Annotated in this window: 51 protein-coding genes and 1 pseudogene (2 of these 52 cut by a window edge); 40 read left to right on the forward strand and 12 right to left on the reverse strand. The window is 64.1% G+C overall.

The window, feature by feature from the left end; all coding sequences use genetic code 11:
• The 11 genes from KW062_RS13175 to KW062_RS13225 all read left to right on the forward strand — a co-directional run.
• Positions 1–552, forward strand: partial view of an alkene reductase gene (locus tag KW062_RS13175; protein WP_105755954.1) — the 3' portion only. Its footprint begins 522 nt before the window's first position; the window shows 552 of its 1,074 coding nt (coding positions 523–1,074); its start codon lies beyond the left edge, outside the window; the stop codon is at positions 550–552.
• A complete protein-coding gene (locus KW062_RS13180; protein ID WP_105755955.1) occupies positions 549–2,402 on the forward strand; it encodes a long-chain-acyl-CoA synthetase in 1,854 nt (617 codons plus the stop codon). The genes KW062_RS13175 and KW062_RS13180 overlap by 4 nt, the downstream gene beginning before the upstream one ends.
• The gene (locus KW062_RS13185) at positions 2,395–3,480 is read left to right on the forward strand and encodes an MBL fold metallo-hydrolase (protein ID WP_105755956.1); all 1,086 of its coding nucleotides are present in this window, start codon (positions 2,395–2,397) and stop codon (positions 3,478–3,480) included. Before KW062_RS13180 ends, KW062_RS13185 begins: the two co-directional genes overlap by 8 nt.
• Positions 3,481–3,547: 67 nt before the next feature.
• Positions 3,548–5,215, forward strand: a complete 1,668-nt coding sequence (locus KW062_RS13190; protein WP_371321436.1) for a DUF1302 domain-containing protein — start codon at positions 3,548–3,550, stop codon at positions 5,213–5,215.
• A gap of 83 nt (positions 5,216–5,298) precedes the next feature.
• Positions 5,299–6,510 (forward strand): thiolase family protein, encoded by a 1,212-nt coding sequence (locus tag KW062_RS13195; RefSeq protein WP_105755957.1) that lies wholly within the window; start codon positions 5,299–5,301, stop codon positions 6,508–6,510.
• Positions 6,511–6,514: 4 nt separating this feature from the next.
• The gene (locus KW062_RS13200) at positions 6,515–7,465 is read left to right on the forward strand and encodes a bifunctional OB-fold nucleic acid binding domain-containing protein/MaoC family dehydratase (protein WP_105755958.1); all 951 of its coding nucleotides are present in this window, start codon (positions 6,515–6,517) and stop codon (positions 7,463–7,465) included.
• Between the two features lie 362 nt (positions 7,466–7,827).
• On the forward strand, positions 7,828–8,814 hold the full coding sequence (locus KW062_RS13205) for a WD40/YVTN/BNR-like repeat-containing protein (RefSeq protein ID WP_105755959.1): 987 nt from the start codon (positions 7,828–7,830) through the stop codon (positions 8,812–8,814).
• Between the two features lie 14 nt (positions 8,815–8,828).
• Positions 8,829–11,246 (forward strand): efflux RND transporter permease subunit, encoded by a 2,418-nt coding sequence (locus tag KW062_RS13210; protein ID WP_105755960.1) that lies wholly within the window; start codon positions 8,829–8,831, stop codon positions 11,244–11,246.
• 187 nt (positions 11,247–11,433) lie between these two features.
• Positions 11,434–12,669, forward strand: coding sequence for a helix-turn-helix transcriptional regulator (locus KW062_RS13215; protein WP_105755961.1), 1,236 nt, complete (start codon positions 11,434–11,436; stop codon positions 12,667–12,669).
• A 120-nt stretch (positions 12,670–12,789) separates the two neighbouring features.
• Positions 12,790–13,557, forward strand: a complete 768-nt coding sequence (locus KW062_RS13220; protein WP_105755962.1) for an SDR family oxidoreductase — start codon at positions 12,790–12,792, stop codon at positions 13,555–13,557.
• A 12-nt stretch (positions 13,558–13,569) separates the two neighbouring features.
• Positions 13,570–14,403, forward strand: a complete 834-nt coding sequence (locus KW062_RS13225; protein ID WP_105755963.1) for an SDR family NAD(P)-dependent oxidoreductase — start codon at positions 13,570–13,572, stop codon at positions 14,401–14,403.
• Positions 14,404–14,472: 69 nt separating this feature from the next.
• On the opposite strand, the gene dmpG is transcribed toward KW062_RS13225, so the two are convergent.
• From dmpG to KW062_RS13245, 4 genes are all read right to left on the reverse strand, one after another.
• Entirely contained in the window at positions 14,473–15,501 is a 1,029-nt protein-coding gene (gene dmpG / locus KW062_RS13230; RefSeq protein ID WP_105755964.1) for a 4-hydroxy-2-oxovalerate aldolase, read from the reverse strand.
• Between the two features lie 10 nt (positions 15,502–15,511).
• A complete protein-coding gene (locus tag KW062_RS13235) occupies positions 15,512–16,438 on the reverse strand; it encodes an acetaldehyde dehydrogenase (acetylating) (protein ID WP_105755965.1) in 927 nt (308 codons plus the stop codon).
• Positions 16,439–16,462: 24 nt separating this feature from the next.
• Positions 16,463–17,254, reverse strand: coding sequence for a fumarylacetoacetate hydrolase family protein (locus tag KW062_RS13240; RefSeq protein WP_105755966.1), 792 nt, complete (start codon positions 17,252–17,254; stop codon positions 16,463–16,465).
• Between the two features lie 69 nt (positions 17,255–17,323).
• Positions 17,324–18,097 (reverse strand): glucose 1-dehydrogenase, encoded by a 774-nt coding sequence (locus tag KW062_RS13245; protein WP_105755967.1) that lies wholly within the window; start codon positions 18,095–18,097, stop codon positions 17,324–17,326.
• Between the two features lie 749 nt (positions 18,098–18,846).
• Here KW062_RS13245 and KW062_RS13250 point away from each other — a divergent pair.
• The 5 genes from KW062_RS13250 to KW062_RS13270 all read left to right on the forward strand — a co-directional run bounded on the left by KW062_RS13250 (position 18,847) and on the right by KW062_RS13270 (position 25,792).
• Positions 18,847–20,034 (forward strand): acyl-CoA dehydrogenase family protein, encoded by a 1,188-nt coding sequence (locus KW062_RS13250; protein WP_105755968.1) that lies wholly within the window; start codon positions 18,847–18,849, stop codon positions 20,032–20,034.
• Between the two features lie 78 nt (positions 20,035–20,112).
• The gene (locus KW062_RS13255; RefSeq protein WP_105755969.1) at positions 20,113–21,135 is read left to right on the forward strand and encodes a ferredoxin--NADP reductase; all 1,023 of its coding nucleotides are present in this window, start codon (positions 20,113–20,115) and stop codon (positions 21,133–21,135) included.
• A 13-nt stretch (positions 21,136–21,148) separates the two neighbouring features.
• The gene (locus KW062_RS13260; protein WP_105755970.1) at positions 21,149–22,750 is read left to right on the forward strand and encodes a FadD3 family acyl-CoA ligase; all 1,602 of its coding nucleotides are present in this window, start codon (positions 21,149–21,151) and stop codon (positions 22,748–22,750) included.
• 97 nt (positions 22,751–22,847) lie between these two features.
• The gene (locus KW062_RS13265) at positions 22,848–24,494 is read left to right on the forward strand and encodes a DUF1302 domain-containing protein (RefSeq protein ID WP_105755971.1); all 1,647 of its coding nucleotides are present in this window, start codon (positions 22,848–22,850) and stop codon (positions 24,492–24,494) included.
• Between the two features lie 68 nt (positions 24,495–24,562).
• The gene (locus KW062_RS13270) at positions 24,563–25,792 is read left to right on the forward strand and encodes an NADH:flavin oxidoreductase (RefSeq protein ID WP_105755972.1); all 1,230 of its coding nucleotides are present in this window, start codon (positions 24,563–24,565) and stop codon (positions 25,790–25,792) included.
• A gap of 77 nt (positions 25,793–25,869) precedes the next feature.
• On the opposite strand, the gene KW062_RS13275 is transcribed toward KW062_RS13270, so the two are convergent.
• Positions 25,870–26,706, reverse strand: a complete 837-nt coding sequence (locus KW062_RS13275; protein WP_105755973.1) for an alpha/beta fold hydrolase — start codon at positions 26,704–26,706, stop codon at positions 25,870–25,872.
• A 255-nt stretch (positions 26,707–26,961) separates the two neighbouring features.
• Between KW062_RS13275 and KW062_RS13280 the strand changes: the two genes are divergently transcribed.
• From KW062_RS13280 to KW062_RS13290, 3 genes are read left to right on the forward strand one after another with little or no spacing between them, the layout of a single operon-like run.
• Positions 26,962–27,696 carry an SDR family NAD(P)-dependent oxidoreductase gene (locus KW062_RS13280; protein WP_105755974.1) on the forward strand — a complete coding sequence of 245 codons (735 nt, stop codon included), beginning with the start codon at positions 26,962–26,964 and terminating at the stop codon, positions 27,694–27,696.
• Between the two features lie 16 nt (positions 27,697–27,712).
• Positions 27,713–28,486 carry an SDR family NAD(P)-dependent oxidoreductase gene (locus tag KW062_RS13285; protein WP_105755975.1) on the forward strand — a complete coding sequence of 258 codons (774 nt, stop codon included), beginning with the start codon at positions 27,713–27,715 and terminating at the stop codon, positions 28,484–28,486.
• Entirely contained in the window at positions 28,486–29,121 is a 636-nt protein-coding gene (locus KW062_RS13290) for a nuclear transport factor 2 family protein (RefSeq protein ID WP_105755976.1), read from the forward strand. Before KW062_RS13285 ends, KW062_RS13290 begins: the two co-directional genes overlap by 1 nt.
• Positions 29,122–29,641: 520 nt before the next feature.
• Here KW062_RS13290 and KW062_RS13295 read toward each other — a convergent pair.
• Both KW062_RS13295 and KW062_RS13300 read right to left on the reverse strand, forming a co-directional pair.
• Entirely contained in the window at positions 29,642–30,835 is a 1,194-nt protein-coding gene (locus KW062_RS13295) for an acyl-CoA dehydrogenase family protein (protein ID WP_105756035.1), read from the reverse strand.
• Positions 30,832–32,004, reverse strand: coding sequence for an acyl-CoA dehydrogenase family protein (locus tag KW062_RS13300; RefSeq protein ID WP_105756034.1), 1,173 nt, complete (start codon positions 32,002–32,004; stop codon positions 30,832–30,834). Before KW062_RS13300 ends, KW062_RS13295 begins: the two co-directional genes overlap by 4 nt.
• Before the next feature lie 234 nt (positions 32,005–32,238).
• Between KW062_RS13300 and KW062_RS13305 the strand changes: the two genes are divergently transcribed.
• The 18 genes from KW062_RS13305 to KW062_RS13390 all read left to right on the forward strand — a co-directional run bounded on the left by KW062_RS13305 (position 32,239) and on the right by KW062_RS13390 (position 49,711).
• Positions 32,239–33,129, forward strand: a complete 891-nt coding sequence (locus KW062_RS13305; RefSeq protein WP_105756033.1) for a VOC family protein — start codon at positions 32,239–32,241, stop codon at positions 33,127–33,129.
• A gap of 12 nt (positions 33,130–33,141) precedes the next feature.
• Entirely contained in the window at positions 33,142–34,017 is an 876-nt protein-coding gene (locus KW062_RS13310) for a CoA transferase subunit A (RefSeq protein WP_105756032.1), read from the forward strand.
• Positions 34,018–34,029: 12 nt separating this feature from the next.
• Positions 34,030–34,827 (forward strand): CoA-transferase subunit beta, encoded by a 798-nt coding sequence (locus KW062_RS13315; protein ID WP_105756031.1) that lies wholly within the window; start codon positions 34,030–34,032, stop codon positions 34,825–34,827.
• A 15-nt stretch (positions 34,828–34,842) separates the two neighbouring features.
• The gene (locus KW062_RS13320; protein WP_105756030.1) at positions 34,843–35,751 is read left to right on the forward strand and encodes an enoyl-CoA hydratase; all 909 of its coding nucleotides are present in this window, start codon (positions 34,843–34,845) and stop codon (positions 35,749–35,751) included.
• Positions 35,748–36,860, forward strand: a complete 1,113-nt coding sequence (locus KW062_RS13325) for an NAD(P)H-dependent flavin oxidoreductase (protein ID WP_105756029.1) — start codon at positions 35,748–35,750, stop codon at positions 36,858–36,860. The genes KW062_RS13320 and KW062_RS13325 overlap by 4 nt, the downstream gene beginning before the upstream one ends.
• The gene (locus tag KW062_RS13330; RefSeq protein WP_105756028.1) at positions 36,857–37,609 is read left to right on the forward strand and encodes an enoyl-CoA hydratase family protein; all 753 of its coding nucleotides are present in this window, start codon (positions 36,857–36,859) and stop codon (positions 37,607–37,609) included. The genes KW062_RS13325 and KW062_RS13330 overlap by 4 nt, the downstream gene beginning before the upstream one ends.
• 9 nt (positions 37,610–37,618) lie before the next feature.
• Complete coding sequence (locus tag KW062_RS13335; RefSeq protein WP_105756027.1) at positions 37,619–38,782, forward strand: acyl-CoA dehydrogenase family protein; 1,164 nt, start codon at positions 37,619–37,621, stop codon at positions 38,780–38,782.
• Between the two features lie 9 nt (positions 38,783–38,791).
• Entirely contained in the window at positions 38,792–39,850 is a 1,059-nt protein-coding gene (locus KW062_RS13340; protein WP_105756026.1) for an acyl-CoA dehydrogenase family protein, read from the forward strand.
• Positions 39,851–39,853: 3 nt separating this feature from the next.
• Positions 39,854–41,008 (forward strand): acetyl-CoA C-acetyltransferase, encoded by a 1,155-nt coding sequence (locus KW062_RS13345; RefSeq protein ID WP_105756025.1) that lies wholly within the window; start codon positions 39,854–39,856, stop codon positions 41,006–41,008.
• 61 nt (positions 41,009–41,069) lie between these two features.
• Positions 41,070–41,948, forward strand: coding sequence for an SDR family oxidoreductase (locus KW062_RS13350; protein ID WP_105756024.1), 879 nt, complete (start codon positions 41,070–41,072; stop codon positions 41,946–41,948).
• Positions 41,949–42,286: 338 nt separating this feature from the next.
• On the forward strand, positions 42,287–43,072 hold the full coding sequence (locus tag KW062_RS13355) for an SDR family oxidoreductase (RefSeq protein ID WP_105756023.1): 786 nt from the start codon (positions 42,287–42,289) through the stop codon (positions 43,070–43,072).
• Positions 43,073–43,082: 10 nt separating this feature from the next.
• A complete protein-coding gene (locus tag KW062_RS13360; RefSeq protein ID WP_105756022.1) occupies positions 43,083–43,553 on the forward strand; it encodes a MaoC family dehydratase in 471 nt (156 codons plus the stop codon).
• A 7-nt stretch (positions 43,554–43,560) separates the two neighbouring features.
• On the forward strand, positions 43,561–44,769 hold the full coding sequence (locus tag KW062_RS13365) for an acetyl-CoA C-acyltransferase (protein WP_105756021.1): 1,209 nt from the start codon (positions 43,561–43,563) through the stop codon (positions 44,767–44,769).
• A 64-nt stretch (positions 44,770–44,833) separates the two neighbouring features.
• Positions 44,834–46,036 carry a helix-turn-helix transcriptional regulator gene (locus tag KW062_RS13370; protein WP_105756020.1) on the forward strand — a complete coding sequence of 401 codons (1,203 nt, stop codon included), beginning with the start codon at positions 44,834–44,836 and terminating at the stop codon, positions 46,034–46,036.
• Positions 46,037–46,131: 95 nt separating this feature from the next.
• Positions 46,132–47,508: a DUF1329 domain-containing protein gene (locus KW062_RS13375; RefSeq protein WP_105756019.1), complete on the forward strand. Its 1,377-nt coding sequence runs from the start codon at positions 46,132–46,134 to the stop codon at positions 47,506–47,508.
• A 180-nt stretch (positions 47,509–47,688) separates the two neighbouring features.
• Complete coding sequence (locus KW062_RS13380; protein WP_105756018.1) at positions 47,689–48,729, forward strand: Rieske 2Fe-2S domain-containing protein; 1,041 nt, start codon at positions 47,689–47,691, stop codon at positions 48,727–48,729.
• Between the two features lie 94 nt (positions 48,730–48,823).
• Positions 48,824–48,994: a hypothetical protein gene (locus tag KW062_RS13385; protein WP_218424845.1), complete on the forward strand. Its 171-nt coding sequence runs from the start codon at positions 48,824–48,826 to the stop codon at positions 48,992–48,994.
• A 273-nt stretch (positions 48,995–49,267) separates the two neighbouring features.
• A complete protein-coding gene (locus KW062_RS13390; protein WP_105755773.1) occupies positions 49,268–49,711 on the forward strand; it encodes a hypothetical protein in 444 nt (147 codons plus the stop codon).
• Positions 49,712–49,769: 58 nt separating this feature from the next.
• Here the strand turns inward: KW062_RS13390 and KW062_RS13395 are convergent, their stop codons facing one another.
• Complete coding sequence (locus tag KW062_RS13395; protein ID WP_105755772.1) at positions 49,770–50,957, reverse strand: MFS transporter; 1,188 nt, start codon at positions 50,955–50,957, stop codon at positions 49,770–49,772.
• Positions 50,958–51,063: 106 nt separating this feature from the next.
• Between KW062_RS13395 and KW062_RS13400 the strand changes: the two genes are divergently transcribed.
• From KW062_RS13400 to KW062_RS13410, 3 genes are all read left to right on the forward strand, one after another.
• A complete protein-coding gene (locus KW062_RS13400) occupies positions 51,064–51,975 on the forward strand; it encodes a LysR family transcriptional regulator (RefSeq protein WP_105755775.1) in 912 nt (303 codons plus the stop codon).
• 31 nt (positions 51,976–52,006) lie between these two features.
• Positions 52,007–52,471: a GFA family protein gene (locus tag KW062_RS13405; protein WP_105755771.1), complete on the forward strand. Its 465-nt coding sequence runs from the start codon at positions 52,007–52,009 to the stop codon at positions 52,469–52,471.
• Positions 52,472–52,552: 81 nt separating this feature from the next.
• Positions 52,553–52,804, forward strand: coding sequence for a hypothetical protein (locus tag KW062_RS13410; protein WP_105755770.1), 252 nt, complete (start codon positions 52,553–52,555; stop codon positions 52,802–52,804).
• A 177-nt stretch (positions 52,805–52,981) separates the two neighbouring features.
• On the opposite strand, the gene KW062_RS13415 is transcribed toward KW062_RS13410, so the two are convergent.
• The 4 genes and pseudogenes from KW062_RS13415 to KW062_RS13430 all read right to left on the reverse strand — a co-directional run.
• Positions 52,982–55,228, reverse strand: coding sequence for a TonB-dependent siderophore receptor (locus KW062_RS13415; protein WP_105755769.1), 2,247 nt, complete (start codon positions 55,226–55,228; stop codon positions 52,982–52,984).
• Between the two features lie 160 nt (positions 55,229–55,388).
• Positions 55,389–56,219 carry an alpha/beta fold hydrolase gene (locus KW062_RS13420; RefSeq protein ID WP_105755768.1) on the reverse strand — a complete coding sequence of 277 codons (831 nt, stop codon included), beginning with the start codon at positions 56,217–56,219 and terminating at the stop codon, positions 55,389–55,391.
• Between the two features lie 191 nt (positions 56,220–56,410).
• Positions 56,411–56,650, reverse strand: a pseudogene (locus KW062_RS13425) (P1 family peptidase); the annotation flags it as partial.
• On the reverse strand, positions 56,649–57,671 hold the 3' portion of the coding sequence (locus KW062_RS13430) for an MFS transporter (protein ID WP_027618410.1). The gene runs 297 nt beyond the window's last position; 1,023 of the gene's 1,320 nt are visible here — the last part of the coding sequence; the start codon falls outside the window, past its right edge; it ends in the stop codon at positions 56,649–56,651. The gene KW062_RS13430 and the pseudogene KW062_RS13425, both read right to left, overlap by 2 nt.

The following is a 57,671-nucleotide window of genomic DNA, read 5'->3' on the forward strand; positions in this document are numbered from 1 at the left end:
CACTGCACCAGTGGCTACCTGCCGATGCAGTTCATGGCCTCGGGCAGCAATCAGCGCAACGATGAATATGGCGGCGATGCCCACAGCCGGGTGCGTTTTGCCAAGGACGTGATCGAGGCCATGGCCAACGCCATCGGCGCCGGTCGCGTGGGGTTTCGCCAGTGCCCGGGCAACCCCTACAACGACATCGACGACCAGGACCCGACCGCCACCGCCGCCGCCCTCTGTCAGGCGGTGGCGCACTTGCCTCTGGCCTACCTGCACATCATGCGCTCGCCGCTGGAAGGCCTGGATGCCTTTGCTTTGGCACGCCAGCACAGCCCGCATCAACTGATTCTGAATGACGGTTTCGACGGTCCTTCGGCCAGCGCCGCCCTCGCGTCGGGCGAGGGGGCTGCCGTGTCGTTCGGTCGTCATTTTATTGCCAACCCGGACCTGGTGGAACGTCTGCGTCGTGGCCTGGAACTGAGCCGTTTCGATCGCAAGACCCTGTACACCCCGGGCGCCGCCGGCTACTCGGACTACCCCGTCAGCCAGGAGCGTGCGCGATGAACCAGCAGCAATTACCCAGCGGTCTGGTGAGTCACCCGGTGCCACGTGAGCAGACCCAGGCCTTGCTCGACCAACGTTCGGCCGCTGCCGGGCTGATCAAGCCCCGCGACCTCTACACCCTGGCCGATCGCCTCGAGCAACAGGCCCTGGAGCAGGGCGAGCGGCCCTTGCTGATCTACGGCGAACAGATCCTGAGCTACGCCGAGGTCGATGCGCGGGCCAACCAGATGGCCCACACCTTCTACGCCAACGGCCTGCGCGCCGGCGATGTCTGCGCCCTGGCCATGGAGAACCGCCCGGCGTTTTTCTGCAGCTGGTTCGGCCTGGTCAAGCTCGGGGTGGTGGTGGCGTTCATCAACACCCAGGTCAGCGGCAAGCCGTTGCTGCATGCACTGCAGACCACCGAGGCCAAGGCCTTGCTGGTGGGCGAGGAATGCCTGGCCAATATCCAGGCCACCGAAGGCATGCCGGAGCTGCCGTGCTGGTTGATCCGCGATGCCGAGAACCCCTGGAGCGGCGCCTTGCCCAAAGGCGTCGACGGACATTTCGACACGCGTCTCGCGCAAGCCCCGCGCAGCGCATTCCCACGCGATATTCGTGCGCACATCGAAGCGCAGACGCCGACCCTGCTAATTTTTACCTCTGGCACCACCGGCCTGCCCAAGGCTGCGCGCTACAGCCACATGCGCTGGATGTCCTCGGGCGACGTCATGCACGTCACCCTCAACGTCACCCGGGACGACGTGTTCTATTGCTGCCTGCCGCTGTATCACGGCGCCGCCGCCACCTCGGTGACCTCTACCGCCCTGCGCGCCGGCGCGGCGATTGTGGTGCGCCGCAAGTTCAGCGTGCGTGAATTCTGGATCGACGTAGCGCGCTATCGCATCAGCATCTTCCAGTACATCGGCGAGATTTGCCGCTACCTGCTCAACCAGCCGGTTCGCGACGGTGAGCGCGAGCACAGCCTGCGCTGCATGCTCGGCGCCGGGCTCGCGCCGGACACCTGGCAGCGCTGGCTGGAGCGCTTTGGGCCGATCCAGGTATTCGAAGGCTGGGGCGCCACCGAAGCGAATGCTGCGGTGATCAACGTCGACAACTACTTCGGTTCCTGCGGACGGGTGCCGGACTGGAACAAGACCAACCTGCGCCTGGTGCGCTACGACGTCGAGAACGACTGCCACCCACGGGACGAGCACGGCTTCTACCAGGTCTGCAAGGTCGGCGAGGTCGGCGAAGCCATGGGCTTTATCGTTGATCATCCGGAGATCGGTGGCGGGCGTTTCGAGGGTTACACCTCCAGCGAAGCCACTGAAAGCAAGATCCGCCGCAACGTGTTCCGCGACGGTGATGCCTACTGGAGTTCCGGCGATCTGCTGCGCGAGGACGCCGAGGGCTATTGCTATTTCGTCGACCGCATCGGCGACACCTACCGCTGGAAAAGCGAGAACGTCTCGACCCAGGAAGTCGCCGACGGCCTCGGCGATCTGTCGGGTCTGGAGCTGATCAACGTCTATGGCGTGCAGGTGCCGGGCCAGGAAGGGCGTGCCGGCATGGCCGCGGTGCTGATGCAGACCGGCTGTGATTTCGATCCGGCGGCGCTGTTCGAGCTGGCCGATGCACGCCTGCCGCGTTATGCCGCGCCGGTGTTCGTGCGGGTCACCCAGGCCGCCGACCTGACTGCCAGCTTCAAGCTGCGCAAGGTCGATCTGCAACGCCAGGGGTACTGCCCGCGGCGTTGTACCGATCCACTGTTCATCCGCGACGAGGCCGCGCGCAGCTACGTGCCTTATTCGCCAGAAGCCTTGGCCCGCGCCGGCCTCGCGCCCTTCGCGGTGACCGGCAATGACTGAACTCGACGCCAACGGCCATGAACTGCGCGACGGCCTGCGCTATCCCTGGGTGCAGCCGCCGGAGTCCGGCCAGGCACGTGAGGTGGCACCCGGCGTGTGGTGGTTGCGCATGCCGCTGCCGTTTCGCCTCGATCACATCAACCTCTACCTCTTGCGCCATGGCGACGGCTGGGTAGCGGTGGACACCGGGATGAACACCGAGCAGAGCCGCGAGGTCTGGGACCGGGTGCTGAGCGAAGTCTGTGGCGGCCTGCCGCTGCGGGCGGTGGTCTGCACCCACTTTCATTCCGACCATGCCGGCGTCGCCGCCTGGCTCAGTGAGCGTTTCCAGTGCCCGGTGTACATGACCGTCAGCGAGTTCCAGTCGCTGCACGTGCGCTTTCCCGCCGATCAGGCGCCGGGCTGGGACTTCCTCGATTTCTACCGCAAGGCCGGGGTCAGCGACGCGCAGAGCCGCGAGATGTTCGCGGTGATGAGTAACGCGCATTTCCTGCCAGCGCCGCTCAACCATTTCCGTCGCCTGCAAGAGGGCAGCCTGCTGCAGATCGGTGGCCGCACCTGGCAGGTGGTGATCGGTCGTGGTCATTCGCCGGAGCATGCCTGCCTGTATGCCGCCGCCGACGGCTTGCTGATTTCCGGCGACCAGGTGCTGCCGCGTATTACCTCGACCGTCGGCGTGCACGCCACCGAGCCCCTGGCCGACCCGCTGCGCGACTGGCTGCAGTCGATCGAGCACCTGCGCAGTCTGCCCGACAGTGTGCTGGTACTGCCGGCCCACGAACGTCCGTTTTTCAATCTGCATCAGCGCCTGGATCAACTGGAGGCCCATCACCAGGGCCACCTGGCGCAGATGCTGGCCAGCTGTGCCGAGCCGCGCACCGTGCTCGAGCTGATGGCCGTGTTGTTTCCCAGGCTGTCAGGGCGTTTCGACGAACTGATGGCCCTTGGCGAAACGTTGGCCCACGCCAACTACCTGGTGGCCGAAGGGTCGCTGCAGCGGGAAGAGGACCGGGGGCTTTATCGCTACCGGTGCGCGGTAAAGGGAGCGCGCAAGGCTTCTGCGCTCAAGGTGTTTTGAGCCGGTTGCACGGCGCCCGTGTTGAACAGTCCAGGCAGCCACCCGGCTGCCGTTGAGGAGAGTCAGTGTGATCAACAACAACAAAAATAACTCCAGGGTCATGGCTTCGAGCGTGTTTCAGGTCAGCAGTCTGGCGGCGGCCATGGCGCTGGTGTCGAGCCCGGCCTGGGCCGGCGATACGATCGAATTCGACAACGGCCTGACCATGGACTGGGCAGTGACCACCAGCTACGGCATCGGCGTGCGCACGGCCGACCAGAGTCGTCGACTGCTGTCGGTCAACGCCGACGATGGCAACCGCAACTTCGACCAGGGCGGCCTCACCACCAACCGTGTCGGCGCCCTCGGCGAACTGATCCTGCGCAAGGACAACTACGGCGCCGTGGTGCGTGGCAGTACCTTTTACGACGACGTCTACCACCAGGAAAACGACAACGACTCGCCATCGACAGTGAACAAGACCGGGCGCAACGACGAGTTCACCAGCGACACCCGTTACTACAGCGGCGGCCGTACCCGTCTGCTCGATGCCTATGTGTTCAGCGGCTGGCGTTTCGACAACGACACCATGCTCGACGTCAAGGCCGGGCGGCATATCGAATCCTGGGGCGAGAGCCTGTACTACCCGGGCGTCAACGGCGTGCAAAACCCTTCCGACGCGGTCAAGGCTGCGCAGCCCGGGGTCGAGGTCAAGGAAGTGCTGCTGCCGGTGGGCCAGTTCTCCGGCTCGTTCCGCCTCAATCCGCAACTGACCTTCGGCGCCTACGTCCAGTACGAATGGAAGGGCACCGAGCTGCCGCCAGTGGGAAGCTACCTGTCGAGCAGTGACGTGGTCGGTCCGGGCCGCGAGTTCATCTACGCCAACGGCCAGAAAATCGCCTATCGCGGCACCGACGATCCAAGCGACAGCGGCCAGTGGGGCGTGCAGGTGCGCTATCGCCCGGTGCAGGCTCTCGAGCTGTCGCTGTTCCACATCAACTATCACGACAAGAACCCGGCCACTGCGCTGGTCGGCTATAACCCGCTGCCGGTCGGTGGCGGCCTGCTGGCCATGGCGTCCAACGGTTATCGGATCAAGTACTTCGAAGACATCAAGCTGACCGGTATCAGCGCCTCGACCAAGCTCGGTGACGTGCAGATCGGCGGCGAATGGTCGTACCGCGACGGCGTGCCGGTGATGGTCAATACCGGCCTCGGTGCGGTGCCGGCCAAGGGCAAGGGCCAGCAGATGCAGCTGTCGGCGATGCGCATCCTCGGCGATCGGCCGTGGGCCAGCCAGACCACCCTGACCGCCGAAGTCATTCGCACGCAAGTCGACAGTGTCGAGGCGACCTCGGCGGCGCCGAACCTGCAGGGCCTGAACCTGCTGCCTTCGGTGGCCGGCCTGGTGGCGCCTTCCGATGACTACACCTTCAGCACCCCCAGTGGCTGGAAGACCAAATCCTCCAGTGCCTACACCGTCGGCGCCTCGTTCAGCTATCCGGGCGTGGCCCAAGGCTGGGACCTGGAAGTGCCGTTCAGTTTCTCCAACGTGTTCAGCGGTGCCACGCCCATGGGCGGCAGCATCGCCGGGGTCGCCGGCGACCGTCGCCTGAGCGCCGGGACCACCTTCAAGTACCTGGGCAACCTGGAGCTCGGCCTGAAGTACATCGCCTACCTCGGCGAACCGGACCCGATCAAGCGTCCCTTCGCCGACCGCGACTACGCCACCTTTTCGGCGAAATACAGCTTCTGATCGACCCTCGGCCCGTGCTGCGTTGACGGGCCTTCCAATTATCTTGTCATTGCCGCAGCCCGGCGCTGCGGCAGGGAGGCTCTATGGGACTCAAAGGACACGCGGCCATTGTCGGCAGCGCGCAATACAAACCGGAAAAATACGCCACCGCGCCGAAGATGTTCCATCTCGAGCAGGTCGCCGACCTCGCAGCCCAGGCCCTGCGTGATGCCGGGCTCAAGGCCTCGGACCTCGACGGGCTGGTGATCAACGGTCCGCACTTTCACGAAGCCTCGGTGTTCGTGCCGGCAATGGCCGCTGAGTACCTGGGTCTGCGGCTGAATTTTGCCGAAGTGGTGGACCTCGGTGGCTGCACTTCGGTGGGCATGGTCTGGCGCGCTGCTGCTGCGATCGAACTGGGTCTGTGCCAGGCGGTGCTCTGTGTGATCCCGGCGCGCATGGCGCCGTTCGGTCCTGACGAGGACCCGAGCTGGATGGCCCGCTCGATGCGTTTTGGCGGGCACAGCACGGCCTTCGGCGCGCCCGAAGCGGAGTTCGACCTGCCGTACGGACATATGGGCCAGAACACGGGCTACGCGATGATCGCCCAGCGCTATGCCGCGCAGTACGCTTATGACCAGCGGGCGATGGCGAAGATTGCCGTCGACCAGCGCACCAACGCGTTGGCCAACCCCCAGGCGATGTTCTACGGCCAGCCATTGACTATCGAGCAGGTGCTGGCGAGCAAGATGGTTGCCGACCCGCTGCACGTCCTCGAAATCGTCATGCCGGTGGCCGGTGGCGCCGCGCTGATCATCACCAGCAAGGAAGTGGCGGCGCGGGCACGCAAGCGTCCGGCCTTTATTACCGGGTTTGGCGAGCACCTGGCGTTCAAGTCGCCGTCCTATGCCGAGGACATGCTCAACACCCCAATCGGCCCGGCCTCGCGCCAGGCATTCAGCATGGCCGGGCTCAAGCCCAAGGACGTAGATGCCGCGCAGATCTACGACTGCTACACCATCACCACCTTGCTGACCCTGGAAGATGCCGGGTTCTGCGGCAAGGGTGAGGGCATGGCGTTCGTTCGCGAGCACGACCTGACATGGCGCGGCGATTTCCCGATGAACACCCACGGCGGGCAACTGAGTTTCGGTCAGTCGGCCTCGGCCGGTGGCATGAGTCAGGTGATCGAGGCGGTGACGCAGATCGCCGGTGCCGCCGGTGAACGCCAATTGGGTCGCTGCGACAGCGTCTACGTCTCCGGTACCGGCGGCGTGATGAGCGAGCAGGGCGCATTGATTCTTCAGGGAGCATAAGCACATGTCCAACAACAAACCGATGCCGGTCGCCACGCAGATTTCCGCTCCCTTCTGGGAAGGCCTGAAGGCGCGCCGCCTGTTGATCCAGCAATGCAACGCCTGCAGCCACTGGAACTTTTACCCGCGCCGGCATTGCCCCAAGTGCCTGGAACATGACCTGGCCTGGCGCGAAGTCGACGGCACTGCGACGCTGTACAGCTACACCGTGACGCGCATCGCCACCTTGCCTGACTTCATTGATGAGATGCCGCAGAAACTGGCGGTGGTCGAATTGGCCGAAGGGGTGCGGATCAATACCAACCTGGTCGGGCTTGAAGAGGATGAGATCAAGATTGGCATGGCGCTGCAGCCGGTGTTTGCCGAGGTGGATGCCAAGGGCAATCGCCTGCTGCGTTTTACCGGGGTGGACAAGGATGCGGCCAGCCTTGAGGGCTTGTCGGGGCAGGACCGCGAGCCGGCGCCGGTGGCGGCTGAGCAACCGGCGGCGCGGCAGATCGATTTGAATGACGGCCCGGCGTTGCAGGCGTTGGTCAGCGAGCAGTACAGCGACTGGAGCAATGTGGTGGTGGTCGATCAGGCGCTGATCGATGCGTTTGCCCAGTTGTCGGGCGATGACTACTGGATCCACACCGACCCGGAACGTGCACGCCTGCAAAGCCCGTTCGGCGGCACCATCGCCCACGGTGCCCTGGTGCAGGTGCTGCAATCGCGGATGAAGCTGGCGTTGGGTTTCGAAATCAGCGGCTTCACCACCCAGATCAATTATGGTTCCGATCGCCTGCGCTTCCCGGCGCCAGTCCCGGCCGGCTCACGCATCCACTCGCGGGCACGGGTGAAAAAAGTCGAACTGCTGCCGCGGGGTACTCAACTGACTCTGGAGTTGAATATCCATGTGGTGGGGCAGGACAGGCCGTCGGTGATTAATGATCTGGTGATTCTGTATATCGCTTGATCCCGCAGATTTCCCCGATTCTGTGACCACCCCGCCCTCTGTAGGAGCGAGCTTGCTCCTACAGAGGATCCAGGTACACCCAGGATTCCTGATCGCCCCCAAATCCCTGTGCGAGCCAGCCTGCTGGCGATGGCGGAGTGTCTGGCACAGCGGCTGTTGAATGTACCGGCTGCAGTTCCGAACTCCGTGCCCCCCCACACGCCATTTGCATAAGCCATTTGGACGATGTGCCCCCCCGGCCTTGCGCCGACTATCGGTGCACAGGCAACGCCGCAGTGCTTGCCCTGGCGCCTGACAAGAACAAGAGGATTTGGCCCTATGACTTGCCCCCCGCACGTGTGCCCCGAACAGGAGCGTTGCCCATGCGCTCGGTGATCGGTTACATCGTCTGCCTGATGGTCGCCGTGACCATTGGCTACACCTTTTCCCCGAAAACCCCACCCCAGGCCGAAGTGTTGGCCATGCGTCCGGACCGGGTGCAGATCAATGGTCTGCTCAATCTCGGCGCACGGGTGGTGGCGGTGGGTGAGCGCGGCAGCATTCTGCTCAGCGACGACCAGGGTGTCAGTTGGCAGCCGGCTACTGTCGCCACCCAGCGCAACGCCACCTTGACCGCCGTGGTCGCCCTCGACGCCAGGCGTTTGCTGGCGGTCGGGCACGACGGCTGGATCCTGCGCTCCGAAGACGCTGGCAGCAGCTGGCGCGAGATCCGTTACGACAGCGACCTCGGCGAGCCACTGCTGGGCATCTGGAGCGCCGGTGGCGACAACGTCATGGCCTTCGGCAGCTTCGGCAAATTCTACCAGTCGCTGGACGCCGGACAGAGCTGGACCGCGCGGCCCCTGGACATCGACAGCGCGCACCTGAACAGCATGGCCGGCGGCGACGATGGCCGGCGCATGCTGGTGGGCGAACAGGGCCTGGTCCTGCGCACCACCGATGCCGGCCAGCACTGGCAGACCCTGCCGGCGTTCTACAGCGGATCCCTGTTCGGCATCGTGCGCCTGAGCGACGCTGACTGGGTGACCTACGGCATGCGCGGGCATGTCTTCGTCAGTCACGACTTTGGCGACAGCTGGACCCAGATCAATGTCGGCAACCAACTGCCGCTGTACGGCCATGTGCTGCTGCCCGATCACTCAGGGCTGGTGATTGTCGGCGCCGGCAGCTCCGTGGTGCGGCTCAACGCCAAGGGTGCGCTGGTGGGTGTTGAGCGCCTGGCCGGGCTCGGCACCTTGACCTCGGTGACGGTGGTGGGCTCGCGCCTGCTGGTCGGCGGCGAGCGCGGCGTATTGCAGGGGACAGGTGGCAGCGTGGCTGCCCGAGTGGCCACGCAGGCTACCCAGTGAAGGAGAAACGGGTAATGAATCACGGAAAACACTGGGTGACGCGCAGCGTCGATACCTGCGCCGATTACCTGATGGCCTGGCGCAAGGGGCTGCTGTTGCTGTTCGTCCTGGTGACCCTGGGCCTGGGCTACAGCGCCACCCATACGCAACTGGACCCGGGCTTCAACAAGCAGATTCCGGTGCGCCATGACTACATGATCAATTTTCTCAAGTTCAGCCATTACTTCACCGGCGCCAACCGTTTCCTGGTCAGCGTGCGCTGGAAAGGCGAGGGCGATATCTATAACGCCGAATACCTGGAGACCCTGCGCAAAGTCACCGACGATGTGTTTTTCATCTCCGGTGTCAGCCGTCCCAGCGTGACCTCGCTGTTCACCGCCAACGTGCGTTACATCGAGATTACCGAGGAAGGTTTCTTCGGCGACGTGGTGGTGCCGCCGCGTTTCAGCGGCACCGCTGAAGACCTGGCGCAAGTGCGCAGCAACACCGCCGCTTCGGGTCAGGTCGGGCGGCTGGTGGCCAACGACCTGAAATCGGCGATGGTCCGCGCCGACCTGCAGGACACCGACCCCAAGACCGGCCAGTCGGTGTCCTATGTCGACATCGCCAAGCGCCTGGAAGAGATCCGGGGCAAGTACAACAGTGACGATATCGAGATCAACATCGTCGGCTTCGCCAAGCTGGTGGGCGATGTGGTTGAAGGGCTGAACACGGTGATCGGCTTCTTCGTGGTCGCCTTCGTCATCACCGGCCTGCTGCTGTGGCTGTACTCGCGCTCGCTGCGCCTGACCGTGGTCGCGCTGGTAGTCGCGCTGTTGCCGGTGGTCTGGTTGCTCGGGTTGCTGCCGCTGCTGGGACTGGGTATCGATCCGATGTCGATCCTGGTGCCGTTCCTGATTTTCTCCATCGGCGTGTCCCACGCGGTGCAGATGACCAACGCCTGGAAACAGGACGTGCTGGCCGGCAGCACATCGCTGCAGGCGGCACGTTCGGCGTTCTGCAAAATCTTCATTCCCGGTTCCCTGGCGTTGTTGATGAACGCCCTGGGCTTCGCGGTGATCATGCTGATCGACATTCCCATCGTCCACGAACTGGGGGTCACGGCGTGCATCGGCGTGATGCTGATGATCATCACCAACAAACTGATGTTGCCGATCATCATCTCCTATCTGCGCCTGGAGCCCGGCCTGTTGCGCCGTGCGCAGGCCAAGCCCCAGGGCCGGCATCGCCTGTGGTGGCGGCTGTCGGCACTGGCGGAACCGGGGCCGGCGCTGGGCGTGTTCGCCATCAGCGTGCTGCTGCTGGTGGCCGGGGCCTGGAAGGCACGGGATTTGGCAGTGGGCGATATCGGTGCCGGCGCGCCGGAACTGCGCGCCGATTCACGCTACAACCTGGACAACGCGAAGATCATCAGCAGCTACTCGATCGGCCTCGATGTGATGTCGGTGTTCGTCCAGGTCAAGGGCGTCGACGAAGGCTGCCTGTCGCCGGCGGTGATGCGCGCGGTGGAAGCCTTCGATTTCCGCATGCGCACCGTCGCGGGTGTGCAGTCGATCCAGAGTGTGGCGGACATGGGCAAGCGGGTGATTGCCGGCAATAACGAAGGCAACCCGCGCTGGGCGGCGATCCCCGGTTCGCCTCGTGGCCTGAGCCAGGGCGCCCGGGCTTACGTGCCGGATGACGGGCTGGTGACCGACGGTTGCCAGCAGATGCAGATCCTGGTGTTTCTCGCCGATCACGAGGGCAGCACCGTCAGCCATGCCATCGCCGAGGCCAAGCGGATCATTGCGCAAGTCAGCTCGCCCGAGGTCGATTTTCTCCTCGCCGGCGGCAACGTCGGGGTGATGGCTGCCTCCAACGAAGCGGTCAAGCGCGCCGAAGTGATTATGCTCGCTGCGCTATTCGGATCAGTGGCGCTGTTTTGCTGGCTGACCTTCTTGTCGATCCGTGCGGTGCTGTGCATTCTGGTGCCGCTGGCGATCGTCGCGATCCTCTGCAATGCCTTGATGACCCTGCTGGGGATCGGCCTCAAGGTCGCGACCTTGCCGGTGATGGCGCTGGGTGTGGGGGTGGGGGTCGACTACGGGATTTACCTGTATGAGCGCATCCAACACGAAATGCTGCGCGGCGCGAACCTGCGCGAGGCCTTCTACGAGGCCATGTGTCAGCGCGGTACCGCTGCAGTGTTTACCGCTGTGACCATGTCCATCGGCGTCTGCACCTGGGCCTTTGCACCGCTGAAATTCCAGGCTGACATGGGCGTGCTGCTGTCGTTCATGTTTCTGGTCAATGTGTTGGGGGCGATCTTCCTGCTGCCGGCACTGGCTGCCTGGTTCAACCGCGGGCGGCCGCTGGTAACCCAGCGCGAGCGTGCAGCGGCGCCGGTGCAGGGGGCTTTTCCGCTGAAAAACAGTCCGGCGGCGCGGGACTGACCGCCCGCAGAAATAAACCGCGCAGGCCTCTTGTGGACGGCGCGGCGGCTGGAGAAACTGGGGCCGGTCCCATAGAGGGCCACCCCGGCAAGATGCGATTTGAGCGGGGAGCCCCGAGCTCCCCCGGGTCGAAATTATAACAATAATAAGGGGAAGGCCATGTCCTTGCCCGTGCGAGGTAAAGGCTATGCATGATGTTCTGTTGACCCATGAAGCCCTGGCGAGTGTCGGCCTGGACCTCACGCGCTACAACGAGTTGGTGGGGGAGATCTATGACGGCGCGCTGGAACCCAAGCGCATGGCCCACGCCCTCAGGAGTTTTCTCAAACTCTTTGACGCCAATTTTGTCACCCTGATTCTGCGGGTGCCGGACCAGCCTGACACCGGCCTGATGATTATCGTCGGCGAGATCGAGGGGGCCGGTGAAATCAACTACATGACCTACCCGCAGACCAACTCGCCGTTCGGCAACCAGCCGCTGGACCAGGTGTTCACGGTGGACGACATCATGACCGCGACGCAGTGGGAGCAGCACGGCTACTTCAAGACCTTTTGCGGCCCCCATGACGTGTATCACCTGATGGGCGCCGATATTTCCACCCCGGACGGCGGCAAACTGCGCTTTCGCATGACTCGCCCCAAGCGTTCGCCGAACTTCAGCGGCCACGAGCGGGCACTCTGCGCCAGCTTCCTGCCGCACCTGCGCCGCGCCTCGCAACTGCATAACCTGCTGGATCGCAGCGAGTCGATCGGCGAGTTGTACTCCCAGGCCATCAGCCGCCTGTCGGTGGCGACCCTGGTGCTCGACGAGAGCGGCAGCGTACTGCAGAGCAACCCGGTGGCCGAGGAAATTCTTGCCCGCTCTGACGGCCTGAAGCTGGTGGGCGGGCGCCTGGAGGCGACTTATCCGAGCGACAACCGCGAGCTGCAACGGCTGATCCGTGGCGCCTTTGACCCGGATGCGCCAAAAGGGGCCGAAGCCATGTCGGTGACCCGGCCGTCGGGCCTGGTCAACCTGGGGGTGGTGGTCGAATCGATTCCCTGTCTCGATTGGGCGGAAGAGAAGGGCCAGCCGGCGGCGTTGGTGTACATCCGCGACGCGTCGAGCAAATCCCTGGCCAGCGAAGTGGTGACCAAGCAGTTGTTCAACCTGACCCGGGCCGAAACCGCCCTGGCCATGGAGTTGGCCAACGGTTTGTCGCTGGAGGAGGCCGCCGAAGTCCTGAATATCCGCCGCAACACCGCGCGGGCGCATTTGCGTTCGATCTTCTCCAAGACCGGCGTGCGCCGTCAGACCGAGCTGGTGCGGATCATGCTCAACAGCGTGGTCGCCCTGGGCAAACCCAAGCTGGCGCTAAAGGTGGTGGATAAAATCAAGGTGCCGCCGCCCAAGCTGGCCGTACCGGTCTATCGCCAGGCTTGATCCTGCCTCTCCAGCGCCGGGCGTTCCTGCCCGGCGCTGCGCTGTTTTCTAGTCTGCCCGGACGATGCCGCGGTGTGAGCGCCCTGTCGATACTGGGTGGACCCATCACGGAGAACCACCATGCCAACAACAGCTATTACCGGCAGCGCGTCGGGCATCGGCGCGGCCGTCGCTGCTGCCCTGCGTGCCGCCGGGCATCAGGTCATCGGTATCGATCGCGGTAACGCCGAAGTGCTTGCCGATCTGTCGACTGCGCAAGGTCGCGACGCGGCCATCCATCAGGTCCTTGAACTCAGCGGCGGGGTGCTCGACGGCCTGATCTGCTGCGCCGGGGTTGGCGTAACGGCGCCCAACTGCGGGCTGGTGTTGGCGGTCAATTATTTTGGCGTCAGTCAGTTACTCGACGGTCTGCAGGGCGCCCTGGCGCGGGGACAACAGGGGGCGGCATTGGTCATCGGTTCGGTGGCAGCGACCCATTGCGGGCCGGATGGCCAGCCGCTGATCGAAGCCATGCTGGCGGGCGATGAGCAGCAGGCACTGGCGTTGGCCAACAGCCTCGGCCAGCCCCATGTGGCCTATGCCGCGTCGAAAGCCGCGATCACTCAACAGGCCCGGCGCCTGGCAGTGGTGTGGGGTAAGCAGGGCCTGCGGCTTAACGTGGTGGCGCCGGGCGCGGTGGAAACGCCGCTGCACCAGGCGTCGCTGGACGATGCCCGGTTTGGCCAGGCGACCCGGGATTTTGTCGCACCGCTGGGACGTGCCGGTCGACCCGAAGAGATCGCTGCCGTGGTAGCGTTCCTGCAATCGGCGCAAGCGTCGTTTGTCCATGGCAGCTTGGTATTTGTCGATGGCGGCATGGACGCCATGGTCCGCGCCGCGCGCTTCTAATAAGGAATCTGCATGAACAAGGTGGCATTCATTACCGGCGCCAGCCGGGGTATCGGTCGCGAGGCGGCACTGGCATTCGCCCGCGCCGGTTTCGACGTGGCCATCAGCGCACGCACGCTGAATGAGGGCGAGCAACATGAGCATGCCCTGCGTGACGCCGCCGGTGCGCCGCTGGCCGGCAGTCTCAACGGCACCGCCGAGGCCTTGCGCGAGCTGGGCGGCCGGGTGCTGGTGGTGCCGATGGACCTGCTCGACAGCGCCTCGGCCCTGGCGGCCTGTGCAGCGGTGCTGGCCGAGTTTGGGCGCATCGATGTGTTGATCAACAACGCGATCTATCAGGGTAGCGACCTCAACGCCGGCTTCATGGAGTTGCAGCCACAGACCCTGGAGCGGATGTTCCAGGGCTACATCCTGACCCCGTTCCTACTGACCCGGGCCGTGACCGAACACATGGTGACGCGCGGCGGCGGGGTGGTGATCAACGTCACCTCCGGCGCTGGTGAGAGCGATCCACCGGTGGCGGCGGGCAAGGGCGGTTGGGGCTATGCCTATGGCGCGGGCAAGGCGGCGGTGTCGCGGCTGTCCGGAGTGCTGACCACCGAGCTGGGGGCGCAGGGTGTGTGTGCCTATACCCTGAATCCAGGTGTAGTCACCACCGAAGCGCTGAAGGCGACCATTGGTGATAAAGGCTTGATCGCTTTGCGCGCCGGCAGCGCTCCACCCGAAGTACCGGCGGCGGTGATGCTGTGGCTGGCGACCGCCGAACAGGCCCCTGAGTTTCAGCGGCGGACCATTGCGGCACAGCCGTTTGCGCTGGAGCAGGGGATTGTGGCTGACTGGCGATAATGGCCTATACGCCCTGTGGGAGCTAGCAGGCTAGCTCCCACAGTTGTTGTGTTGATCAAGAAGGTCTTTTTATGCCTGCCGACGCTGCCGGGCCAGGGTCATGGCGGTGTCTTCGATCATGTCTTCCTGGCCACCGACCATACCGCGGCGACCCATTTCCACGAGGATCTCCCGGGCCGACACGCCGTACTTTTTCTCGGCACGCTTGGCAAACAGCAGGAACGAGCCATAGACCCCGGCGTAACCCATGGTCAGTGCGTCGCGGTCGCTGCGGATCGGGAAGTCCATGATCGGCACCACCAGGTCCTCGGCCACGTCCTGGATGCCGAACACGCTGACGCCGGTCTCGATACCCATGCGGTCACACACCGCCACCAACACTTCCATCGGCGTATTGCCGGCACCGGCTCCAAGCCCTGCACATGCGGCGTCGATGCGGTTAGCCCCGGCGGCAATCGCGGCGATCGAGTTGGACACACCCATCGACAAATTGTGATGCCCATGAAAGCCAATCTCGGTTCCCGGCTTGAGGGCGGTGCGCATCGCGGCGACGCGGGCGCTGACGTCATGGGGCAGCAAGTAGCCGGCGGAGTCGGTGAGGTAGATGCAGTTGGCGCCATAGCTTTCCATCAGCAGGCCCTGCTTGACCAGGCCTTCGGGGCTGTTCATGTGGGCCATCATCAGGAAGCCGACGGTGTCCATGCCGAGGTTGCGCGCATGGGAGATGTGCTGTTCGCTGACGTCAGCCTCGGTGCAATGGGTGGCCACACGGATGGTGTTGACTCCGATTTCATGGGCCATTTTCAGGTGGTCGACAGTGCCGATGCCGGGCAACAGCAGGGCCGAGACCTTGGCTTTTTTCATCAGCGGGATCACCGCCGACAGATATTCCTCATCGGTGTGCGCCGGGAAACCGTAGTTGACCGAGCTGCCGCCGAGGCCGTCACCGTGGGTCACTTCGATCAGCGGCACGCCGGCGGCATCGAGGCCACAGGCGATGTCCTTCATCTGTTGCAGGCTGATCTGGTGGCGCTTGGGGTGCATGCCGTCGCGCAGGCACATGTCGTGAACGGTGATGCTTTTGCCGCGAAGATCCATTGTCGGCTCCTTATGCGTGGGCGGGTTGGGCAGTGGCTTGCAGGACCAGCTCGCCCTTGAGGATTTCCTCGGCGAACATCTCGGCGGTGCGCGCAGCGGCGGCGGTCATGATGTCGAGGTTGCCAGCGTACTTGGGCAGGTAGTCGCCGAGGCCTTCGACCTCCATGAAGACCGACACCCGGTTGCCGTCGAACACCGGACCGTTGACCAGCTTGTAGCCGGGCACATAGCGCTGCACCTGGGCGATCATCGCTTCGATGGCGGCGGTAATTGCCGACTGGTCAGGCTCGCTTTCGGTCAGGCAATGCACGGTGTCGCGCATGATCAACGGCGGCTCGGCGGGGTTGATGATAATGATCGCCTTGCCTTTCTTTGCACCGCCGACTTTTTCCACGGCGCTGGAGGTGGTGCGGGTGAACTCGTCGATGTTCTTGCGGGTGCCCGGACCCACCGATTTGGAGGCGGCCGTGGCAATGATTTCCGCGTATTCCACCGGCTGCACGCTGGACACGGCGGCCACCAGCGGGATGGTCGCCTGGCCGCCGCAGGTGACCATGTTGACGTTCATTACCCCCAGGCCCAGCTGCGCCTTGAGGTTGACCGGCGGCACGCAATACGGGCCGATGGCCGCCGGCGTCAGGTCGATCATTAACACCCCGAGGGCATTGAGCTTGCGCGAGTTTTGCGCATGCACGTAGGCCGACGTGGCGTCGAAGGCGATCTGGATCTGGTCTTCGAGAACGTGGGGCAGCAGGCCGTCAACACCGTCGGCGGTGGTTTTCAGGCCCAGTTCGCGGGCGCGGGCCAGGCCTTCGGAGGTTGCGTCGATGCCGACCATCCACACCGGCTCCAGCACGTCGCTGCGCATCAGTTTGTACAGCAGGTCGGTGCCGATATTGCCCGGTCCGATCAGCGCGCATTTGATTTTTTTGCTCATGGTTTTTCGCTCAAGGGGGAGGGGTCAAGGAACAAAACGCAGGCTGGTTTCACCGAGGCCGCTCATGCTCAGGCTGATGCGATCACCCGCGACCACCGGCACCAGTGGCGCCAGGGCGCCGGAGAGAATGATTTCGCCACGGCGGAACGGAATGCCCAGTTCGCCCAGGGTATTGGCCAGCCAGGCCACCGCTGCGCAAGGGTGGCCCTGCACCGCCGAGCCAAGGCCTGCGCCTGCCGGCCCGCCGTTTTTCAGCAGTTGCATGTGCACGGCGGCCAGGTCCAGCGAGCGTGGATCGATGCGCTGGCTGCCGAGGGCGAACACCCCGCAGGAGGCGTTGTCGGCCACGGTGTCCTGGATGCGGATCTGCCAGTCGGTGATCCGCGAGTCGACGATTTCAAAGCACGGCGCCACCCATTGACTGGCGGCCAGCACGTCTTCGGCGCTGATCCCCGGGCCTTGCAAATCTTCGCCGAGAATAAACGCGATTTCGCCTTCGGCCCGCGGCTGGATCAGGTTGTAGCGGGACAGGCTGACATCGCTGCGATCCTCGACCTGCATGGCGTTGGTGAGGAAGCCGAAGTCTGGTTGGTGGACATCGAGCATCTCCTGCACGGCGCGGCTGGTGACCCCGATTTTCTTGCCAATCACCCGCTCGCCGAGGGCTTCGCGGCGTTGCAGGAACTGGAGGGAAATCTGGTAGGCCTGCTCCAGGGTGATGTCCGGGTAGCGTTGGGTCAGGGGGGCCAGGGTCTGGCGGTTGCGCAGGGCGTTGAACAGTTCGGCGCCGAGCGCGTTGATCAGGTGGGCGTCCATGGCGAAGGCTCCAGGGGATTAAAAAAAAGCCCGCCCCAACAGCGTCAGGGGCGGGCCCAAAGGAGTGCGTTAGCCAGGCCAGACCGAGGAGTCGGCACCGCCATCGACATCGATGACCTTGCCGGTGACCCAGGCCGATGCCGGGCTGGCCAGGTAGAGTGCGGCGGCGGCGATGTCCTGCGGGCTGCCCAGGCATTTGAGCGGGGTGTTGTTTTCCATGACTTCGCGCATGGCGCTGGGCATTACGCCGTTGAGCGCTTCGGTCAAGGTCGGGCCGGGGGCCACGGCGTTGACCCGGATCTGTGGCGCGAAGTCCTGGGCCAGCAGGCGGGTCAGGTGGCTGAGGGCGGCCTTGGCGGTGCCGTAGGCGCTGAAATGGCGCTGGGCGTAACGCGCGGCCACCGAGCTGATGTTGATGATGTTGCCGCCGCCGGCCTCGCGCATCAGCGGTACGCACAATTGGCAGAAGGCGTAGCTGGTGGCGACGTTGAAGGTCAGCACCTGGGCGAATTGTTCGGGGGTCATACTCAGCGGGTCGTTGGGGCCACCGCCGCCGACGTTGTTGACCAGGTGGGTGATGCGCCCGAGTTGTTCGACGCTCTGGCGCACCAGGGCCTGGCGTTGCCCGGCATCGTTGACGTCACAGGCAATGGCCAGCGCGCGTCGACCGAGTCCGCGAACCTCCTCGGCGACCGCCTCGACCTCGGCCAGCGACCGTGCCGAGCACACCACATCGGCACCGGCTTCGGCATACGCCAGGGCAATCGCCCGACCAATCCCCCGGCCACTGCCGGTGACGATGGCGACGCTGCCGGGCATCTGGAAACGCTGCAAAATACTCATGGGCCCTTGCTCCTTGGGGTCGGTGGTTGATGGGCTCAATATCGCTGCGGCGGGAGGGAAGGGCATCGTCTTAATGGACTAGCGTTGGTGCCTGGGATTGCAATCGCCGATCAACTGTAGGCGCTGGCTTGTCGGGACGCCGCATCGCAGCGAAAAACCTGAGGCCGCCGCGTACATCCAGGACAGCTTCGTCATCGTAAACGACCATCGCCCGCAGACTGGCTCCCACAGGTTTTGAACTGCGCCGGCTTTCCTGAATAGGCCGGCCGGTAGGCCGCCTCGGTTGCTGGTGATCTTGATTCACCGGCCCCGTTACAGAAGGCTGAGTGGAGGCATTCATCCGGGGGGAGCGCGTAGCGCGCTGCGGCGTAGCCGCAGTCATCGAGAGGAGGTGCCAGCGAAGCCAACCGGAGGCGATGACCCACGGATGGATGCCGGAGCGAAGGTACGCCGAGCCTAAGCGAGGGGGCCGGATGTTGGGGCAAGCGTTTTTTGCTTCCTTTTTTCGGCGCTTGTAAAAAAGGGAGTCGCCGTAAGGGCGAAACCATAAGTAGCCGTTACCGCAGGAATGGATATGTACACAAATAGATCGCCATCGCTGGCAAGCCAGCTCCCACGGTAAGCGGGCGTTACCGCAGGAATGGATATGTACACCCCTAGTCCGCTTTGACGATGAACGAATCCCCCCCGCAACCCGATGATCCCCCTCAACTCGCGCAGTGGCGCAGTGAGATCGGGAGAATTGAGTGATGCACAGCATGCGAGAAAAGACCCAGGACGAGTGTGATCTGCTGGACCGTGCGCGGCGTCTGGTGCCGATGCTCAAGGCACGCACGGCGCAGGCCGACAAGGATTTGAAAGTGCCGGTGGAAAGCGTCCTCGAATTGCAGTCCGCCGGATTGTTGAGGGCTCTGCAGCCACGGGCGTTTGGCGGTTATGAAGTGGACCCGCGGACCTTCTTCGAGATCCAGACCATCCTCGCCGAGGGCTGCATGTCCACCGCCTGGATCTACGGTGTGATGGGCGTTCACCCCTGGCAACTGGCGCGTTACCCGATCGAAACCCAGCGCGAAGTCTGGGGCGATGACCACAGCGCGCTGATTTGCTCGACTTATATGCCAGCGGCTCAGGTCACAGTGGTCGAAGGTGGCTACCGGATCAGCGGACGCTGGGGTTTCTCCAGCGGCAGTGAACACTGCCAATGGGTGTTCCTCGGCGGCATCCTGCCACCCGACGGCGAACTGGCGGCCGAGCACGGTACCTTCCTGTTGCCGAGCAGTGACTACCGCATCGAGCGCAATTGGGACGTGATGGGCCTGCGCGGCACCGGCAGCCACGACATCGTGGTTGAGGACGTTTTTGTCCCGGCCCATCGCGTGCAACGCACCAACAACTGGACCCTCGAAGCGACCCCGGGGCGTCTGGTCAATACCAACCCGATCTACGCGATACCGTTCGCCCAGGTGTTCTCCCGCGCGGTATCAACCTCGGCGATTGGCGCCCTGCAAGGCGCGATCAACGAGTTCCGCGACAACGCCGCCAAGCACATCGGCAAGCATGGCGCGCGCACTGCCGATGATCCGGTGGCGCAAACCGCTGTGGCCGAGGCGATGATCACCGTCGACAGCCTGCGCCTGGTGCTCGAGCGTAACTACCAGCACCTGATGGACCTGGCCCGTGCCGGCGACTACCCGGACACTGAGACCCGCCTGCTGTACCGCTACCAGTCGGCCTACGTCACCAACATCTGCGCCGAGCGCGCCAATGACCTGCTGCGCAGCATGGCCGCCTCCGGGCTGTACAACACCAATCCGGTGGCGCGGCTGTTCCGTGACCTGCACCAGGCCCGTGGGCATATCGCCAACAACTACATGGCCTACGGACGCAGCTACGGCGCGGTGATGCTCGGCCTGCCCAACCCCGACCCCTATGTCTGAAGCCTGCACGGCGGTTTGACCCCATTGGGTTTACACCGGCTCGTGTCGTACGGGCCGGTGGTCATGAGTACCTGAGCTATGAACCATTATCTTCCCCTGCGCGTGGCGCAAGTGATCGAGGAAACCGCCGACGCCTGCTCGGTGGTATTCGACGTGCCCGAGCACCTGGGCGAACGTTTTCGTTATCAACCCGGACAGTTCCTGACCTTGCGCGTGCCCTACGAGGGCGGTTGGCTGCCCCGTTGTTATTCGTTGTCGAGCACGCCACTGCTGGATGAGCCATTGCGCATCACCATCAAACGGGTGCAGGACGGACGCGCCTCCAACTGGCTGTGCCGTGAACTGCAGGAAGGCCAGATTCTTGAGGTGCTGCCACCGGCCGGGGTTTTCGTGCCGCGCAATCTGGACGGCGACCTGCTGTTGTTCGGCGGCGGTAGCGGGGTGACGCCGGTGCTGTCGATCCTGCGTTCGGCGTTGCTCGCCGGCAGCGGTCGGGTGCTGTTGATCTACGCCAACCGCGATGAAGCCTCGGTGATTTTCAAGGAGGAATTGAAGTTCCTCGCCAGCGTCCATCCCCAGCGCCTGCAAGTGCTGCACTGGCTCGACTCGGTGCAAGGCATCCCCAGCGTCGGCCAACTGGCGGAACTGGCGCGGCCGTTTATCGATGCCGAGGCCTTTATCTGCGGTCCGGGGCCGTTCATGGACGCCAGCGTCAGCGCCCTGAAAAGCCTCGGCATGCCGGAGTACCGAGTGCATGTCGAACGCTTCGTTTCGCTGCCCGGCGAGGGTGAGCAACTGCCAGTGAGCAGCAGCGAGGCAGCGGTGGCCGCGCAGTTGGCGGTGCGCCTGGATGGCGAGGATTTCGAGTTGCCCTGCGACAGCGGCGAAACCGTGCTCGCCGCCATGGAGCGTGCCGGCCTCAAACCGCCCAGCGCCTGCCGCGTCGGTGGTTGTGCCTCGTGCATGTGCACCCTGGACAGCGGCGAAGTCGAGATGCTGCTCAACGACGCCCTGGACAGCGGCGAGCTGGCCGATGGCTGGATCCTCGCCTGTCAGGCCGTGCCCACCAGCGCGCAATTGCGTATCCGCTTTCCCGAATGAGCCCGAGCCCACGATGAATCAGAGCCTGAACCCCGCCGCACCCCCTGTCACCCTGGCCCAACTGGTGTTCGCCAGCGCCGAACGTTTTGCCGGGCGCACCGCCATCGAGGACAACGGCCAGTGCATCGACTTCGCCCAGTTGCCTGAGCGGGTCATGGCCTTTGCCCGAGGCTTGATGGCCCTGGGTATCCAGGCCGGGGACCGCGTCGGCATCTGGGCGCCGAACAGCGCCGAGTGGATTCTCGCCGCGCTGGGCATTCAATGCGCCGGAGCGGTGCTGGTGCCGATCAACACGCGGATGAAGGGCCTGGAGGCTGCCGATGTGCTGGAGCGCAGCGGCTGCCGGGTGCTGTTTGTCCAGCAGCGTTTCCTCAACGTCGACTACCCGACGCTGCTGGCGGCCCATCGTCCGGCCAGCCTTGAGCATCTGCTGATTTTCGAAGGCGATGCACCGGCGCTGGCCACGGACCTGAGCCTTGAACAGTTCCTGCTGGGCGCCGCAACCGTCGATGTCGAACGGGCTTTGCAGCGCGCCATGGCAATCAGTCCCGAGGCCATGTGCGACCTGCTGTTCACCTCCGGTACCACCGGCAAACCCAAGGGTGTGATGAGCGGCCATGGCCAGAACCTGCGGGCCTTCAGCGAATATGTGAAAGTCATCGGCCTGCTGCCGGGTGACCGCTACCTGATCGTCAATCCGTTTTTTCACGCCTTTGGCTACAAGGCCGGCTGGCTGACTTGCCTGATTGGCGGGGCGACTATCCTGCCCCATGCGGTGTTCGATGCCGAGCAGGTGTTCCAGCGCATCGCCCGTGAGCGCATCAGTGTGCTGCCCGGCGCGCCGACCCTGTACCTGTCGCTGCTGGCCCATCCGCAACTCAAGCAGACCGATCTGTCGAGCCTGCGCATTGCCGTCACCGGTTCGGCGAGCATTCCGCCGAGCCTAATCGAGCGCATGCGCAACGAGCTGGGTTTTGCCGTGGTCACCACCGCCTACGGCCTGACCGAGTGCGGCGGGCTGGCGACCATCTGCGATCCGCAGGACTCGGCGCAGGTCATCGCCGGCACCAGCGGCCGCCCGATCGCCGGTACCGAAGTGAGCATCCGCGACCCCGAAAACCAGGCGCTGGACGCCGGGCAGACCGGGGAAATCTGCCTGCGCGGCTTCCACATCATGCAGGGCTATTTCCAGAACCCCCAGGCCACCGCCGAAGCCATCGACAGCGACGGCTGGTTGCACACCGGCGATGTCGGGCGCCTTGATGCCGCCGGCAACCTGATCATCACCGATCGCCTCAAGGACATGTTTATCGTCGGCGGCTTTAACTGCTACCCGGCGGAGATCGAAGCGGCGCTGATCCGCCATCCGGCCATTGCCCAGGTCGCGGTGGTGGGCATTGCCGATGAGCGCATGGGCGAGGTTGGCTGCGCCTGTGTGGTGTTGCGCGACGGCGCGCTGCTGGACGAAGCGCAATTGATCGCCTGGAGCCGTGAGCAGATGGCCAATTACAAGGTGCCGCGCCAGGTGCGGTTCTTCAGCGCCTTGCCGCTGAACCCGTCGAGCAAGGTCGCGAAGAACGAATTGCGCGCGGCGCTGGCCGACGCGGTGGTCTGAGACGAGGAGGTTTCACCAAACGGACGATGTGCGTGCCGACGGTTTTTTTCAGGCTGTGGCGGCACCAGTAACCACAACAACAAAAAAGGAGAGGAGCATGTTTACGCGAAACACGGTTGCGCGACGTTCGGGGAGGCCGGCTTACGCTCGCACGCTTTTGGCCACCGCCATCACCCTCGGCAGCGCCGCGGCCAGCGCCGGGCCAAGCCTGCAGTTGGGCGAGGACACCACCCTGGATTCGACTCTGACGGTCAACTACACCGCCTCCATGCGCACCGCCAAGCAGGCCAGCCAGTACCTCAACGACCCGAACAACGACGACGGCACGCGCAACTTCAAGCGCGGTTCGTTGATCAACAATCGCCTGAGCCTGTTCGGCGAATTGCAGCTCAAGCACGACAATCTCGGTGCGGTGCTGCGCGGCAGTCATTTCTATGACGACGCCTATCACCAGCGCAACGCCAACGACTCGCCGGACACGGTGAACAAGCTCGGGCATAACGACGGTTTCAGCGACAAGACCCGCGAGCTCAGCGGTGGCCGCGCGCGTCTGCTGGATGCCTATGTCTACGGCAACTTCGATGTCGGTGAGACCCAGTACCTGTCGCTCAAGGCCGGCCGCCACCTGGTGGCCTGGGGCGAGAGCCTGTTCTGGTCGAACATCAGCCAGGGTCAGGCGCCGGTGGATGCGACCAAGTTCAATGTGCCGGGTACCGAGGCCAAGGACTCCTATCTGCCGGTGGGCCAGGTCTCGGGCTCCTGGTCGCTCAACGAAGACCTGGCGCTGGTGGGCTACTACCAGTACGAGTGGGAGAAAACCGATCTCAACCCGGTGGGGGATTATTTTGGCAGCGACACCTTTGGCCCGGGCGCCGAGTTCTTTCGCCTCGGCAGCGGCCAGGTCAGCAGCCTGCCCAACGCTGCGGCGGTGGCCTTTGCCGGTGACAAGGACGCCAGCGACAGCGGCCAATGGGGCCTCGGCGTACGCTATCGGATCACCGAAAACACCGAAGTCGGTGTGTTCCACTACCGCTACAACGAGCGTGTCGGCTCGATGTTTTTCGACTTCACCGGCACCACCCGTTATTCCTCGCTGAAAAACATCGGACACACCGGCGAAGCGATGACCTATCGCCTGGGTTACTTCGAAGACGTCAAGCTGACGGGTATCAGCTTCAGTTCCAAGGTCGGCGACTCGGTGCAGTACGCCGGTGACCTGAGCTACCGCGACGGCGCCGCGGTGTACCTGGCCAGCGGTGCGCCGACCACCGGACAGATCTGGCAGGGCAACCTCAACACCTCCTACATCCTTGGCCCGAGCCTGCTGGCGCAGCAGACCACCTTCATGGCCGAAGTGGTGCACCAACGCATCGCCGGGGTCGACAAACTGACCATCAGCGGCGGCGGGCCTGGCGTCGACGGTACCTTCGACAATTTCGAGTCGGACACCCAGACCCGCGGCTCGACCCTGCTCGGCATCGGTGCCTACATGGACTATCCGTCGGTGGCCACCGGCCTCGACCTGAGCACCAAAGTGGTGTGGACCCAGAACGTCGACGGCAGTGCCTATCAGGGCCTGGGGCGCGACGAGAAACGCCTGACCCTGGGCGGCGATTTCAAGTACCTGGGCAATTTCCAGATCGGCATGACTTATGTCGCCTACCTGAGTTCGCCGGATGTCGCTCAGGGCCGCTTGCTGGCGGACCGCGACTACCTGTCGCTCAACGCCAAGTACAGTTTCTGATGATCCCGGCGGCGTCACCCTGTGGCGCCGCCGTCTGTTTTAGCCATAACAATAATGAGAGGCCTGTCATGAACTCACGTCCGACCCCGTCACCGTTCAGCCCTGTGCAGATCGGCCCGTTGACCCTGAAAAACCGCTTCATCAAGGCCGCCACCAACGAGGGCATGAGCGCCGGCGGCGTGCCTTCCAAACAACTGGTCAAGCTGCATTCGGCGCTGGTCGCCGGTGGCACGGCGCTGACCACCGTTGCCTACTGCGCGGTGAGCGACGACGGGCGCACCTTGCCCAACCAGTTGACCCTCAGCCAGTCCAGCCTGCCGCACTTTCGCGCGCTGACCGAGGGCGTGCACCAGGCCGGTGGCCTGGTCAGCGCGCAGATCACCCACGGCGGCTGCTTTACCTTTATCCGCGAGCGTTCGACCAAGCGTCCGTTGTCCGCCAGCGGTGGTTTCAACAAGATCGGCATGATGAGCGGCATGTTCCTCAAGCAAAAAATGAACGAGGCCGACATGCAGCAGGTGATCCGCGACTTCGCCCAGGGCGCACGCCTGGCGCGCCAGGCGGGTTTCGATGCGGTGGAAATCCACATGGGCCACGGCTACCTGCTCAGTCAGTTCATTTCGCCGATGTACAACAAGCGTCGCGACCAGTACGGCGGAAGCCTGGAAAATCGCCTGCGCTTTCCGCGCCGGGTGCTGCGCGCGGTGCTCGATGCGGTGGGCCACGAGATGGCGGTGATCTGCAAATACAGCGTCACCGAAGGCGCCCGTGCCGGCAACACGGCCGAGGACGGTGCGCAGATCGCCCGCATGCTGGAAGAGGAGGGCGCGCACCTGCTGGTGCTCAGCGCCGGGATGAATGCCGAATCGATTACCACCATGTTCGGCTCCTCGTTCCCCAAGGAAAACCGCGTACAGCAGAAGAACAAGATCATCGCCCTGGCCATGGCGATTCAGCGTCGCACCGAACCGGAAGTGGAGTTCCGCGAGCTGTATTTGCTCGAGCATGCGCGCAAGGTGCGGGCGGCGGTGAAGATGCCGCTGGCGTATTTGGGTGGGGCCAAGAGCCTGGCGAGCATCGAGCGGATCATGGCCGAGGGCTTCGACCTGGTCGCCATGGGCCGGGTGCTGCTGGCGGAAAATGACTATGTCGACAAACTCGCCAGCGGCGCCAGTCGCGACTCGATCTGCACCGCCTGCAACCGCTGCGTGGCGATGATGTACACCCCGGGCGGGACTTCTTGCGTGCTGAACAAACCGGGGGATGCGGAGCTGAATCGGCAGCCGGCGGGGGGGTGATAGAACCAGACCTGAAATACGAAACCCTGTAGGAGCGAGCAGGCTCGCTCCTACAAGGGAGGCATGGTGTTTGCTGATCACCCGTTCTGCAGAAAATCAATGCAGCTGCGGTTGAACAATTCCCGATGCTCTACCTGGACCCAATGCCCGCAGCGGTTGAGGACGATGAAGCGCGCATTCGCGGCGCCGTCGATGATGCGCTGGGCGCCGCTGATGGGGTTGAACTGATCGTTGTTGCCCCAGAAACCGAGGATCGGGCACTGGATCTCGCCCAGGCGGGTTTCCATATTCGGCACCAGCATGGTGCTAAACAGATTCTTCGGCTGGGTCACCGCCACCGCCACCCGTTCCTGCAGCAGGCTGTCCGGCAGGATCGAGTCATCGAACAGTTGCAGGCGCATCATGCTGCGCATCTCGTCCATGCCGATGGGGCCGGCACTGAACAAACTGACCATGCGCACGATGCCGGCCATCTGGAAGTAGGTTTCCCGCTCTTCGACCCCACCTGGTGCCAGCAGAATCAGGCTCTGCGCCAATTGTGGCTGACGCAGCGCCAGGCCCAGGGCGATGGCGCCACCCAGCGAATTGCCCAGCAGGGTGCAGCGGCGCACGCCGATAGCCTCAAGGAACGCCGACACACAGTCGACGAAAAAGTCCAGGTGATACTGCGCGTCCTCGGGCTTGTCCGAGCGACCGAAACCCGGCAGGTCGAGGACGATGTTGCGATAACCGGCCGCGACGAATTGCGGGAAGTTGCCCTTGAAGTTGCTGAAACCACTGGCACCCGGGCCGCTGCCGTGCAGCCACAGGACCACCGGGCCGGTGCCTTCGTCCAGGTAGTGCAGGCGCAAGCCGCTGTTGGGCAGCGTCGCGTAATGGCCGATGGGCAGGGGCAGGTCTACGGGTTGATTCATGGGGGTGCTCCAGGTTCTGCGAATGGGAAGAGCACAGTCGCCTTGGGCGCGCTGTTGAAGGGGAACGCTGCGCCCGAGGCGATGTGCTCTGTGCATGCTGGCCCCGGGTGGTGTTGCCGGCATCGTCCGTTCAGACCACGCGGCGCTAGTCCCATCGGACGATGCCGGTCCCGACCTTCGCCGCTAATCATGCAGGGGACGGCGCCACTGCACGGGCAGCGGGTCGCAGCGTATTTGCACATCTGGAGATTGCTGATGAAGTTACTCAATAAAGTGGCGTTCGTGACCGGCGCCGGGCAGGGCATGGGCCAGGCCATCGTCCGTGGATTTGTCGCCGAGGGCGCCAAGGTGGTGGCGGTCGACCTGAACCAGGCGGCCCTGGCCGAGAGCCTCGCCGACCTTGGCGATCAGGTGTTGGCATTGGCCTGCAACGTCGCTGACAGCGCCTCCGTGGCCGATGCCATGGGCCAGACTGAAGCGCATTTCGGTGGACTCGATCTGCTGGTCAATAACGCCGGTGTCGGCGCTCTCGACAGCTTCCTCGAAACCCCCGACGACAGTTGGGCGCGGGTGATCGGGGTGAACCTCGGCGGGACCTTCCTGTGCTGCCGTGAAGGGGCGAAGCTGATGATCAAGGGCGGTCGCAAGGGGGCGATCATCAACCTGTCGAGCACCGCCGCGCTGACCGGCGACGGCCCCAGCCATTATTGCGCCTCGAAGGCCGCGGTGATGGGTCTGACTCGCTCCATCGCCCGCGAATTGGCCGCCAGCGGCATTCGCGTCAACACCCTGGTGCCGGGCCCGACCAACACGCCGATGATGGCCGGCATTCCTGATGAGTACATGCAGACGCTGCTGAAAAACGTGCCGCTGGGGCGCATGTGCGAGACCGACGAGATCGCCAGAGTCGCAGTATTTCTCGCCAGCGAAGACGCCAGTTTCATGACCGGGCAGAACGTTGCGGTCAACGGCGGCATGGCCTTTATCTGATCTGGGAGTAACGACTATGAGCAACCGTCTGCAAGGAAAAATTGCCTTCGTCACCGGCGCCGGTTCCGGCATCGGCGAAGCCACCGCGCTGCGCTTCGCCGAGGAAGGCGCCACGGTGGTGCTGTGCGGCCGCCGGATCGAGCCGCTGCAAGGCGTGCAGGAGAAAATCCAGGCGCTGGGCGGCCAGGCCGAGATCGCCGTGGCCGACGTCAGTGACGAGCAGGCCTACGTCGCGGCACTGCAAGCCACGGCACAACGGCACGGCCGTCTGGACATTCTGGTCAATAACGCGATGGCCTACACCTGGGGCGGCATCGACAGCATGAGCACCGCCGACTGGCACGCCAACTTCGCCACCACCGTCGACGGCACCTTCTTCGGCACCCGTACCGCGATGCAGTTGATGAAGGCCCAGGGCGGTGGTTCGATCGTCAACATCGCCTCGATCTGCGGCCTGTTCGGCACCGCGTGGATGGCCGGCTACTCGGCGGCCAAGGCGGCAGTGATCAACTTCAGCCGGGCGGCGGCCAGCGAAGGCGCGCCGGACAATATCCGCTGCAACGTGATCATCCCGGGGGTGGTCGATACGCCGGCCACCGCCGGCATGCTCGGTGATGCCAAGGCGCGCGGCAATACCGAGAAAGTCATCCCGATGAAGCGGGTCGGCTTGCCGGTGGAGTTGGCCAACGCGATTCTGTTCCTCGCCAGCGACGAGGCTTCCTACGTCACCGGCGCCAGTCTGGCGGTGGATGGCGGGCGCGGTTCGGACCTGTACACGGTGTTCGACTGATGAGCCAGGACAACGACAGCATGCTGGCGCGTATCGACCGCCTGGAATCGCTGGATGCGATCCGCCAACTGGCCGGCAAGTACGCGCTGGCCCTGGACATGCGCGACATGGACGCCATGGCCAACTGCTTCGCCCCGGACGTGCGGGTCGGTCGCGACAAAAGCGGTCGCGCGCACCTCAAGGCGTGGCTGGATGAAACCATGCGCAAGCAGTTCCACGGCACCTCCCATCATTTGGGCCAGCACATCATCGAATTCAGCGATGCCGACCACGCCACCGGCGTGGTCTATTCGAAGAACGAGCATGAGACCGGGCCTGAGTGGGTGATCATGCAGATGCTCTACTGGGACGACTACGAGCGGATCGACGGGCGCTGGTGCTTCCGCCGCCGCTTGCCGTGCTACTGGTACGCCACCGACCTCAACAAACCGCCAATCGGCGGCCTGAAAATGCGCTGGCCAGGGCGCGAACCCTACGCCGGCAGCTTCCACGAGCTGTTTCCGTCCTGGGACGCGTTTTGGGCCCAACGCCCGGACAAGGACGCCCTGCCACAAATCGCCGAACCGGCACCGCTGGAGGGTTTCCTGACCACCCTGCGGCGCGGGGCAGGTGATCCGAAAATTCGCGTTCGCTGATCCTTGTAACGGTAGGAGCGAGCCTGCTCGCGAAGGCGGTGTGTCAGTCGCTGGTGATGGTGAATGTGCTGGCCTCTTCCCGAGCGGGCTCGGTCCCACAGTGGATCTATGTGGATGCAGATTCTGTGTTCGGCAGCGATCAAAACTGTAGGAGCGAGCCTGCTCGCGATGCGGTGGGTCAGTCACCGATGATGGTGAATGTACTGGCCCCATCGCGAGCAGGCTCGCTCCTACAGGGGATTCGCGGCGGACGTGGAATTTGCGTTCAACCGCAATCCAAACGGTAGGAGCGAGCCTGCTCGCGAAGGCGGTGTGTCAGTCACCGAGGATGGTGAATGTGCTGGCCCCATCGCGAGCAGGCTCGCTCCTACAGGGGATTCGCGGCGGACGTGGAATTTGCGTTCAACCGCAATCCAAACGTTAGGAGCGAGCCTGCTCGCGATGCGGTGTGTCAGTCACCGAGGATGGTGAATGTCTGGCCCATTCGCGAGCAACTTGAGTCGTCGCACCGCTCCTGCAATCAGCCGTTGACCCGCACTTCCCGCGGCATCCCCAGTGCTCGTTCGGCGATCACATTGCGCTGGATTTCGTTGCTGCCGCCGTAGAGGGTGTCGGAGCGGGTGAACAGGAACAGTGACTGCAGGCGGTTGAGCTGGTAGGGCGCGGCGTCGAGGATTTCCGCGGCGTCGCCCAGCACGTCCATGGCCAGTTTGCCGAGGTCGCTGTGCCAGGTGGACCAGGCGAGCTTGTAGATCATTGCTTCACGCCCAAGATTGCCATCCTGCGGACCTGACAACATGCGCAGCGAGTTGTAGCGCAACACCTTGAGCCCGGCCCAGGCCTGAGCGATGCGCTGGCGTAGCAGCGGGTCCTGGGCGGCGCCGTTGGCGCGGGCGATGCGGATGACTTCGTCTAGCTCATTCTGGAACTGCATCTGCTGACCCAGTGTCGACACGCCGCGCTCGAACCCCAGCAACGCCATGGCGATCTTCCAGCCGTCGCCCGGCTGGCCGATCAGATTGTCGGCGTGGGTCACGGCCTGGTCGAAGAACACTTCGTTGAATTCGCTGGTGCCGGTCAGTTGCTGGATCGGCTGCACGCGGATGTTGTCCTGGGCCATCGGCACCAGCAGGAACGACAGGCCATGATGTCCCTGGCTCCCCGGTTCGGTGCGCGCCAGCACGAAGCACCAGTCGGCCTCGTGAGCCAGGGACGTCCAGACCTTCTGCCCGCTGATCAGCCAGTGTTCGCCGCTGTCGTCCAGCCTGGCGCGGGTCTGCACGTTGGCCAGGTCGGAACCGGCGCCCGGCTCCGAATAGCCCTGGCACCAGTACTGGCTGCCGTCGAGGATCCCGGGCAATAGGCGTTGCTGCTGGGTCGGTGTGCCGAAGGCGGCGAGGGTCGGGCCGACCAGGCCTTCGCCGATATGTCCCATGCGCCCCGGGCCGCCCGCGCGGGCGTATTCCTCGTGGAAGATCACCTGCTGACTGATCGACAGACCGCGTCCGCCGTGCTCCCTGGCCCAGCCAACGCCGATCCAGGCGCCGCTGGCCAGTTCGCGCTCCCAGGCTTTGCGTTCTTCGGGATAGCTGTGTTCGTCCCCCGGCCCGCCGCGAAAGCGCAAGGCCGCGAACTCGCCGTCCAGGTGTTCGGCCAGCCATTGCGCGACCTCTTGGCGGAACGCCTCGTCGGCAGCACTGAATCCGATTTTCATGCGTGTTCTCCCAGTAAATGTGCGGCCAGGCGCTCGCGGTGCAGCGCCGGGTTGCCCAGCAATTGCTCGCTGGCGCGGGCGCGTTTGAAGTACAGGTGCGGGTCGTATTCCCAGGTGAAACCGACGCCGCCATGCAGTTGGATCGACTCGCTGGCGCAATGGAAAAACCCTTCGCTGGCGTGGATCTTCGCGGTGGCAGCCGCCAGTTCAAGCTCGCTGATCACCGCCGCGTCACCCTGCGGATCGAGGCGTTCCTGGGCCACACAGGCGGCGTAATAGGCCGCCGAACGCGCGCATTCGACCTGCAGCATCATGTCGGCGCAGCGGTGCTTGATCGCCTGGAAACTGGCGATGGTGCGTTTGAACTGGCGGCGTTCGCCGATGTAGGCGAGGGTCAGGTCGAGCGCCTGCTGCGCGCCGCCGGTCTGTTCGGCGGCGAGGCCGCAGGTGGCAATCAGCAGGGTGTCGCGCAGTACCGCCCAGCCGTGTTCCGGGCCGCACAGGCGTTGCGCTTCGCTGAGTTTGACCTGCTGCAGTTCAACCCGTGCCAGGCGCCTGGTCTGGTCGAGGGTCGGCAGTGCTGTACGGATCAATCCCGGGGTGTCGCCCGGCACCGCGAACAGGCTGATGCCCTGTTCATCGCGGGTGCCAGGGGCGCGGGCGGCGACCACCAGCAGGTCGGCCGAGGCGCCATCGATGACTTGCGCGTATTGGCCGTCGAGGGTCCAGCCGTCGGGCTGCGGTTGTGCCAGGGCTTGCACACTGCTGGCGCTGAGTCCGGGGGTGCTGGCGAAGGCCAGGGTGGCGCGGGCTTCACCGGCGGCGATCGCGCCCAGCCAATGCTCCTGCAGGGCCTCGTTATGGCCCAGCAACAGGGCAGGGGTGGCCAGGCAGGCGGTGGCGAACAGCGGCGAACCGAGCAGGTAGCGTCCACTTTGCTCCAGCAGGATCGCCAGCTCGACAAATCCCAGGCCCATGCCGCCAAACCGCTCCGGCACCATCAGCGCCGGCCAGTACAGCTCCTGGCCAATCCGTTGCCAGACTTCGGAGTCATGGCCCTGGGCGCTGTTCATCGCCGCGCGCACGGCATGCGAGTCGCTGGCCTGAGCGAGAAAGCGCTCGGCACTGTCGCGAATCATCAGGTGTTCTTCGGTAAAAGCGAACTCCATTGGGCTGTCTCTGCAAGGCGGATGGATGAGGCGAAGTCTGGGGCGGCGGGGGGCGGTTGAAATCATTAAAACGGACTAGGGGCGGTGTCCTGTGAAGACCCTCTGTGGTTGGGCACCTTGTAGGAGGGGGTATGCGGCTCATGGAGATGCTTAGTCTCAACGGACGATGAAGCCTGGCCTGGCGCTTTGCACAATGCACGCCACGCAAGCCCTTCAGCCAACGAGGATCCAGGCATGATCGACATTCGCGGTTTGAGCTATTTCGTCTCGCAGATCGAAAACCTCAGCCAATGGCAGCGCTACGCCGAAGACGTGCTCGGCATGCAAGTGCAGCCGGCGCCGGGCGGTGGTTTGTACGTGAAAATGGATGAGCGGCCGTTTCGCATGCTGATCGTCGAAGGCAGCGAGGCGCGTTACCTGGCCTCCGGTTGGGAGCTGGCCAGCGAATCGGCGTTCCGCGCCGCCCTCGATCACCTGAACGCCAACGGCATCGAACACCAGCCAGGCACCGCCGCCGAAGTCGAGCAGCGTGGCGTGCAGGCGCTGGTCAAGCTCACGGATCCCTCGGGTAACGTCCATGAGCTGAGCTGGGGCCATCGCTCCGATTGCCTGCCGTTCGTCTCGCCGCAAGGCGTGCCACGCTTTATCACTGGCGACATGGGCCTCGGTCACGCCGTGCTGCCGGCGCCGAATTTCGATGCGACCCTGACGTTCGCCAAGGACGTGCTCGGCTTCGAACTGTCGGACATCTTCAACTTCCGTCCCGACCCTTCGGCGCCGCCGATCCGCATTCACTTCCTGCATTGCCAGAACGCCCGCCACCACAGCCTGGCGTTGGCCGAATACCCGGTGCCGTCGGGTTGCGTGCACGTGATGGTCGAGGTCGACTCGATGACCGAAGTCGGCCGCGCCCACGACCGCCTGCGTGCCCATGACGTGAGCCTGTCGGCAACCCTCGGCCAGCACCTCAACGACCGCATGACCAGCTTCTACATGAAGACGCCGTCCGGTTTCGACCTGGAGTACGGCTACGGCGGCCTGCAGGTCGACTGGGCCGAACACTCGGCATTCGAATTCACCCGCGTGAGCATTTGGGGGCACGACTTTTCGGTCGGCCAACAGTAAGGGATTGTCATGATGAACAAACAACTGACGGCGGCCGATGCGGTCGCTCAACTGCGCGATGGCATGACCATCGGTTTCGGTGGCTGGGGTCCGCGACGCAAGCCAATGGCGATCGTGCGCGAGATCCTCCGTTCACCGGTCAAGGACCTGACGGTCGTCGCCTACGGCGGCCCGGAAGTCGGCATGCTGTGCGCAGCCGGCAAGGTCAAGAAACTGGTGTTCGGCTTCGCCACTCTGGATGCGATTCCGCTGGAGCCCTACTACCGCAAGGCCCGCGAGGCCGGCGAGCTGGAGTTGCTGGAGCTCGACGAAGGCATGTTCCAGTGGGGCCTGCGCGCCGCAGGCATGCGCCTGCCGTTCCTGCCGACCCGCTGCGGCCTGGCCACTGACGTGACGCGCCTCAACCCGGAACTCAAGACCGTCCAGTCGCCTTACGCCGATGGGGAGGTATTGCTGGCAATGCCGGCGCTTAATCTCGACATGGCCTTCCTACATGTCAACGTCGCCGACCGCCTGGGCAACTGCCTGGTGACCGGACCGGACCCGTATTTCGATCACCTGTTCGCCCGCGCCGCCGATCAGTGCTTTGTCTCCTGCGAACAGATCGAAGAGCGTCTTGAGCTGACGGCCGAGCAGGCCCGTGGCAACACCTTCGAGCGCTACCTGGTCAGCGGCGTGGTGCATGCGCCCCTCGGCGCCCACCCGACCAGTTGCGCCCCGGACTATGGCTGGGACATCAAGCACCTGAAGGGCTATGTCGCCAGCAGCCAGGCCGAGAACGGCTGGCAAGACTACGTGCAGACCTACATCGCCGCCGGCGAGCAGGCCTACCAGGCACAGAACGGCGGTGCCGATTCCATGGGCGCCTTGCCCCTTCCCGTGTTCTGAGGATTCGCGATTATGTCTGCAACCTGTGATTTCACCCTCGCTGAATTGATGATTGTCGCCGCCTCCGAAGCCTGGCGCGGCAACGGTGAAGTGATCGCCTCCGGCCTCGGCGTGATCCCGCGCCTGGGCGCCAGCCTGGCCAAACTCACCCACAGCCCGGAACTGCTGATGACCGACAGCGAGGCGTTCCTGGTCGAAGAGCCGATCCCCCTCGGCCCGCGTGGCGACTTTGTGCCGCGTTACTCCGGCTACCTGTCCTTCGAGCGGGTCTTTGAGTGCGTGTGGGGCGGGCGTCGTCACGCGATGATCGGGCCGACCCAGATCGACCGCTGGGGCCAGACCAACCTGTCCTGCGTCGGCGACTATCAAAAGCCCAAGACTGCGATCCTCGGCGTGCGCGGCTTGCCCGGCAACAGCATCAACCACCGCAACTCGTTCTTCGTCCCCAGCCATAACAGCCGGGTGTTCGTCAGCGGCGAAGTGGACATGGTCTCCGGCGTCGGCTTCCGTGCCGAGCGTTGGCCACAGGGCGTGCGTCGCGACCTGATGGACATCCATTGGGTGGTCAGCGACCTCTGCGTCCTCGATTTCAACGGCCCGGAACGCGCGGTGCAAGTGCTGTCGTTGCACCCAGGTGTCAGCTTCGAACAGGTCCAGGACAACACCGGTTTCCCGTTGCTCAAGTCGGCGCAATTGGCTGAAACCGTGCATCCGACCGTGGAGCAACTGGCGCTGATCCGCCGCCTCGATCCCCACGACTACCGCGCCTCGGCGATCAAGGGCAACCCGCCCGGCATCCGCACGGCCTGAACCAGGGAGACGCCCATGTACAGCAGCGACAGTGAATTTATCGTCCGCGAGGACAAGGCCGTCTACGAGACGGACACCCCGGTGCTGTACAGCGTGGTCGAAGGCATCGCCACGCTGACGCTGAACCGGCCGACCTTCAATAACGCACAAAACTCGCAGATGACCTACGCCCTGGACGCCGCGTTGCGCCAGGCGGTGGACGACGACTGCGTCAAGGTCATCGTCCTGCGTGGCGCCGGCAAGCACTTCTCGGCGGGCCATGACATCGGCACCCCGGGGCGTGACATCGACAAGCCGTTCGAGCGTGCGCACCTGTGGTGGGACCACACCAACAAACCCGGTGGCGAGCAACTCTACGCCCGCGAGCAGGAGGTGTACCTGGGCATGTGCCGGCGCTGGCGGGAACTGCCCAAGCCGACCATCGCCATGGTGCACGGCGCCTGCGTGGCCGGTGGGTTGATGCTGGCCTGGGTCTGCGATTTGATCGTCGCCAGCGAGGACGCATTCTTCCAGGACCCGGTGGTGCGCATGGGCATTCCGGGGGTGGAGTATTTCGCCCATCCCTACGAAATGAACCCGCGCATCGCCAAGGAGTTCCTCTTCACCGGTGACCGCATGAGCGCCGCCCGGGCCCATGCGGTGGGCATGGTCAACCGCCTGGTGCCGCGTGAAGAACTGGAGCAGGCCACCTACGCTCTGGCCGCCGGCATTGCACGCCAGCCGCGCATGGGCCTGGCCCTGACCAAGCAGGCGATTAACCACGTCGAGGACCTGCAGGGCAAACGCACAGCCATGGATGCAGTGTTCGCCTGGCACCACTTTGCCCATGCCCATAACGAGCTGCTGTCCGGCGACAAACTGGGCGGCTTCGACGCCAAGGGCATGGCGCAGGCTAACAAGCAGGCCGAGGGCGAGCGTCAATGAACCGCTGGCTCGATACGCCGCTGACTGCCGCCCTCGGCTGCCGCTACCCGATTGTGCAGACCGCCATGGGTTGGGTCGCCGACGCCAACCTGGTGATCGCCACCACCGAGGCTGGGGGCTTTGGCTTCCTCGCCGGCGCGACCATCGCCAGCGACCAACTGGAAGGCGAGATCCGCAAGGTGATTGCCGCCACTGGCGGGAGTCATTTCGGCCTCAATTTCCATATGTTCCAGGACAACGCCGCACAGTGCGTTGACCTGGCGATCCAGTACCGCCTGCGGGCGGTGAGCTACGGCCGTGGCCCGGACAAACAGACCATCGCCCGTTTCAAGGCCGCCAAGGTGCTGTGCATCCCAACGGTCGGCGCGCTGAAACACGCGCTCAAGGCGGTGGAACTGGGCGCTGATCTGATCACCATCCAGGGCGGCGAGGGCGGGGGGCACACCGGCGGTGTACCGAGTTCGATCCTGCTGCCCCAGGTGCTGGCGGCGGTCAAGGTGCCAGTGATTGCCGCCGGTGGATTCGCCACTGGCCGTGGCCTGGCCTCGGTGCTGGCCGCTGGCGGCGCGGGGATCGCCATGGGCACAAGGTTCCTGATGACTCGCGAATCGCCGACCCCGGCCGCGACCCTTGAACGCTACCTCAAGGTCAACGATCCGCAGCAGGTGCGCGTGACCCTGGCGGTGGACGGTATGCGCCATCGGATGATCGAAAACCGCTTCATCAATCACCTCGAACGGGCCAGCGCCTTTGGCCGTTTGCGCATTGCCCTGGGCAGCGCCTGGTCGTGGAAACAGCAGACCGGCATGAGCCTGGGGCACATGGCGGCGGTGTTTATCCGCGCCTTGCGCGAAGACCCGGCGGCACTCTCCCAGGTGGTCATGGCCGCCAACCAGCCGGTGTTGCTGCAACGCTCGATGGTCGATGGCATACCGGACGAGGGCATTCTGCCCAGTGGTCAGGTAGCCGCCGCCATCGGCGAATTGCTCAGCTGCCGTGAAGTCATCGAAAGCATCGCCAGCGAGGCCCAGCAATGCCTCGACGCATTGCTCGCGCGCAGTCAGCCCGTTTCCTCGAATCCACCCGTCAGCATTGGAGCCTCCCTGTGAACCAGGCCTTTAGCACACAACTCAATCAGGGCATCGCTGAACTGGTGATCGCCAAACCTCCGGTCAATGCCCTCGACAGCCAGGAATGGCAAGCCCTGGCGCGGCAGATCGAAGCCCTCGGTGCCGACCCCGAAGTGCGGGTGATCGTGATTCGCGCCGAAGGTCGCGGCTTCTGCGCCGGCGTCGACATCAAGGAACTGGACAAGCACCCCGAGCGCATCGTCGAGGTCAACGCCGGTAATTACGCGACCTTCAAGGCCGTCCACCGTAACCCGGTGCCGGTGATTGTCGCGGTGCATGGCTTCGTCCTCGGTGGTGGCATCGGCATTACCGGGGCGGCGGACATCGTCGTTGCCTCCGAGTGCGCGACCTTCGCCCTGCCGGAAGTCGACCGTGGCGCCATGGGCGGCGGCGCGCATTTGCAGCGGCTGTTCCCGGTGCAGAAGGTCCGCTACCTGTTCTTCACCGGCGAGCAGATCGGCGCCCGCGAAGCCCTGCAATACGGCTTTATCGAGCGCATCGTCAGCAAGGAACAACTGCGGGAAACCGCCCTCGGCATCGCGGCGAAAATTGCCGCGAAAAGCCCGGGGATGATCCGCATCGCCAAGGAAGCCCTGAACGGCATCGAAGACGGCAACCTCGAGGACAAATACCGCTGGGAGCAGGGCTTCACCATGCAGGCCTATAGCAGCCCGGACTCTGCGGAAACGCGCCGGGCCTTCGTCGAAAAACGCGACGCCAAGTTCTGAGATAACGCCATGGACCTGACTTACACCCCCAAGCAAAACGCTTTTCGCGCCGAAGTCCGCGCCTGGCTGGCGGCCAATCTGCCGCGCGAGCCGCTGGCCAGCTACGACACCCGCGAAGGCTTTGAACAGCACCGCGCCTGGGAGGCCAAGCTGTTCGAGAGCCGCTGGTCGATGGTGATGTGGCCCGCCGATCTCGGCGGGCGCGGTTGCGACCTGATCGAGTGGCTGATTTTCGAGGAAGAGTATTACGGTGCCGGCGCGCCGATGCGCATCAACCAGAACGGCCAACTGTTGCTCGGCCCGACCCTGATGGAGTTCGGAACCGCCGAGCAGAAACGCCGTTTCCTGCCACGCATGGCCGCCAGTCTGGATATGTGGGCGCAAGGCTGGTCGGAGCCGAACGCCGGTTCCGACATGGCGGCGATCACCAGCAAGGCCGTGCTCGACGGCGAGCACTACGTGATTAACGGCCAGAAAACCTGGTCGACCCGGGCGATCTATGCCGACTGGCTGTTCGGCCTGTTCCGCAGCGAGCCGGGCTCCAGTCGGCACCACGGCCTGTCGTTCATCATGGTGCCGCTGGACGCGCCGGGCGTGAGCATCCGGCCGATCAAGGCGCTCAACGGCAAGGACGCCTTCGCCGAAGTGTTTTTCGACGACGTGCGCGTGCCGGTGGGCAATCGCATCGGCGCCGAAGGGCAGGGCTGGCATGTGGCGATGGCCACCGCCGGTTTCGAGCGCGGCCTGCTGCTGCGTTCGCCGGCACGCTTCCAGGCCACCGCACGCAAGTTGGTGGAGTTGTACAAGGCGCACCGTACCAGCGCCGACCGCGATCCGGGCTTGAGCGATGCCGTGCTGGAGACCTGGATGGGCGCCGAAAGCTATGCGCTGTCGGCCTATTACACGGTGGGGCGCTTGAGTCGCGGCGAGCAGATCGGCGCCGAATCGAGCATCAACAAGATCATCTGGTCCGAGCTGGACCTGAAGATGCATGAGACCGCCATGCGCATTCTTGGCGCCCGCGGCGAACTGGTGAACAAAGGCGCGCCGGCCGACGACGCCGCGGGTTGGTTGGAGGGCTTCCTGTTTGCCCAGTCCGGGCCGATCTACGCCGGCACCAACGAGATCCAGCGCAACATCATCGCCGAGCGCATGCTCGGCTTGCCGAAATAAGGAACCGCCATGGACTTCACTTTCAACGATGACCAGTTGGCGTTCCGCGAAGCCATCAGTCGTTTCCTGATGACCGAAGCGGCCCCGGAGATGCTCCGCGAGATCTGGGAAACCGATGTCGGCCGCTCTCGTGATCTACGGAACAAGATCGCCGAACAGGGCCTGACCGCGCTGTCGGTGCCCGAGGCCGAAGGCGGCTTGGGCATGGACGACCTGACCTGGGCGCTGATGACCCAGGAGCTGGGCTACTACGCGATTCCCGATTCACTGGCCGACACCGCTTACGTTGCCGCTGGCCTGCTCGCCGCATTGCCGAGTGAGCATCCGGCCCGTGCCGAACTGTTGCCGCGCATCGCCGACGGCAGCCTGCGCCTGGCCATCAGTCATCCGGTGAATGCGCTGGTCAGCGATGCGCAGTTGGCCGAAGTGCTGATCCTCACCGACGGCGATGACATTCACCTGGTGCCGCGCTCGCAAGTGGACGTGCAAAGCCACGTCAGCATCGATGCGTCACGGCGTCTGGGCCAGGTGTCCTGGACGCCGACGCCGGCCAGCTGCATTGCCAGTGGCGAGCAGGGCCGCGCATTGCAGGCGCGCTTGCTGGATCGAGGGGCGCTGTCGGTGGCCGGGCAGTTGCTCGGGCTGGCGCAACGCATGCTCGACCTGTCAGTGGACTACGTGGCCCAGCGCAAGCAGTTCGGCAAGCCGATCGGCAGCTTCCAGGCGGTCAAGCATCACCTGGCCGATGTTGCCCGCTACATCGAGCAGGCCAAGCCGGTGCTGTACCGCGCCGCCCATGCGCTGGCCCGTGGCGACGTAAATGCCGGCGCCTGGGTTTCGCAGGCACGGCTGGCGGCCAACGAAGCCAGCTGGATCGCTGCGCGCAAGGGCATCCAGGTGCACGGCGCGATGGGATACACCTGGGAAGTCGATCTGCAAATGTTCATGAAGCGCGCCTGGGCCCTCGATGCGTCCTGGGGCGACCGTGGTTTTCACAAGACCCGTGTCAGCGACTACCTGTTCGCCGATACCACCGGCCTGGGGCCGGGACATACTTTCGAGGAATGAGTCATGGCCCAACAAGCCTACATCGTTGATGCCCTGCGCAGCCCCACCGGCAAGCGCAAGGGCGCCCTGAGCGCGATCCACGCCATCGACCTTGGCGCCCATGTGCTCAAGGCGCTGGTGGAACGCAACACGATCCCGGCCGAGGATTACGACGACGTGATCTTCGGCTGCGTCGATACCATTGGTTCACAGGCCGGTGACATCGCTCGCACCAGTTGGCTGGCGGCCGGGTTGCCGCTGACCGTGCCCGGGACCACGGTGGATCGCCAGTGCGGCTCGTCGCAACAGGCCCTGCATTTTGCTGCGCAGGCGGTGATGAGCGGCACCCAGGACGTGGTCGCGGTGGGCGGGGTGCAGACCATGACCCAGATCCCGATTTCCTCGGCGATGCTCGCCGGTCAGCCGCTGGGCTTTGCCGATCCGTTCTCCGGCAGCGTTGGCTGGCGTGCACGCTTCGGTCAGCAACCGGTGAACCAGTTCTACGCCGCGCAACGGATTGCCGACCACTGGAACATCAGCCGCGAGCAGATGGAAGCCTTTGCCCTGCACAGCCACGAGCGCGCCTTGGCGGCCACCGCTAGCGGCCGCTTTGCCCGGGAAATCGTCAGTTGCCACGGCCTGACGATGGATGAGACGCCGCGTCAGAGCAGCCTGGCGAAGATGGCCGAGCTGCAACCGGTGGATCCGCAGTTCCCGTCGATCACGGCGGCGGTGTCGAGCCAGACCTGCGACGCCTCGGCGGCGTTGCTGGTGGTTTCCGAGGCGGCGCTCAAGCGCTACGACCTGACGCCGCGGGCACGGATCCATCAGTTGACGGTGCTGGGTGACGATCCGATCTGGCACCTCACGGCGCCGATTGCCGCAACCCGCAAGGCCCTGGCCAAGAGCGGCCTGAGCATGGCCGACATCGACCGGGTGGAAATCAACGAAGCCTTTGCGTCGGTGGTGATGGCCTGGGCCAAGGAGCTGGATTACGACCCGGCCCGCACCAACGTCAACGGTGGGGCGATTGCCCTCGGGCATCCGCTGGGGGCTACCGGTGCGCGTCTGATGACCACGCTGCTCAACGAGCTGGAATGCAGCGGCGGTCGCTATGGCCTGCAGACCATGTGCGAAGGCGGCGGCCAGGCCAACGTGACGATCATCGAGCGTTTGTAATTTTTTCCTTTCTGGTCGCCGTTTCCAAACGTACGGCCCATTCGTCTTCAAGGAGTCAATCATGTCCATTTGTGCAGACCGCACCGTGATCATCACCGGGGCCGGCGGCGGCCTCGGTCGCGCCTACGCCCTGGCTTTCGCCGCGCAAGGCGCCAATGTGGTGGTCAACGATATCCGCGCCGAAGCCGCCGAAGATGTGGCCGGCGAGATTCGCGCCGAGGGTGGCCAAGCCATCGCCAACAGTGACGACATCACTACCCTGGACACCGCGCAACGCATCGTCGATGCGGCCTTGGCGGCTTTCGGCGAAGTGCATGTGCTGATCAACAACGCCGGGGTGCTGCGCGATCGCATGTTCATCAGCCTCAGCGAAGAGGACTGGGACATGGTCATGCGCGTGCACCTCAAGGGGCATTACTGCCTGGCCAACATTCTTGGCCGCCGCTGGCGCGACCTGGCCAAGGCCGGCACGCCGGTGGATGCGCGGATCATCAACACCAGCTCCGGTGCCGGTTTGCAGGGCTCGGTGGGGCAGTCGAATTATTCGGCAGCCAAGGGTGGCATCGCGGCCTTGACCCTGGTACAGGCGGCAGAGCTGGCGCGTTACGGCGTCACCGCCAACGCCCTGGCCCCGGCAGCACGTACCTCGATGACCGAGAGCGCGATGCCGGATGTGGTGAAAAAGCCTGAAGACGGCAGCTTCGATGCCTGGGCCGCAGAGAACGTCGCGCCGCTGGTGGTGTGGCTGGGTAGTGCGGCGTCAGCCCATGTCAGCGGCCAGGTGTTTGAAAGCCAGGGCGGTCGGATCTCCCTGGGCGACGGCTGGCGCACTGGGGTCACCCGGGATAAGGGGGCGTTGTGGCAGGTTGACGAAATTGGCGAAGCGGTAAACGCCATCCTCGCCGAAGCACCGAAAGCGCAGCGGGTGTGGGGTAGCTGACGCAACACCGCATCATCTTCATCGCCACGGTGCGACGATTCGACAGGCTCGCTCCCTCAGATGTCGGAGGCGGTCACAGAATTTGCGATGTATCCGAAACTGTAGGAGCGAGCCTGCTCGCGATGAGGCCGGCACATCCAAAGAAAATGTCGAATCTGCCGCCGCCATCGCGAGCAGGCTCGCTCCTACAGGGGGCATTGGTTGAGCGCAAATTTTGTGACAGCCGCCTTGCAGCTTGCAGCTTGAATCTTCCCCCTGTTTCTACCCCATTTTGACGATGTGCCCCCACCACCCCTCGGGTTCAACTACCGCCATTGATTCCTTCGGAGGTAGACCCTGTGAGACAAGCCCCCCCTTATGTGCCCGGTCATCAGTTGCTGGCCGGCAAGTCGGTGTTGATTACGGCGGCGGCCGGTGCCGGGATTGGTTATTCGGCGGCGCGGCGCAGTGCCGAGGAGGGTTGCCGGGCGCTGATGATTTCCGATGTGCATCCGCGCCGTCTCGAAGAGGCGGTGGAGCGCCTGAAGGCCGAGACCGGGTTGCAGGCGATTTACGGCCAGTTGTGCAACGTCACGGTCGAAGACGAGGTGCAGGCCCTGGTAGCGGCCGCCGAACAAGCGTTGGGCGGGGTCGATGTATTGATCAATAACGCCGGCCTCGGTGGCCAGAAGCGCGTGGTCGAGATGAGCGACGAAGAATGGCAACGGGTACTGGATGTGACCCTCACCGGCACCTTTCGCATGACCCGCGCCATGCTCCCACACATGCAGCGCCGTGGCGCCGGGGCCATCGTCAACAACGCGTCGGTGCTCGGTTGGCGGGCGCAGAAGGAGCAGGCGCATTACGCCGCCGCCAAGGCCGGGGTGATGGCGCTGACCCGCTGCAGCGCCCTCGAAGCCGCCGAGTTCGGCGTACGCATCAACGCCGTGTCGCCGTCGATTGCCCTGCACGATTTCCTCAAGAAAGCCTCCAGCGAAGCACTGCTCGCCAGCCTCGCCGGACGCGAAGCCTTCGGCCGTGCCGCAGAAGTCTGGGAAGTCGCCAACGTGATGATGTTTTTGGCCAGCGACTACGCCTCCTACATGGTCGGCGAAGTGCTGTCCGTCAGTTCGCAGCAGGCATGAGGATCCGCCCATGACTCACGTTTTCAGTTCTGCCGAAGAGCTGCTCGGCGCCGAAGGCCTGGACCTCGGCCACACCGAATGGCTGACCATCGACCAGCAGCGCATCGACCTGTTCGCTGAAGCCACCAGCGACCACCAGTGGATTCACGTCGATCCGCTGCGCGCCGCCAGCGGCCCGTTTGGCGCCTGCATTGCCCACGGCTACCTGACCCAGTCCCTGGCCAACCTGTTCATGCCGCAACTGATGACCCTCGACAACATGGCCATGGGCGTCAACTACGGCAGCGACCGGGTGCGCTTCCCGGCGCCGGTCAAGGTCGATTCGCGGGTGCGCGGCAGCGGCCGGATCATCCGCGCCGAGCTGCTGGGCGATGCCGTGCAAGTGATCGTGCGCATGACCATGGAAGTCGAGGGCCAGGCCCGTCCTGGTTGCGTGATCGACACCATCAGCCGCTACACCTTCAACCCCAATTTCAAGTGAGCCCGTCATGGACCAGAATGAAGTCGTCATAGTCGCCACCGCCCGTACTGCGCTGGCCAAGTCGTTTCGCGGATCGTTCAACGACACCGAGGCCCCGGTGCTCGGCGGCCATGTGGTGCGCGCGGTGGTCGAGCGCGCCGGGATCGATCCGGCGGAAGTCGAGGACGTGATCATGGGCGCCGCCGTGCAGCAGGGCACCCAGGGCTACAACATCGGCCGGCTTTGCGCCTACACCGGCGGCTTGCCGGACAGCGTGCCGGGCATGGCCCTGGACCGCATGTGCGCCTCGGGCCTGATGAGCATTGGCGTCGCGGCCAAGAACATCATCAGCGGCGAGATGAACATCGCCATTGGTGGCGGCGTCGAATCACTGTCGCTGACCCAGAACAAGCACAAGAACAGCTACCGCTCGCAGTCCGAAGCGGTATTGCACGTGATGCCCAGCGCCTACATCCCGATGATCGAGACGGCCGAGATCGTCTCCCGCCGCTACGGCATCAGCCGCGCTGCCCAGGACGAATACTCCCTCCAGAGCCAGTTGCGCACCGCCGCCGCGCAACGCGATGGACTGTTCGATGAGGAGATCGTCCGTCTCAGCGTCGACAAGTTATTGTTCGCCGCCGACGGTCAGCCCAACGGTCATGAGCGCGTACAGGTCACCCGTGACGAGTGCAACCGGCCCAACACCCGCCTCGAAGACCTGGCCGCTTTGAAGCCGGTGTGGAAGGACGGCAAGTGGGTCAGCCAGGGCGAATTCGTCACCGCCGGCAACGCCTCGCAGTTTTCCGACGGCGCCGCCGCCAGCCTGCTGATGAGCCGTGCCGAGGCGCGCCGCCGTGGCCTGACACCGCTGGGCATCTACCGCGGCATTGCCGTCGGTGGTTGCGCGCCGGAAGAGATGGGCATTGGTCCGGTGATCGCCATTCCCAAGCTGCTCAAGCGCTTCGGCCTGGGCATTGCCGATATCGGTTTGTGGGAGATCAACGAGGCGTTCGCCAGCCAGGTCCTGCACTGCCGCGATGCCCTGCAGATCCCGGCCGAACGCCTCAACGTCAACGGCGGGGCGATTGCCATCGGGCATCCGTTCGGCATGTCCGGTGCGCGGATGGTCGGCCACGCCTTGCTCGAAGGGCGCCGGCGTGGCGTGCGCTACGTGGTGATCGCCATGTGCATCGGTGGCGGCATGGGCGCTGCCGGCCTGTTTGAACTGCCATAAGGCGTTGCGCTGGACATTCAATCCATGAGGGCCTGGCAGCCAGGCCCGCTGCTGGGGAAGGGTTATGCAAAGTTGTCTGGCCAATGCCGAGGTCCTCACGCAAATGGGCCTGGAGCTGGCGGAGTACGAGCGGATCATCGGCAACATCTACGATTCGGCAATGGATACCCGGCGCCTGGGCGACTCGTTGCGCCAGATCCGCGAACTGTTCAAGGCGAATTTCGTCACCCTGATCTTGCGGGTGCAGGACGAGCCATTGCTGTCGCCGATGATCGTTGCCGGCGATGTCGAGTCGGGGGAGGGTGGCATCAACCACTATGCCTACTACGCCAAATCCAGCCTGTTCGACGGCCTGCATACCGACACGGTGTTCACCGTCGACCAACTGATCAGCGACACCGAATGGCGGCGTTCGGCGTTTTACCTGCTGTACTGCGAACCCTATGACTGCTTTCACATGCTCGGCGCCGATATCCGCATGCCGGACGGCGGCACCGTGCGCTTTCGGATCAACCGCCCGGAAAGTCATCCACGCTTCGCCGACACTGAGCGGGCGATGTGCGCGATGCTCTTGCCGCACCTGCGCCGGGCCCTGCACATGCATGCCATGCTCGATCGCAGCGAGTCGCTGGGCAGCCTCTATTCACAAACCATCAATCGCCTGGCGGTGGCGACCATCGTCCTCGATGAAAACGGCACGGTGGTGCAACTTAATCCGGTGGCGCGAGAAATTCTCGACAGCCAGGACGGCCTGAAGATTGTCGGCGGGCGCCTGGAGGCGACGTACCCCAGCGACAATCGCGAGTTGTCGCGCCTGGTGCGCAACGCCTTCCAGCGTGCCCGGCAGGGTGCGGTCAAGGGCCTGCAGGTGGCCGAGGCGACTTCGATTTCCAGGCCTTCGGGGCAGGTCAACCTGGGAGTAGTGGTGGAGTTGATCCCGTCCCAGGAGCTGCTCGAAGGTCACGGCAAACCAACGGTGGTGGTGTACGTGCGCGACGCGGTGGGCAAGTCGCTGGTCAGCGCCGGACTGACCTCGCAGCTGTACAACCTGACCCCGGCCGAAACCGCGCTGGCCCTGGAATTGGCCAACGGCCTGTCGCTGGAGGAAGCCTCGGAGACCCTGAACATCCGCCGCAACACGGCCCGTGCACACCTGCGTTCGATCTTCTCCAAGACCGGCGTGCGGCGCCAGACCGAGCTGGTGCGGATCATGCTCAACAGCGTGGTGGCACTGGGCGCGCCGCAAGCTGCGGTGGCGCAAGGCTGAGGTGAAAATGCGTTAGTCCGTGCGGACGATGCTGCCGGGCTCCTGGCCTGTCGATACTGGGCAACCCATGTCGAACCGGAAAAAGGAGAACAACAATGATCGGCAGTTATCAGTCCCCGGGCCGGGCCCTGGCGCTACTTCTGGGATGCAGTCTCGCCGCTCCCGCTTTTGCCGCACCCGAGGACGTCGCGCGCCTGGGTCAGGACCTGACCTGCGTTGGCGCGGAAAAAGCCGGCAATGCCGACGGCAGCATCCCGGCGTTCAGCGGCAAATGGTTGGGCGTTCCGCCTCACGTCGACTTCAAGGGCACTGGCAATCACCCGGTGGACCCGTACCCGGAGGAAAAGCCGCTGTTCGTGATCACCGCGCAGAACATGGCGCAGTACGCCGAACAGTTGTCTGACGGCCAAAAAGCCCTGTTCAAGCTGTACCCGGCCACTTACAAAATGCCGGTCTATCCGAGTCACCGCGATTTCCGCTTCGCGGATTCGGTGTGCCAGGCCTCCCGCGAAAATGCCAAGGTGGCGCGGCTGGTGGATGACGGCGAAGGGGTGGTGGGCAAGACCGGCGGCACCGCGTTTCCGGTTCCGCGCAGCGGCCTGGAGTTGCTGAAAAATGCCTCGACCTTCACCCTGCGTGCCTGGACCGAGGAATACGTTTCCGACAACGCCTATGTGCTCAAGGACGGCAACATCAACTGGGGCCGCGTGCACTCGCGTAACCTGGCGCCGGGGCTGGAGCCGGGCAAGGTCGGCGAGACCACCGGCAACTCGTCGTTCTACCTCAACGAGACCCTGCTGCCGCAGCGGGACAAGGGCGAGATCAACACCGGTACCGAGTTCTGGAACGACAAGACCGAGCCGCGTCAGTCCTGGCGCTATGATCCGGGCACGCGTCGGGTTCGCCAGTCGCCGGGCTATGGCTTCGACATGTCGTTCCCGGGCAGCGGTGGTTCGCTCACCGTCGATGAGGTGCGGCTGTTCAACGGATCCGGGCAACGCTACGACTGGAAGATCGTCGGCAAGCGCGAGATGTTCATCCCCTACAACACCTATCGCCTACACGCGGCCAACCTCAAGTACGCCGATCTGCTGACCCCCGGCCACATCAATCCGGATGCGCTGCGTTTCGAGCGGCATCGGGTCTGGGAGCTGGAAGGCACCCTCAAGCCGGGTTATCGCCACCTCTACGGCAAGCGCAAGTTGTACATCGACGAAGACACCTGGTTCCCGATGCTCGCCGACAACTACGACAACCGTGGCGAACTGTGGCGCACTTCGATGCTGAATTTCTTTTATGCCTATGAAACCCAGCGTCCGCAGGCCGGCGTCGGCTTGTACTACGACCTCAACGCCGGCAGCTACCTGGCGTTCAACCTGATCAACGAGCAGCGCAACGGCTACCAATTGAACAAGCCAGGTTTCAGTCCCAAGGACTTCGGTCCTGAAGCGGCGCGGCGTTTCGGCCAGTAAAGCCGGGGCAGGGCGCCCGCTCACAGGCAGGGCGCCCGTTGCGAGTGGCTCGCGTTTGACCTAGTCCAATTGAACGATGTCGCCCTTGCGCGGCTGCTCAATCATGTTTGCCATGGGATCACCCTGATTTTCATAGGGGTACTGCACGCCCCGACGTCTGCAATCGAGGAAACAATAACAATGACCAAACTCGCTGAACTGAACATCGAGACCGCGCAGCGTACCCACCGTTACGCGCGCGGCTGGCACTGCCTGGGCAACGCTGCCGACTACCGTGACGGCAAGCCCCACACCCTGGAAGTCTTCGGCACCCGCCTGGTGGCGTTTGCCGACAGCCAGGGCAACATCAGCGTGCTCGATGCCTATTGCCCGCACATGGGCGCCGACCTGTCCCAGGGCACCATCGAGAATGATCGCCTGGTGTGCCCGTTCCACCACTGGAAGTACGATGGCGGCGGCAAGTGCGTGGAGATTCCCTACTGCAAGCGCATTCCGCCCAAGGCCAAGACCCGCAGCTGGTTGACCTGCGAGGAAAACAACCTGCTGTTCGTCTGGAACAACCCGGAAGGCCGTCCGCCGAAAGAAGGCGTGATCATTCCGCACCTGCCGGAGATGGATGATCCGGACTGGATTCACGACTGGAACATCGACACCATGCACATCGAAACCAACCCCCGCGAGTTGGTCGACAACCTGGTGGACGCCCAGCACTTCGGCCCGGTCCACGGCACGCCGACCAAGTATTTCGCCAACGTCTTCGAAGGCCACATCGGCCACCAGATCTTCCACGGCGACTCCGAGCGCCTCGGTGGCGACCTGATCGCGCCGTCGGCCTACTACGGCCCGGCCACTCACTTCACCCACATCAGCTCGATGTTCGGCGACGTGCGCATCCACGCGATCCTGCTCAACAGCCACGCGCCGGTGACGCCCAACAGCTTCGACCTGCGCTTCGGTTGCATGGTCAAGCGCATTCCGGGCTGGACCGAAGAGCAGAATCAGGAAGTAGCGCGGGCTTACGTCCAGGGCAACCGCGATTCGTTCTACCAGGACGTGGTGATCTGGAAGCACAAGATCCGCATCGACAAGCCGGTACTGGCCGAGACCGACGGCCCGGTCTATCAACTGCGTGAGTGGTACGAGCAGTTCTTCACCGACGAGGACCAGGTGCCGGCGAGCATGGCCGAGCGTCGCGAATTCATCACCGTCGACGAACGCTGAGCGCTGAAGGAAAACCCCGGTAGGCAGCAATCACTGCCTGCCGGGGGCTCGATGGAAAGGCGCCGCTGGCCTGTCATACAAGAGAGCACTGACAATGAAAACAAGAAATCATGTTGCTTATTCTGTTCCGTTGACGATTCTGCTTCTGATCCTGCTCGCCGCCCTGCTGGCGCCGCCCGAGCCGACCAACATTCGGTTGTGCAAGCAATACAGTCAGTGCGTGGTGGCGATTCCGAGTTTCAGTGGGTGGCCGGGGTTGCGTTGAGAACTGCGGTCATTTACGACCTGCCACGAATATTGTGGGAGCGAGCCTGTCGAATCGTCGCACCGTCGCGAAGGCGGTGTGTCAGACGATTGATAGTTGTCTGAACCGGCCTCTTCGCGACGGTGCGACGATTCGACAGGCTCGCTCCCACAGGAAAAATTGCAATCATTAGCTGTACCCACGACCACACATCCGCTAATTTTCGCGCCTGCAACGGGCCACTAGACTTGAGAGGGGGGATGAAATCAACGCACCTGAATCAGGAGATCTGTGATGAACAGAAAATCTTGGCTGGCGTTGGTGGTGATCGCAGGGACTCTTTCAGGTTGTGCGAGTCGTTCTGAAATTGTCGATGTACCCCTCGAGGCTACCGCGCAAAATCCCGAGCATATCGCTCGCGCCACCCTCAGTCCGGTGGGCAATCAAACCAGCATCCAGCTGACCCTCGGCGGCGTGCCGCACGACCTGGCGCTGCCCAGTCGTATCGACACCGCCCTTTACGCCGGCAATTGCCAGCACCTCGCCGCGCAACCGGTCTACCGCACCCGGCACGTCAACAACGTCGATTACCCCTCGATGGCCCCGCGTACGCGCTACTGGGCCCAGGCTCCGGTGGCGCTTACCGAACTGGCCAAGGGTGACTATGCCTTGCTGGTGCGCAGCAGCCCGGCCGATGGTAGCCGGCCACTGTTCTGCGGCAACATCAGCGCCGGTTAGCCGCGCATCGAACTGTGGCCTGCGCATCTTCCGCCAGGCCATGGTGAGGACCGCTCACTCAACATTTTGACCCGCCCCCCACCGCGCCACCCAGCCAATAAAACCCGCCACCGACCATCACAAACAGCACCAGCATCACAAAGATGCTATGCGCCGGCTGCGTCGCCAACAGCAGTCCGCACAACACCGGCCCCAGCGCCGCGCCGAGGTTGCCGAGGTTTTGTGCGGCGTAGTACATGCCGCGCAGGTGGTTGGGGGCGATGTTGTCGATGAACATGTATTCGGCGGGGAACACGATGATTTCGCCGAGGGTGAACACCGCCATGGCGATCACCCAGATCAGCAGGCTGTCGGCCAGGGCGAAGCCGATCAGGCCGAGGATGAACAGACTTAGGCCCGCCGCCAGCCACAGGTTCAGGTGACGCTGGCTGATGCGCCGGCCGATGCTGTATTGCAGGCAGATCACCAGCGTCGCATTGGTGGCGACGATGCTGCTGATCACGCGGTAGGTGTTTTCCGGCGTGGTGGTGGTCACCAGGTACTGCGAGAGCCAGGCGGTGAATTGGCCGAACACCACGGCGCACAGCAGTCCGCCGAGGGTGAAGCAGACCAGCCGCTGGTCGCGCAACAGCAGTCTGCCCACCGCCAGGAACGGCGCCGGCTGCGGGTCGAGGTTGCTCAGGCCGCGCTCGCCCCAGCGCCAATAGGCCAGGGTAAACCCGGCGGACAACCCGGCGGACAACACGAACGGCAGGCTGATATCCAGCTGCGCCAGCCCGGCACCGAGAAACGGGCCGACCGCATAGCCAATGTTGGTCAGGGTGTACTTGATGGAAAATGCTTCGCTGCGCTCAGCCACCGGCAGCAGGTTGCCAAAGCCGGATTTGACCGCGATGTCGATCACCGCATAGGCCAGGTTGATCGCCACCAGGCACAGGTAGAACAGCCACAGGTCGCCGGCGAGAAAGGTGCCGAGAAAGCCGGTGGCATAGAGGCCGCTGAAAGTCAGGATCAGCCAGAAGTTGGCCAGTTTGTCCAACAGGAAACCGCCGTACAGGCTCAACAGCGAGCCGATGATCAGCGTGCTGCCGACCACCAGACCGATCTCGGCAACGTTCAGGCCGAAACGGCTGGACAGGTAAATCACCAGATAGGGCAGGGTGATCGCCCGGGCGAGGGTCAGTACGCTGGTGGCCGTCAGCAGCAGGTTCACCGCCCGGGGATAGTGTTTCAGCGTCGCGAGCATCCGTGCCTCATGGGTGCAGGTTGATGGCGTTCAAGCTTACTGCTGAATCAGCTTCTGATTTATGATGATTTTTACTCCGTAAATTGAACTGAGTTCATCAATGTCGATGTTTGCTTCCGAACGCCTGAAAGGGATTGATGTGTTCGTCTGCGTCACGCAAGCGGGCAGTTTCAAGGCGGCTGCCGAGAAAATGCACCTGACCGGCTCGGCCATCAGTAAAAGTATTGCGCGTCTGGAAAGCCGGCTGGGGACGCGGCTGTTCGAGCGCACTACCCGCCGTCTGGCGCTGACTGATGCCGGCACTGCTTTCTATCGCACTTGCACCGGGGTACTGGCCGATCTGGAGGAAGCCGAGCTGGCACTGCAGGCTGAAGTCAGCGAGCCCTGCGGCCGGGTGCGCATCGACCTGCCGGGGGCATTCGGTCGGGCGCGGGTGCTGCCGATCCTCCTGCGCTGGCTCGAGGAGCATCCCGGGTTGATCCCGCACATCACCTTTTCCGATGGTTTTATCGAGCCGTTCCAGGAGGGGGTGGATGTGCAGGTGCGCATTGGTGGCGTCGACACCTGGCCGGACACGGTCGGCCAACGACTCTTGGGCCGCGAGTGGCATGTGTTGTGTGCGGCGCCTGGCTATCTGGCCCGGCGAGGCACGCCGCTGACCGAGCGCGATCTCGATGATCACCAATGCATCGCCTATGGCTGGGTCGACGGCACGGTTAGCCCCTGGACCTTTGCCGGCGACTCCACGGGAACAACCCTGCGCCGCCACGTGCCGGCGCGTCTGGTGGTGGGCAATGGCGAAGGCTTGCTGATGGCCGCTCTGGCCGGCAGCGGCATCGCCCAGCTACCCTCGTGGCTGATCCAGCAGCAGTTGGCCGACGGTACATTGGTCGAAGTTTTGCCGCACTTGGCCAGCGAGGGCCTGCCGATCCATCTGGCGTGGCTCAAGAGTCGCCAGGCCTTGCCCAGGGTCAGTGCCTTGCTGCAGGTGCTGGCGGCTGAGCTGACCGCACGATGACCTTTCAACCCAGCGCTCAAAGGAGCTACCCGTGACATCAGGACACTGTCTGTGCACATCCGTGGGCTTTTCCCTCAAGGTCCAGCCACGTTTTTTCTATCGCTGCCATTGCAGCCTGTGCCGCCTGCAGACCGGAGTCGGGCATAACCTCGCGACCCTGGTCAGGGCCGAGGATTTTCACTGGGTGCAGGGGCATGAGTTGATTCGCAGCTGGCAAAAGCCCAGTGGCTACCGCAACGACTTCTGCGGCCAATGCGGCTCGACCGTGCCCAATCCGCTGCGCGAATCGCCTTATGTCTGGGTCCCCCTGGGTTTGCTCGACAGTGCGCTGGAAATGCGCTGCGTCGGCGACTTCTGCAGCGCCGACGCCATGCCCTGGGACGACCATCGTTCGGCCCACTGCTTTGACGCGGCGACGCCGTCGCTGGCGTTTTTGCTCGACAGGTTGCAGGTCAATCAGGGGGAAATTGCGCTGGAGCAACAGGATGCGGACTAAAATGGAGGATAACCCTCGCTGTATAACGCCTATACCTTAATGGCACCGATTTCCGGTGCCTGAGTCACGGGAGAACAGCTCATGTCCATGTTCCGGATTTCGACCTTGATGGCGGCGATTGTGATGATGCTCGCCTCCCAGCTGGCCTGGGCCACCGAGCAAGGCCAGCAACGGCGCGCCGCGCGTGATGTACGCCAGGAGACCCGTCAGGACGCGCGCCAGACCAAACACGACTGCCGCGCCGCCGACCAGAAAAACAACCCGCAATGCCGTCAGGACAAACGCCAGACCAAACAGCAGGGGCGGGAGCAGGCGCGGGATATCAAGTATTGAGGGGTAGAAAACACAACACAGGCTCAGCGCCGGTGTTGTGCATTGAACACTGAGCGAGCTCGCTCGCGAAGAACCGGAGGCCACCGCGTTGAATCAGGCAGAACGCGTTATCGTTGACGTTTTGCGCTGCGCTGCGGCGGCCCGACAAGCCAGCTCCTACAGGGTATTTAGCCTGCTTTAGAACCGATACTTGGCCGACGCCGTGAAGCTCCGTGGTGCGCCGTAGGTCAGGGCGCCGTAGGCGTCGAAGACGTCGAAGTACTTCTGGTCGGTGACGTTGTCGGCGTTGAGCTGGGCCGAGAGGTTGTCGGTGATTTCGTAGCGGGCCATCAGGTTGACCAGGGCGTAGGCGTCCTGCTGGATCTTCTCCTGGTTGCCGGCCGGGTTGGTGGCGTAGGTGTAGATCGAATCCTGCCAGTTGACACCGCCGCCGATGGTCAGCTTGTTAAGCGCGCCGGGCAGGCGGTAGGTGGTGAAGGTGCGCAGCAACTTGGTCGGGTACAGGGTGTTGACGTTGTTGCCCTTGGCATCTTCGGCGGTGAACTGGGTGTAGCCCACCGAGGCATTCCAGTCGGTCGCCAGTTCGCCCGAGACTTCCAGCTCGAAGCCCTTGCTGGTGGCGCCTTCGCTGGCTTCATAGGCATAACCGCCGACCGGATTGTTCGGGTCGATCAGCACGCCGGTGCTCTGCCCGAGGTTGTCCTGCTTGATCTGGAACACCGCCGCCGAGGCGTTCAGGCGACCATCAAAGTACTCTCCCTTGAGACCGATCTCCGTGCTTTCGCCGACGATCGGATCGAGCATCTGGCCGCTGCTGTCGCGCACCGACTGCGGCAGGAAAATCTCGGTGTAGCTGGCGTAGGCCGAGAGGTTGTCGGTGAGGTCGTAGACCACGCCGGCGTAGGGCGTCAGCTCATGGTCGACGTCGATCTTGCTGACGTCCGAGTAGATGTCATCGCTGGTTTTTTCGTACCAGCTCTCGCGGGCGCCGAGGATCACTTTCAAGTCGTCGGTGACGTTCAGGCGGGTCGCCGCGTACAGGCCTTTCTGCCGGGTTTCACTGTAGCCGTACTCGCTGCGTGGGGCCCAGGTCGGTTCCGCGAAGTCGCCGTTGTAGGCGTCGAAATTGGCCACGCCACCGAAGCCGGATTGCGCGACGTGGGTGTCGGCGTCGAACTTCTGCTTGCTGTCGACGTAACCGAAGGCCAGTTCGTGCTCGCGACCGAGGAAAGAGAACGGGCCGTTGAAGCGGATGGCGTAGTCGTCCTGGGTGGTCTCGGTCATGTAGCGCGCCGGGAACGAGTCCATGCCCGAACTGCCGTTGCGGCCCGGATTGCCCGACAGGTACAACAACGCGGAATCACTGCTGCGCTCACCTCGGTTGTAGCTGAGGTTGACCTGCCAATCGTTGGCGAAGGTGTGGTCGAGGTTGACGAAGTAGGTGTCGTAGGTGGTGTCCCACTTGCTCCATTTCGCCGAGGTGGTCTTGGAACGGCTCCAGTTGGTGCGGCCGCCGTCGGCGTACCAGACCGGCAGGCCGCCCCACATCGGCGAATCGGCGTTGCTTTCCTGGTGACTCAGGCCGAACCACAGGGTGGTGTCGGGCGTCAGGTCGATGTCCATGGTGCCGTACAGGGTCTGGCGCTTGGTCGAGTTCATGTCGATCCAGGTGTCGCCTTCGTTGCTCTCGGCCACCACGCGCCCGCGAATCGTGCCTTCCGGGTTCAAGGCCGAAGACACATCGCCTTCCACACCATAGGTGTCCCAGGTGCCGCCGCTCAGTTCCAGCGAACCCTCGAGTTCAGCGCTGCTGGCGCGCTTGCGCACCATGTTCAGCGACGCCGAAGGGTCGCCGGCACCGGTCATCAGGCCGTTGGCGCCGCGCACCACTTCAACGCGGTCGTACATCGCCAGGCTGCTGAAGATTTCGCCGCCGCTCCAGGGTTGTTCGTAGATGGTCGGCACGCCGTCGATCATCAGCGAGTTGAGTTCGAAACCCCGGGCGTTGAACTGCGCGCGGCTGGTCTCGTAGCGGTTGACGGAGACCCCGGTGGCGTTGTTGACCACATCGAGGATGGTCTTCAGGTCCTGGTCCTGGATGCGTTGCTGGGTGACGACGCTGACCGACTGCGGGGTTTCGCGCAGGGACATGCTCAACGGCGTGGCGGTGCGGGCGGCTTCGGTGGTGTAGGAGTGGCTGTCCTCGGTGACCGCATTGCGTTCACGTGCGGCTGTCTCCGTGACAGCGATAGGGGCCAGGGTCACAGAGCTTCCAGTCTCTGTCTGTTCCGCCGCCTGCGCGAAAGGCGCAGTGCAAACGATGCCGGCTGCCAGCATGTGGATGGCGAGCGCCAGCGGGCGCATGGTCAGGGGCGAGTGCGGCAATTCGGCGGAGTGTGAACGCGAGAGCATTGGAAGGGACATTCGGACTCACATTATAGGATGGTGTTATTTGAGAATAACTATCATACGCAAATGTAAGTAAATGCTTAAAGCGCTTTATGCGCATTTGAGAATAAATATCACATGTTTCGTTCCAGCAGCACTCGCGACGGCGTACGGGACGCCGCCACGAGCGGATTGCTCAGCCTTGAATGAACGCCAGCAGGTCGGCGTTGATCAACTCGGCATGGGTGGTCGGCATGCCGTGGGGCAGGCCTGGGTAGGGCTTGAAGGTGGGGTGCTTGAGCAGTTTGACGGACAGTGGCGCGGAGTCGGCGAACGGCACGATCTGGTCGTCCTCGCCATGCATCACCAGGGTCGGCACCTCGATGGCCTTGAGGTCCTCGGTGAAGTCGGTCTCGGAGAACGCCTTGATGCAGTCGTAGTGGGCCTTGGCGCCGCCCATCATGCCCTGGCGCCACCAATTGTTGATCGCACCTTGCGAGACCTCGGCCCCGGGGCGATTGAAACCGTAGAACGGCCCGGTCGGCACATCCAGGTAGAACTGCGCACGACCCGCTACCAGCGCTGCGCGGAAGCCGTCGAACACCTCAAGCGGCAGGCCGCCGGGGTTGCTTGCCGATTGCACCATGATCGGCGGTACCGCGCTGATCAGCACCGCCTTGGCCACCCGTCCCGGCTTGGCCCGGGCGGTGTAGCGCGCGACCTCGCCACCGCCGGTGGAGTGGCCGACGTGGATCGCGCCCTTGAGGTCGAGGGCGTCGGTCAGGGCGATGACGTCAGCGGCGTAGGTGTCCATCTCGTTGCCTTGCCAGGTCTGGGTCGAGCGCCCGTGACCGCGCCGGTCGTGGGCAATTACCCGGTAGCCCCTGAGCAGGAAGAACATCATCTGCGCGTCCCAGTCGTCGGCGCTCAGCGGCCAGCCGTGGTGGAACACGATGGGTGTGGCGTCTTTCTGGCCCCAATCCTTGTAGAAAATCTGCGTGCCGTCCTGGGTGGTGATGAAGGTCATGGCGGTGATTCCTTGTGGGCGGGTGTGGGTTGGCCGCCGGCTGTTGCAGCCGACGGGCGCTGACGCGAACCGATTCCTCAGGAGCATGGGCAAAGTGGGTACGTGGGTCGCCGTGGGGCAGGCGACCGGAAGCGGGCGCCTGAAAAGGTTAGTCGCTGGTGGGTGGATGTCACGCCACCCGCGACTTTGGTCTATACCCCCGGGCAGCCGGCACTGCGCAGTGCCTGTAGCAAGGTCGCGGCATCCAGCTCCGGTACGCTGTGGCCGTTGCCTTCGACCGTATCCGCTGCCAGGAACAGCTCGCTGATGTGGTCGTTGTTGACCATCCGCAGCTGATCAGTGGTGGGCGGGCCTTTGCGCGCGTAGGCGGCGGGCGGCCTCTGGTTCTTCGCTGGCAAGCCAACGGCTACAGGTCCGGGGCGTTCATGATCAGGCCGCCGGCAGCAGCACGGCCTTGCGCACATGATTGACCGTCAACCCCAGCCCGCCACCCACCAGCAAGATCGCCGCCATCACGTACATCGCCGCCTGGGTGTTACCGGTCATCTGGGTCAACCAGCCGACGACGATGGTGCTGAAGAACCCGGCGACGTTGCCCAGGGTGTTGATCAACGCCACCCCGGCGGCCGCTGCGGCGCCACTGACCACTGCCGCCGGCAAGCCCCAGAATACCGGCAGGCTGCTGATCATCGCCGCCGTACCGACGATCAAACCGAGCATGCCCAGCACCAGGTTGTCGCCAAACAGCGTGCCAAAGGCCACGCCCAGGGCGCCGATGGTCGCGCAGATTGCCAGGTGCCAACGGTATTCGCCACGGCGATCAGAGCTGCGACTCACCAGCACCATGCTCACTGCAGCGGCGGCATAGGGCAGGGCGCTGAGCACGCCGATGGCCCAGGGTTGTTGCACGCCGCTGTTGCGGATGATGGTCGGCAGCCAGAAGCTGATCACGTATTGCCCCAGCACCAGGCAGAAATACACCGCGCCCAGCAGCCAGATTTGCGGGTTGAGCAGGCCGTCGCGCAGGTGGTGGCTTTGCTTGGTGGCGGCCTCGCGGTCGATAGCGGCCTGCATGCCCTGACGTTCCTCGGGCGTCAGCCAGTGGGCGTCGGCGATGCGGTCACGCAACAGGAAGAACACCGCCGCCGCCAGTCCGACGGCGGGCAGGCCTTCGATGACGAACAGCCACTGCCAGCCGGCATAGCCCTGGACGCCATCGAGGTGCTGCAGGATCAGCCCGGAAATCAACGAGCCGAACAGGCTGGAAATCGGCAGGGCCATGATGAACAGGGCAGTCATCACACCCCGGCGCTGGCTGGGAAACCAGGTGGTGAGGTAGAAGATGATCCCGGGAAAGAAACCGGCCTCGGCGATGCCGATCAGCAGCCGCAGTACGTAGAAGGTCATTGGCGTTTCGATGAACATCATCGCCGCCGACAGCAGGCCCCAGGT

It is taken from the genome of Pseudomonas fluorescens, from assembly GCF_019212185.1.
In the GTDB taxonomy this organism is placed as follows: Bacteria; Pseudomonadota; Gammaproteobacteria; order Pseudomonadales; family Pseudomonadaceae; genus Aquipseudomonas.

Coding starts and splice junctions, on each gene's coding strand:
- KW062_RS13180 (WP_105755955.1), top strand. CDS start 549: ATGAACCAGCAGCAATTACCCAGCGGTCTGGTGAGTCACCCGGTGCCA.
- KW062_RS13185 (WP_105755956.1), top strand. CDS start 2,395: ATGACTGAACTCGACGCCAACGGCCATGAACTGCGCGACGGCCTGCGC.
- KW062_RS13195 (WP_105755957.1), top strand. CDS start 5,299: ATGGGACTCAAAGGACACGCGGCCATTGTCGGCAGCGCGCAATACAAA.
- KW062_RS13200 (WP_105755958.1), top strand. CDS start 6,515: ATGTCCAACAACAAACCGATGCCGGTCGCCACGCAGATTTCCGCTCCC.
- KW062_RS13205 (WP_105755959.1), top strand. CDS start 7,828: ATGCGCTCGGTGATCGGTTACATCGTCTGCCTGATGGTCGCCGTGACC.
- KW062_RS13210 (WP_105755960.1), top strand. CDS start 8,829: ATGAATCACGGAAAACACTGGGTGACGCGCAGCGTCGATACCTGCGCC.
- KW062_RS13215 (WP_105755961.1), top strand. CDS start 11,434: ATGCATGATGTTCTGTTGACCCATGAAGCCCTGGCGAGTGTCGGCCTG.
- KW062_RS13220 (WP_105755962.1), top strand. CDS start 12,790: ATGCCAACAACAGCTATTACCGGCAGCGCGTCGGGCATCGGCGCGGCC.
- KW062_RS13225 (WP_105755963.1), top strand. CDS start 13,570: ATGAACAAGGTGGCATTCATTACCGGCGCCAGCCGGGGTATCGGTCGC.
- dmpG (WP_105755964.1), bottom strand. CDS start 15,501: ATGGATCTTCGCGGCAAAAGCATCACCGTTCACGACATGTGCCTGCGC.
- KW062_RS13235 (WP_105755965.1), bottom strand. CDS start 16,438: ATGAGCAAAAAAATCAAATGCGCGCTGATCGGACCGGGCAATATCGGC.
- KW062_RS13240 (WP_105755966.1), bottom strand. CDS start 17,254: ATGGACGCCCACCTGATCAACGCGCTCGGCGCCGAACTGTTCAACGCC.
- KW062_RS13245 (WP_105755967.1), bottom strand. CDS start 18,097: ATGAGTATTTTGCAGCGTTTCCAGATGCCCGGCAGCGTCGCCATCGTC.
- KW062_RS13250 (WP_105755968.1), top strand. CDS start 18,847: ATGCACAGCATGCGAGAAAAGACCCAGGACGAGTGTGATCTGCTGGAC.
- KW062_RS13255 (WP_105755969.1), top strand. CDS start 20,113: ATGAACCATTATCTTCCCCTGCGCGTGGCGCAAGTGATCGAGGAAACC.
- KW062_RS13260 (WP_105755970.1), top strand. CDS start 21,149: ATGAATCAGAGCCTGAACCCCGCCGCACCCCCTGTCACCCTGGCCCAA.
- KW062_RS13265 (WP_105755971.1), top strand. CDS start 22,848: ATGTTTACGCGAAACACGGTTGCGCGACGTTCGGGGAGGCCGGCTTAC.
- KW062_RS13270 (WP_105755972.1), top strand. CDS start 24,563: ATGAACTCACGTCCGACCCCGTCACCGTTCAGCCCTGTGCAGATCGGC.
- KW062_RS13275 (WP_105755973.1), bottom strand. CDS start 26,706: ATGAATCAACCCGTAGACCTGCCCCTGCCCATCGGCCATTACGCGACG.
- KW062_RS13280 (WP_105755974.1), top strand. CDS start 26,962: ATGAAGTTACTCAATAAAGTGGCGTTCGTGACCGGCGCCGGGCAGGGC.
- KW062_RS13285 (WP_105755975.1), top strand. CDS start 27,713: ATGAGCAACCGTCTGCAAGGAAAAATTGCCTTCGTCACCGGCGCCGGT.
- KW062_RS13290 (WP_105755976.1), top strand. CDS start 28,486: ATGAGCCAGGACAACGACAGCATGCTGGCGCGTATCGACCGCCTGGAA.
- KW062_RS13295 (WP_105756035.1), bottom strand. CDS start 30,835: ATGAAAATCGGATTCAGTGCTGCCGACGAGGCGTTCCGCCAAGAGGTC.
- KW062_RS13300 (WP_105756034.1), bottom strand. CDS start 32,004: ATGGAGTTCGCTTTTACCGAAGAACACCTGATGATTCGCGACAGTGCC.
- KW062_RS13305 (WP_105756033.1), top strand. CDS start 32,239: ATGATCGACATTCGCGGTTTGAGCTATTTCGTCTCGCAGATCGAAAAC.
- KW062_RS13310 (WP_105756032.1), top strand. CDS start 33,142: ATGAACAAACAACTGACGGCGGCCGATGCGGTCGCTCAACTGCGCGAT.
- KW062_RS13315 (WP_105756031.1), top strand. CDS start 34,030: ATGTCTGCAACCTGTGATTTCACCCTCGCTGAATTGATGATTGTCGCC.
- KW062_RS13320 (WP_105756030.1), top strand. CDS start 34,843: ATGTACAGCAGCGACAGTGAATTTATCGTCCGCGAGGACAAGGCCGTC.
- KW062_RS13325 (WP_105756029.1), top strand. CDS start 35,748: ATGAACCGCTGGCTCGATACGCCGCTGACTGCCGCCCTCGGCTGCCGC.
- KW062_RS13335 (WP_105756027.1), top strand. CDS start 37,619: ATGGACCTGACTTACACCCCCAAGCAAAACGCTTTTCGCGCCGAAGTC.
- KW062_RS13340 (WP_105756026.1), top strand. CDS start 38,792: ATGGACTTCACTTTCAACGATGACCAGTTGGCGTTCCGCGAAGCCATC.
- KW062_RS13345 (WP_105756025.1), top strand. CDS start 39,854: ATGGCCCAACAAGCCTACATCGTTGATGCCCTGCGCAGCCCCACCGGC.
- KW062_RS13350 (WP_105756024.1), top strand. CDS start 41,070: ATGTCCATTTGTGCAGACCGCACCGTGATCATCACCGGGGCCGGCGGC.
- KW062_RS13360 (WP_105756022.1), top strand. CDS start 43,083: ATGACTCACGTTTTCAGTTCTGCCGAAGAGCTGCTCGGCGCCGAAGGC.
- KW062_RS13365 (WP_105756021.1), top strand. CDS start 43,561: ATGGACCAGAATGAAGTCGTCATAGTCGCCACCGCCCGTACTGCGCTG.
- KW062_RS13370 (WP_105756020.1), top strand. CDS start 44,834: ATGCAAAGTTGTCTGGCCAATGCCGAGGTCCTCACGCAAATGGGCCTG.
- KW062_RS13375 (WP_105756019.1), top strand. CDS start 46,132: ATGATCGGCAGTTATCAGTCCCCGGGCCGGGCCCTGGCGCTACTTCTG.
- KW062_RS13380 (WP_105756018.1), top strand. CDS start 47,689: ATGACCAAACTCGCTGAACTGAACATCGAGACCGCGCAGCGTACCCAC.
- KW062_RS13385 (WP_218424845.1), top strand. CDS start 48,824: ATGAAAACAAGAAATCATGTTGCTTATTCTGTTCCGTTGACGATTCTG.
- KW062_RS13390 (WP_105755773.1), top strand. CDS start 49,268: ATGAACAGAAAATCTTGGCTGGCGTTGGTGGTGATCGCAGGGACTCTT.
- KW062_RS13395 (WP_105755772.1), bottom strand. CDS start 50,957: ATGCTCGCGACGCTGAAACACTATCCCCGGGCGGTGAACCTGCTGCTG.
- KW062_RS13400 (WP_105755775.1), top strand. CDS start 51,064: ATGTTTGCTTCCGAACGCCTGAAAGGGATTGATGTGTTCGTCTGCGTC.
- KW062_RS13410 (WP_105755770.1), top strand. CDS start 52,553: ATGTCCATGTTCCGGATTTCGACCTTGATGGCGGCGATTGTGATGATG.
- KW062_RS13415 (WP_105755769.1), bottom strand. CDS start 55,228: ATGTCCCTTCCAATGCTCTCGCGTTCACACTCCGCCGAATTGCCGCAC.
- KW062_RS13420 (WP_105755768.1), bottom strand. CDS start 56,219: ATGACCTTCATCACCACCCAGGACGGCACGCAGATTTTCTACAAGGAT.